Source organism: Streptosporangium sp. NPDC002544 (assembly GCF_040295965.1).
Lineage (GTDB): Bacteria > Actinomycetota > Actinomycetes > Streptosporangiales > Streptosporangiaceae > Streptosporangium.
Window position 1 is genome coordinate 164,665 of record NZ_JBEOWJ010000009.1, and the last position, 57,118, is coordinate 221,782.

The 57,118-nt window shown below is 69.5% G+C and carries 52 protein-coding genes (2 of these 52 running past the window's edge); 25 read left to right on the forward strand and 27 right to left on the reverse strand.

Annotated elements, in window-relative coordinates; all coding sequences use genetic code 11:
• Positions 1-184, forward strand: partial view of a GntR family transcriptional regulator gene (locus ABT061_RS16015; RefSeq protein WP_350917414.1) — the 3' portion only. It extends 224 nt beyond the left edge of the window; only the last 184 of its 408 coding nucleotides appear in the window; its start codon lies off the left edge, out of view; its stop codon occupies positions 182-184.
• 263 nt (positions 185-447) lie between these two features.
• Here the strand turns inward: ABT061_RS16015 and ABT061_RS16020 are convergent, their stop codons facing one another.
• Positions 448-1,695 carry a class I SAM-dependent RNA methyltransferase gene (locus ABT061_RS16020; protein WP_350917417.1) on the reverse strand — a complete coding sequence of 416 codons (1,248 nt, stop codon included), beginning with the start codon at positions 1,693-1,695 and terminating at the stop codon, positions 448-450.
• A gap of 66 nt (positions 1,696-1,761) precedes the next feature.
• A complete protein-coding gene (locus ABT061_RS16025) occupies positions 1,762-3,801 on the reverse strand; it encodes an APC family permease (RefSeq protein WP_350917420.1) in 2,040 nt (679 codons plus the stop codon).
• A gap of 116 nt (positions 3,802-3,917) precedes the next feature.
• Between ABT061_RS16025 and ABT061_RS16030 the strand changes: the two genes are divergently transcribed.
• On the forward strand, positions 3,918-4,583 hold the full coding sequence (locus tag ABT061_RS16030; RefSeq protein ID WP_350917423.1) for a potassium channel family protein: 666 nt from the start codon (positions 3,918-3,920) through the stop codon (positions 4,581-4,583).
• Positions 4,583-5,254, forward strand: coding sequence for a potassium channel family protein (locus tag ABT061_RS16035; protein WP_030914802.1), 672 nt, complete (start codon positions 4,583-4,585; stop codon positions 5,252-5,254). Before ABT061_RS16030 ends, ABT061_RS16035 begins: the two co-directional genes overlap by 1 nt.
• Before the next feature lie 99 nt (positions 5,255-5,353).
• Here the strand turns inward: ABT061_RS16035 and ABT061_RS16040 are convergent, their stop codons facing one another.
• The 6 genes from ABT061_RS16040 to ABT061_RS16065 form a co-directional block, all read right to left on the reverse strand.
• The gene (locus tag ABT061_RS16040; RefSeq protein ID WP_350917826.1) at positions 5,354-6,016 is read right to left on the reverse strand and encodes a DUF3159 domain-containing protein; all 663 of its coding nucleotides are present in this window, start codon (positions 6,014-6,016) and stop codon (positions 5,354-5,356) included.
• Between the two features lie 33 nt (positions 6,017-6,049).
• A complete protein-coding gene (locus ABT061_RS16045; protein ID WP_030914810.1) occupies positions 6,050-6,442 on the reverse strand; it encodes an OB-fold nucleic acid binding domain-containing protein in 393 nt (130 codons plus the stop codon).
• 49 nt (positions 6,443-6,491) lie between these two features.
• Positions 6,492-7,166 (reverse strand): DUF3710 domain-containing protein, encoded by a 675-nt coding sequence (locus ABT061_RS16050; protein ID WP_350917427.1) that lies wholly within the window; start codon positions 7,164-7,166, stop codon positions 6,492-6,494.
• A gap of 139 nt (positions 7,167-7,305) precedes the next feature.
• On the reverse strand, positions 7,306-7,749 hold the full coding sequence (gene dut / locus ABT061_RS16055) for a dUTP diphosphatase (protein ID WP_350917430.1): 444 nt from the start codon (positions 7,747-7,749) through the stop codon (positions 7,306-7,308).
• Positions 7,746-8,300 carry a PaaI family thioesterase gene (locus tag ABT061_RS16060; protein ID WP_350917433.1) on the reverse strand — a complete coding sequence of 185 codons (555 nt, stop codon included), beginning with the start codon at positions 8,298-8,300 and terminating at the stop codon, positions 7,746-7,748. The genes dut and ABT061_RS16060 overlap by 4 nt, the downstream gene beginning before the upstream one ends.
• 11 nt (positions 8,301-8,311) lie before the next feature.
• Positions 8,312-9,460, reverse strand: coding sequence for an AI-2E family transporter (locus tag ABT061_RS16065; RefSeq protein ID WP_350917436.1), 1,149 nt, complete (start codon positions 9,458-9,460; stop codon positions 8,312-8,314).
• A gap of 503 nt (positions 9,461-9,963) precedes the next feature.
• Here ABT061_RS16065 and ABT061_RS16070 point away from each other — a divergent pair.
• Entirely contained in the window at positions 9,964-10,260 is a 297-nt protein-coding gene (locus ABT061_RS16070) for a DUF4235 domain-containing protein (RefSeq protein WP_350917439.1), read from the forward strand.
• 66 nt (positions 10,261-10,326) lie between these two features.
• Here ABT061_RS16070 and ABT061_RS16075 read toward each other — a convergent pair whose 3' ends face one another.
• The 5 genes from ABT061_RS16075 to ABT061_RS16095 form a co-directional block, all read right to left on the reverse strand.
• The gene (locus ABT061_RS16075) at positions 10,327-11,703 is read right to left on the reverse strand and encodes an alpha,alpha-trehalose-phosphate synthase (UDP-forming) (protein ID WP_350917442.1); all 1,377 of its coding nucleotides are present in this window, start codon (positions 11,701-11,703) and stop codon (positions 10,327-10,329) included.
• Positions 11,704-11,758: 55 nt separating this feature from the next.
• Positions 11,759-12,565 carry a hypothetical protein gene (locus ABT061_RS16080; RefSeq protein WP_350917445.1) on the reverse strand — a complete coding sequence of 269 codons (807 nt, stop codon included), beginning with the start codon at positions 12,563-12,565 and terminating at the stop codon, positions 11,759-11,761.
• Between the two features lie 83 nt (positions 12,566-12,648).
• Positions 12,649-12,948, reverse strand: a complete 300-nt coding sequence (locus ABT061_RS16085; RefSeq protein WP_030914836.1) for a DUF4193 domain-containing protein — start codon at positions 12,946-12,948, stop codon at positions 12,649-12,651.
• Between the two features lie 272 nt (positions 12,949-13,220).
• Positions 13,221-14,543: a sensor histidine kinase gene (locus ABT061_RS16090; RefSeq protein ID WP_350917829.1), complete on the reverse strand. Its 1,323-nt coding sequence runs from the start codon at positions 14,541-14,543 to the stop codon at positions 13,221-13,223.
• A gap of 80 nt (positions 14,544-14,623) precedes the next feature.
• The gene (locus tag ABT061_RS16095) at positions 14,624-15,277 is read right to left on the reverse strand and encodes a response regulator transcription factor (RefSeq protein ID WP_350917449.1); all 654 of its coding nucleotides are present in this window, start codon (positions 15,275-15,277) and stop codon (positions 14,624-14,626) included.
• A 222-nt stretch (positions 15,278-15,499) separates the two neighbouring features.
• Here ABT061_RS16095 and ABT061_RS16100 point away from each other — a divergent pair, with 222 nt between their 5' ends.
• Positions 15,500-15,664, forward strand: coding sequence for a hypothetical protein (locus tag ABT061_RS16100; protein ID WP_169750159.1), 165 nt, complete (start codon positions 15,500-15,502; stop codon positions 15,662-15,664).
• Between the two features lie 91 nt (positions 15,665-15,755).
• Here ABT061_RS16100 and ABT061_RS16105 read toward each other — a convergent pair whose 3' ends face one another.
• Together ABT061_RS16105 and ABT061_RS16110 are read right to left on the reverse strand one after the other, a co-directional pair.
• Positions 15,756-16,511, reverse strand: a complete 756-nt coding sequence (locus ABT061_RS16105) for an inositol monophosphatase family protein (protein ID WP_350917832.1) — start codon at positions 16,509-16,511, stop codon at positions 15,756-15,758.
• 144 nt (positions 16,512-16,655) lie between these two features.
• On the reverse strand, positions 16,656-18,677 hold the full coding sequence (locus ABT061_RS16110; protein ID WP_502991446.1) for a S9 family peptidase: 2,022 nt from the start codon (positions 18,675-18,677) through the stop codon (positions 16,656-16,658).
• 93 nt (positions 18,678-18,770) lie between these two features.
• On the opposite strand from ABT061_RS16110, the gene ABT061_RS16115 reads away from it, so the two are divergent.
• A complete protein-coding gene (locus tag ABT061_RS16115; protein WP_350917456.1) occupies positions 18,771-19,733 on the forward strand; it encodes a ferrochelatase in 963 nt (320 codons plus the stop codon).
• A 13-nt stretch (positions 19,734-19,746) separates the two neighbouring features.
• On the opposite strand, the gene ABT061_RS16120 is transcribed toward ABT061_RS16115, so the two are convergent.
• Positions 19,747-21,039 (reverse strand): lytic murein transglycosylase, encoded by a 1,293-nt coding sequence (locus tag ABT061_RS16120; protein ID WP_350917459.1) that lies wholly within the window; start codon positions 21,037-21,039, stop codon positions 19,747-19,749.
• A gap of 156 nt (positions 21,040-21,195) precedes the next feature.
• Here ABT061_RS16120 and ABT061_RS16125 point away from each other — a divergent pair, with 156 nt between their 5' ends.
• From ABT061_RS16125 to sepH, 3 genes are all read left to right on the forward strand, one after another.
• Complete coding sequence (locus ABT061_RS16125; protein WP_350917462.1) at positions 21,196-22,392, forward strand: MFS transporter; 1,197 nt, start codon at positions 21,196-21,198, stop codon at positions 22,390-22,392.
• A 117-nt stretch (positions 22,393-22,509) separates the two neighbouring features.
• A complete protein-coding gene (locus ABT061_RS16130; protein ID WP_350917465.1) occupies positions 22,510-23,823 on the forward strand; it encodes a D-arabinono-1,4-lactone oxidase in 1,314 nt (437 codons plus the stop codon).
• 568 nt (positions 23,824-24,391) lie between these two features.
• Positions 24,392-26,152: a septation protein SepH gene (gene sepH, locus ABT061_RS16135; protein ID WP_350917468.1), complete on the forward strand. Its 1,761-nt coding sequence runs from the start codon at positions 24,392-24,394 to the stop codon at positions 26,150-26,152.
• Between the two features lie 55 nt (positions 26,153-26,207).
• Here the strand turns inward: sepH and ABT061_RS16140 are convergent, their stop codons facing one another.
• Positions 26,208-27,839, reverse strand: a complete 1,632-nt coding sequence (locus tag ABT061_RS16140) for a PH domain-containing protein (RefSeq protein WP_350917471.1) — start codon at positions 27,837-27,839, stop codon at positions 26,208-26,210.
• A 233-nt stretch (positions 27,840-28,072) separates the two neighbouring features.
• Positions 28,073-28,663, reverse strand: coding sequence for a PH domain-containing protein (locus ABT061_RS16145; RefSeq protein ID WP_350917474.1), 591 nt, complete (start codon positions 28,661-28,663; stop codon positions 28,073-28,075).
• A 231-nt stretch (positions 28,664-28,894) separates the two neighbouring features.
• Here ABT061_RS16145 and ABT061_RS16150 point away from each other — a divergent pair, with 231 nt between their 5' ends.
• The 6 genes from ABT061_RS16150 (at position 28,895) to ABT061_RS16175 (ending at position 36,744) form a co-directional block, all read left to right on the forward strand.
• Positions 28,895-29,863: an ATP-binding cassette domain-containing protein gene (locus ABT061_RS16150; RefSeq protein ID WP_350917477.1), complete on the forward strand. Its 969-nt coding sequence runs from the start codon at positions 28,895-28,897 to the stop codon at positions 29,861-29,863.
• Positions 29,860-30,669, forward strand: coding sequence for an ABC transporter permease (locus ABT061_RS16155; protein WP_350917480.1), 810 nt, complete (start codon positions 29,860-29,862; stop codon positions 30,667-30,669). Before ABT061_RS16150 ends, ABT061_RS16155 begins: the two co-directional genes overlap by 4 nt.
• Before the next feature lie 455 nt (positions 30,670-31,124).
• Positions 31,125-31,676 (forward strand): YbhB/YbcL family Raf kinase inhibitor-like protein, encoded by a 552-nt coding sequence (locus ABT061_RS16160; RefSeq protein ID WP_350917483.1) that lies wholly within the window; start codon positions 31,125-31,127, stop codon positions 31,674-31,676.
• 183 nt (positions 31,677-31,859) lie between these two features.
• A complete protein-coding gene (locus ABT061_RS16165; RefSeq protein WP_350917485.1) occupies positions 31,860-33,362 on the forward strand; it encodes a hypothetical protein in 1,503 nt (500 codons plus the stop codon).
• A gap of 71 nt (positions 33,363-33,433) precedes the next feature.
• Positions 33,434-35,683: a SulP family inorganic anion transporter gene (locus ABT061_RS16170; RefSeq protein ID WP_350917487.1), complete on the forward strand. Its 2,250-nt coding sequence runs from the start codon at positions 33,434-33,436 to the stop codon at positions 35,681-35,683.
• Positions 35,684-35,751: 68 nt separating this feature from the next.
• Positions 35,752-36,744 (forward strand): NAD-dependent epimerase/dehydratase family protein, encoded by a 993-nt coding sequence (locus ABT061_RS16175; RefSeq protein WP_350917489.1) that lies wholly within the window; start codon positions 35,752-35,754, stop codon positions 36,742-36,744.
• 250 nt (positions 36,745-36,994) lie between these two features.
• Here the strand turns inward: ABT061_RS16175 and ABT061_RS16180 are convergent, their stop codons facing one another.
• Both ABT061_RS16180 and ABT061_RS16185 read right to left on the reverse strand, forming a co-directional pair.
• Positions 36,995-37,171: a hypothetical protein gene (locus tag ABT061_RS16180; protein WP_350917492.1), complete on the reverse strand. Its 177-nt coding sequence runs from the start codon at positions 37,169-37,171 to the stop codon at positions 36,995-36,997.
• A gap of 30 nt (positions 37,172-37,201) precedes the next feature.
• Positions 37,202-37,780 (reverse strand): TetR/AcrR family transcriptional regulator, encoded by a 579-nt coding sequence (locus ABT061_RS16185; RefSeq protein ID WP_350917494.1) that lies wholly within the window; start codon positions 37,778-37,780, stop codon positions 37,202-37,204.
• 107 nt (positions 37,781-37,887) lie between these two features.
• Here ABT061_RS16185 and ABT061_RS16190 point away from each other — a divergent pair, with 107 nt between their 5' ends.
• Both ABT061_RS16190 and ABT061_RS16195 read left to right on the forward strand, forming a co-directional pair.
• Positions 37,888-38,658, forward strand: a complete 771-nt coding sequence (locus tag ABT061_RS16190) for an ABC transporter ATP-binding protein (protein WP_350917497.1) — start codon at positions 37,888-37,890, stop codon at positions 38,656-38,658.
• Positions 38,643-40,556 carry a hypothetical protein gene (locus tag ABT061_RS16195; RefSeq protein ID WP_350917500.1) on the forward strand — a complete coding sequence of 638 codons (1,914 nt, stop codon included), beginning with the start codon at positions 38,643-38,645 and terminating at the stop codon, positions 40,554-40,556. The genes ABT061_RS16190 and ABT061_RS16195 overlap by 16 nt, the downstream gene beginning before the upstream one ends.
• 235 nt (positions 40,557-40,791) lie before the next feature.
• Here the strand turns inward: ABT061_RS16195 and ABT061_RS16200 are convergent, their stop codons facing one another.
• Positions 40,792-41,247 carry a hypothetical protein gene (locus ABT061_RS16200; RefSeq protein ID WP_350917503.1) on the reverse strand — a complete coding sequence of 152 codons (456 nt, stop codon included), beginning with the start codon at positions 41,245-41,247 and terminating at the stop codon, positions 40,792-40,794.
• A 211-nt stretch (positions 41,248-41,458) separates the two neighbouring features.
• Here ABT061_RS16200 and fxlM point away from each other — a divergent pair, with 211 nt between their 5' ends.
• Entirely contained in the window at positions 41,459-42,631 is a 1,173-nt protein-coding gene (fxlM, locus tag ABT061_RS16205; protein ID WP_350917506.1) for a methyltransferase, FxLD system, read from the forward strand.
• Between the two features lie 58 nt (positions 42,632-42,689).
• Here the strand turns inward: fxlM and ABT061_RS16210 are convergent, their stop codons facing one another.
• On the reverse strand, positions 42,690-43,571 hold the full coding sequence (locus ABT061_RS16210; protein WP_350917509.1) for an alpha/beta hydrolase fold domain-containing protein: 882 nt from the start codon (positions 43,569-43,571) through the stop codon (positions 42,690-42,692).
• Between the two features lie 572 nt (positions 43,572-44,143).
• Here ABT061_RS16210 and ABT061_RS16215 point away from each other — a divergent pair.
• The 3 genes from ABT061_RS16215 (at position 44,144) to ABT061_RS16225 (ending at position 46,842) form a co-directional block, all read left to right on the forward strand.
• A complete protein-coding gene (locus ABT061_RS16215) occupies positions 44,144-44,599 on the forward strand; it encodes a DoxX family protein (RefSeq protein WP_350917512.1) in 456 nt (151 codons plus the stop codon).
• Between the two features lie 381 nt (positions 44,600-44,980).
• The gene (locus ABT061_RS16220) at positions 44,981-45,964 is read left to right on the forward strand and encodes an ATP-binding cassette domain-containing protein (protein ID WP_350917515.1); all 984 of its coding nucleotides are present in this window, start codon (positions 44,981-44,983) and stop codon (positions 45,962-45,964) included.
• Between the two features lie 113 nt (positions 45,965-46,077).
• Complete coding sequence (locus ABT061_RS16225; protein WP_350917518.1) at positions 46,078-46,842, forward strand: ABC transporter permease; 765 nt, start codon at positions 46,078-46,080, stop codon at positions 46,840-46,842.
• Positions 46,843-46,950: 108 nt separating this feature from the next.
• Here ABT061_RS16225 and ABT061_RS16230 read toward each other — a convergent pair whose 3' ends face one another.
• The 3 genes from ABT061_RS16230 to ABT061_RS16240 form a co-directional block, all read right to left on the reverse strand.
• The gene (locus ABT061_RS16230; RefSeq protein WP_350917521.1) at positions 46,951-47,583 is read right to left on the reverse strand and encodes a hypothetical protein; all 633 of its coding nucleotides are present in this window, start codon (positions 47,581-47,583) and stop codon (positions 46,951-46,953) included.
• A gap of 240 nt (positions 47,584-47,823) precedes the next feature.
• Positions 47,824-48,837, reverse strand: a complete 1,014-nt coding sequence (locus ABT061_RS16235) for a cytochrome d ubiquinol oxidase subunit II (RefSeq protein ID WP_350917524.1) — start codon at positions 48,835-48,837, stop codon at positions 47,824-47,826.
• A gap of 4 nt (positions 48,838-48,841) precedes the next feature.
• On the reverse strand, positions 48,842-50,224 hold the full coding sequence (locus ABT061_RS16240) for a cytochrome ubiquinol oxidase subunit I (protein ID WP_350917527.1): 1,383 nt from the start codon (positions 50,222-50,224) through the stop codon (positions 48,842-48,844).
• A 485-nt stretch (positions 50,225-50,709) separates the two neighbouring features.
• Here ABT061_RS16240 and ABT061_RS16245 point away from each other — a divergent pair, with 485 nt between their 5' ends.
• A complete protein-coding gene (locus ABT061_RS16245) occupies positions 50,710-51,288 on the forward strand; it encodes a hypothetical protein (protein WP_350917530.1) in 579 nt (192 codons plus the stop codon).
• 332 nt (positions 51,289-51,620) lie between these two features.
• On the forward strand, positions 51,621-52,217 hold the full coding sequence (locus ABT061_RS16250; protein WP_350917835.1) for an HD domain-containing protein: 597 nt from the start codon (positions 51,621-51,623) through the stop codon (positions 52,215-52,217).
• Between the two features lie 129 nt (positions 52,218-52,346).
• Here ABT061_RS16250 and ABT061_RS16255 read toward each other — a convergent pair whose 3' ends face one another.
• Positions 52,347-53,444 (reverse strand): FUSC family protein, encoded by a 1,098-nt coding sequence (locus ABT061_RS16255; RefSeq protein ID WP_350917533.1) that lies wholly within the window; start codon positions 53,442-53,444, stop codon positions 52,347-52,349.
• Between the two features lie 258 nt (positions 53,445-53,702).
• Here ABT061_RS16255 and ABT061_RS16260 point away from each other — a divergent pair, with 258 nt between their 5' ends.
• A complete protein-coding gene (locus tag ABT061_RS16260; protein WP_350917536.1) occupies positions 53,703-55,496 on the forward strand; it encodes a hypothetical protein in 1,794 nt (597 codons plus the stop codon).
• Between the two features lie 27 nt (positions 55,497-55,523).
• On the forward strand, positions 55,524-56,672 hold the full coding sequence (locus ABT061_RS16265) for a serine/threonine-protein kinase (protein WP_350917539.1): 1,149 nt from the start codon (positions 55,524-55,526) through the stop codon (positions 56,670-56,672).
• 386 nt (positions 56,673-57,058) lie between these two features.
• Here the strand turns inward: ABT061_RS16265 and ABT061_RS16270 are convergent, their stop codons facing one another.
• Positions 57,059-57,118, reverse strand: the final stretch of a protein-coding gene (locus ABT061_RS16270) for a TIGR01777 family oxidoreductase (RefSeq protein WP_350917542.1). 897 nt of this gene lie beyond the right edge of the window; the window shows 60 of its 957 coding nt (coding positions 898-957); the start codon falls outside the window, past its right edge; it ends in the stop codon at positions 57,059-57,061.

A 57,118-nucleotide genomic window follows, 5' to 3' on the forward strand; every position in this document is an offset into this window, starting at 1 on the left:
GCGCGCGCCGGAGGTCACCGTGATCGCTCCGGAGCCGGGCATGCGCATCATCACACGGCCCCCTACGGACGCCGAGAGGGCGGAACTGGGCCTCGGAGAGGGCGTCTGGGTCCTGGTAGCCGAACGGGCCGACGGAGGCGTTGAGGTGCTTCCTGGGGACGCGGCGGAGATCCGGCTGGAATAGCGAGAGGCCCCCGCGGTGGAGCGGGGGCCTCTGCCCGGCCGCGAGGCGAGGGCGACTCCCCTGCGCGGCCGTACCGGGACCCTATGGGGTGTCGCTATTGCGGTCTACCCCTTGGTCTGTATCGGTCGGGTCTCTTGTCTACGTAATGCGACGGGCCGCGAGTTCCATGATCGTGCGCATCTCATGCGCAAAGATCTTGGAAAACGGTGACTCACACTGACGCACGCTGAAACATGACGTGTTGCATAACACCAGGTCAGAGCCTAGATCGACCCTTTGGCCAGCAGCGCGACGCACTCCACGTGGTGGGTCATCGGGAAGGCGTCGAAGGCGCGCAGGTCGGCGAGGCGGTAGCCGCCCTCGGCGAACCAGGCGAGATCACGGGCCAGGGTGGCCGGGTCGCAGGAGACGTACACGATCCGAGTGGCCTCAAGAGTGGTCACGCGGTCGACGACGTCGCGGCCCAGACCCGCCCGGGGCGGGTCGACGACGACCAGGTCCGCGCGCTCGATGCCGAAGCGGTCGAGGGCGTTCTCCACCCGCCCCCTGGCGAAGCGTGCCTGGGGGAGGTCACGGAGGTTACGCTCCGCGTCGCGGACGGCGACGGACTCGGACTCGACGCCGAACACGGCCCCCTCAGGGCCGACCGCCTCGGCGAGCCCGGCGGCGAACAGGCCGACGCCGCAGTAGAGGTCGAGGGCCCACTCGCCCGGCCGCGGCGCGGCGAACTTCAGGACCGCGTCGAGCAGGGTGGCGGCGGCGCCGGGGTGGACCTGCCAGAAACCGCTGCCGGTGACCTGGAAGTCGCGCTCGCCGACGCGCTCGACGAGATGGTTGCGGCCGTGGACGACCCGGCTGCGGCCCTTGCCCTCGTCGACGAAGACGGCCACGCTCGTGTCGAGGTCGGGTACGGCCACCGTGCGCCGGGGCTTGGGGGCGATCACGACCGCCTGGTCACCGGTGGAGGAGGCGATGACCTCGACCGAGGAGGCGTTGCGCCAGTTCATCACCTCGGCGCCGACGTTCTCGACCTCGGGGTGGGCGATCAGGCAGGCGTCCACCGGCTCGATGTCGTGGGAGCGGTGGCGGCGCAGGCCCAGCCCGCCCTCACGGTCGACGGCGAACTGGACGCGGGTACGCCAGCCGAGACCGTCGGGGGCGCCTGGGACCTCCTCGACGACGCCCTTCCAGTCGATTCCGCCCAGACGCTTGAGCTGCTCGGCCACCACGTCGGCCTTCAGGCGGCGCTGGGCCTCCAGGGAGGCGTGCTGCCAGTCGCAGCCGCCGCAGCGGCCGGGGCCCGCGAACGGGCAGGGCGGGCTCACCCGGTCGGCGGAGGGCTCCAGGATCTCGACGGCGTCGGCCCGCAGGAACCGGGAGGTCTCCTCGGTGATCTCAGCCATGACGCGCTCGCCGGGCAGCGCGTGCCGCACGAAGACGACCCGGCCGTCATGGCGCGCGACACACCAGCCACCGTGCGCAACCGGTCCCACCGTCAGTTCGATCATCATGGCCGTCGCCCCCAGAGAATTCGTCGTCGGTCGAGCCTCCTTGCGGTCAGGAGCGCATACGAAAGGTTATGCCTTGATGTCCTCGTCCCGGGCCGCCTCCCGGCGGGGACGGCGGACGGCGCCCGGCGCGAGAGGCTCGGGGCGGCCCTTGAGCCGGTCGGAGGAATGAAGCTGCCAGGGCACGCTGATGACCATCACGCCGGGCTGGAACAGCAGGCGGCCCTTCAGCCGCAGCGCGCTCTGGTTGTGCAGAATGTGCTCCCACCAGTGGCCGACGACGTACTCGGGGATGTAGACGCTCACCACGTCGCGGGGAGAACGGCGGCGCAGCGACTTGACGTACTCCAGGATCGGCCGGGTGATCTCGCGGTAGGGCGAGTCGAGCGTCTTCAGCGGCACCGGGATGCCGCGCCGCTCCCACTCCTCCTGCAGCTCTCTGGCCTCCGCGCCCTCCACGCCCACGGTGATCGCCTCAAGCTTGGAGGGGCGGGTGGCGCGGGCGTAGGCGAGAGCACGCAGGGTCGGCTTGTGGATCTTGGAGACCAGGACGATGGCGTGGTTGCGCGCGGGCAGTATCGACTCGTCCACCACCGAGTCGTCGGCGGCGAGTTCGCGGGCCACGTTCTCGTAATGGCGGTGGATGCCCTTCATCATCAGGAACAGCACCGGCATGGCCACGCAGACGATCCACGCCCCGTGGGTGAACTTGGTGAGCAGCACGACCACCAGCACCACACCGGTCATGACGCCGCCGAAGAAGTTGATGGTCCGCGAGCGGTACATCTGGTGGCGGACCTTCGGGTCGGTCTCGGTTCTCAGGTGCCGGCTCCAGTGCCGGACCATGCCGATCTGACTCAGCGTGAACGACACGAAGACGCCCACGATGTAGAGGTTGAGCAGGCGGCTGACGTCGGCCTCGAAGCCCCACAGCAGCAGGCAGGCCCCGGCCGCGAGGATCACGATGCCGTTGGAGAAGGCGAGCCGGTCGCCCCGGGTGTGCAGCTGGCGGGGCAGGTAGCGGTCCTGGGCCAGGATCGAGCCGAGCACGGGAAAGCCGTTGAAGGCGGTGTTGGCGGCGAGGAACAGGATCAGCGCGGTGACGGCCGAGATGACGAAGAAGGGCAGCGAGCCGTTTCCGAAGACCGCGTCGGCGACCTGGGAGATGATCGGCTGCTGGTAGTAGCCGGGCCCGGCGGGCCGCCCGTCGATGAGCACGTCCCGGAAGGCGACCGCGGGGTCGGCGACCTTGACCCCCGAGGCCAGGCCGAGAGAGATGATGCCGACGAACATCGTCACCGCGACCAGGCCCATCATCAGCAGCGTGGTCGCGGCGTTCTTGCTCTTGGGCTTGCGGAAGGCGGGCACGCCGTTACTGATCGCCTCGACGCCGGTGAGCGCGGCGCAGCCGGTGGAGAACGCGCGCAGGATCAGGAAGGCCGCCGCGAAGGAGGTCAGGTTGGACTGCTCGGCGACGATCTCGTACCCGGCGGTGGGCGCGCGCAGCTCGTCACCGAGGACGAGCACCCGGAAGCTTCCCCACACGATCAGGCCGAGGACGGCGAACATGAAGGCGTAGGTGGGGATCGCGAAGGCCGCGCCGGACTCCCGGATACCACGCAGGTTCACCAGGGTCAGCAGGACGACGATGGCGATCGCGACCAGCGGCTTGTGCTCGGCGACGTAGGGGATGGTGGCCCCCACGTAGTCGACGCCGTTGGCGACCGACACCGCGACGGTCAGCACGTAGTCGACCATCAGGGCGCTGGCGACGGTCAGACCGGCGTTCGGGCCGAGGTTGACCGTGGCGACCTCGTAGTCGCCACCCCCGCTGGGGTAGGCGTGCACGTTCTGCCGGTACGAGGCGACGACGGTGAGCATCACCACCACGACGGCGACGGCGACCCAGGGGCTGAAGTTGTAGAAGGAGACTCCGGCCAGCGAGAGGATGACGAGGATCTCCTGCGGGGCATAGGCCACCGAGGAGAGCGCGTCACTCGCGAAAACAGGTAGTGCGATGCGCTTGGGAAGCAGCTGCTCGTGTAACTGTGTGCTGCGTAGCGCACGCCCGATGAAAAGGCGTTTGACAAGGTCCGTCACCTTCGACACGTCTGCTGATGCTAGTCGCTATTACCCGGCTGCACCCACGCGGCGCTCCTGGGGGCGCCATACTGGCTGAATACATTGGGAATCAAGATCCGCCTCACAGCGACCGGCGGGGGAGCATGCATATCGTGATCATGGGGTGTGGCCGGGTGGGTTCGACTCTGGCGCACATTCTTGAGGACAGCGGCCACTCGGTCGCGATCATTGACCGTGACCCGCAGGCGTTTCGCCGCCTGCGGGCCGGGTTCCGGGGTCGCAGGGTCACCGGGATCGGCTTCGACCGGGACGTCCTGGAAGAGGCCGGCATCGAGGCCGCGGGCGCCTACGTGGCGGTGAGCAGTGGCGACAACTCGAACATCATCTCCGCCAGGGTCGCCCGCGAGACGTTCGGCGTGGACAACGTCGTGGCCAGGATCTACGACTCCCGGCGCGCCGAGGTCTACCAGCGGCTGGGCATCCCCACGGTGGCCACGGTCCGCTGGACCGCCGACCAGATCCTGCGCCGCGTCCTGCCCGAGGGTGCCGAGCCGCTCTGGCGCGACCCCAGCGGGCGCGTGGTGCTGATCGAGGTGGCCTACCATCCCGGCTGGATCGGCGCCCCGGTGCGAAGGCTGGAGGAGGCCGCGGGAACCCGCCTGGCGTTCATCAACCGGATCGGTGAGACCCTGCTGCCCAAGAACGACTCGGTGGTGCAGGAGGGGGACGTACTGCACGTCATGGCGGTCGAGGCGGACATGGACCGCATCAACAAGGTGCTGTCCGGAGCGCCGGAGGAGGAGCACTGATGCGCGTCACCATCGCCGGTGCGGGGGCGGTCGGCCGCTCGATCGCCGCCGAACTCCTGGAGAACGGCCACGAGGTCCTGCTCATCGACATCGACCCCAAGGCCATCAAGATCGACACCGTGCCGCGGGCGGAGTGGCTGCTCGCCGACGCCTGTGAGATCTCCTCGCTGGACGAGGCGGGCCTGGCCGACTGCCACGTGGTCGTCGCGGCCAGCGGCGACGACAAGGTCAACCTCGTGGTGTCGCTGCTCGCCAAGACGGAGTACGGCGTGCCGCGCGTGGTCGCCAGGATCAACCACCCCAAGAACGAGTGGCTGTTCAACGAGTCGTGGGGCGTCGACGTGGCCGTCTCGACCCCGCGCCTGCTGAGCGCGCTGGTGGAGGAGGCGGTCAGCGTCGGCGACCTGGTGCGCCTGATGACCTTCCGCCAGGGCCAGGCCAACCTGGTCGAGCTCACCCTGCCCGAGGACGCGCCGGTCGTCGGCCACCGTGCCGGCTCGGTGCCGTGGCCGAACGACACCGCCCTGGTCGCGATCCTGCGCGAGGGCCGGGTGCTGGTGCCCACCGCGGACGACCCGCTGGAGGCTGGCGACGAGCTGATGTTCGTGGCCAGCCAGGAGGTCGAGGAGGAGCTGGCCGAACTCCTGTCCCCGCACCGCGCGCCGCGCTGAGCGGAAAGGCTTCGGACCGGCATGCCGGTCCGAAGCCCGATCACCGGTCAGCGGCGTCCGTGCGGGGCCGGGAACCGCGGAGCGGGGCGGACCCGCCGCTCAGGAGGCCGCGGGCCGCACTGGGGTCCGGCCACGGGCCAGGAGCCACACCATGGCGGCGAGCGCCGCGACCTGGAGCGGCCAGCCCATCGCGATCTTGAGAATGCCCAGCTCGGCGACCGCGTCGTCCCTGCCGATCAGGTAGACGGGGAGCTGCACCGCCACCCGGACCACGCACGGGATCATCAGCAGCCAGGTGAGCCTGGTGCACAGCCTCACCACGGCCGGATCCGCGCGCCACGCGGTCGGGTCACCGGTGACGGACCCGATGAGGAACCCCACCACCGGCCATCGGGTGACGATGGACAGCAGCATCACCACGGAGTAGCCGGCGTTGTAGAGGATGCCGGGCAGGAAGACGTCCTCCGCCTGGCCGGTGCGGGAGGCGAAGAACGCGCCGATGCCGATGCCGATCAGGCTGTTGATCACGAACTGCGGCGTCGAGCGTCGCACCAGCCGCACGACGAGCAGCAGCACCGCGGCCGAGATACTGACGATCAGGGAGCGCTTCAGGTCGGAGGTGGCGATCCACATGCCGGTGAAGGCGATGGTGGGCACGGCGGCCTCGATGACGCCCCGCACCCCGCCGAACGCCTTGGCAAGCTGGCTGCGGATCGCGGCCTCGACCGTGTCGTGCGCGGCGGTCTCGCCGGTGGTGGTCATCTTCTCGCTCACCGTTCCGTGGTCATCGATCGCTCACGCACCGCCTGCCGGGCGCAGCTCGTATCTGGGGTTGAACATGACTTTTCGCCCATCCTGGATGCTGACCAGCCCTTCGGCCAGCACCAGACGGCCAGGCTCGATGCCCGCGATCTTCCTGCGGCCCAGCCAGATCAGATCGATCACATCGGAACCGTCGTAGAGCTCCGCCTCCAGCGCGGGAGCGCCCCCGCGAGGGCGCAGCGTCACCGTCCGCAGAGTACCGCTCACGCAGAAGCGTCGGCGCCCGCCACACGAGACGATGGGCGTGGCGCCTTGGCGGTCGAGGTCCTGCTGAAGCTCGTCGGCCTCCAGCTCGGCCTGGCCTGCGGTCAGTCGGCGAAAGAAGCCTCGCAGACCGCTCTGTTTATGCGGTTCCTGAGAACCCACGGACCTCTCCTTCACGTACGAGTCGAATCAGCGTACGCGATCCGGCCTCTCAGCGGATCTCCGCGATCTCCGGCCCCCGGTCGAACGGGTTGAGATCGGGCCCCTTGCCCCCTGCGGCCTGCTGCTCCACGGCCTGCCTGGCCTCGGGGGGCAGCCGGAGCTCGATCGCCTCCTTGGGGGCCATCGGCTCGTCGCCGCGTACCACGACTATGTCCCGGACGACACCCTCCAGCGTCTCGGCCACCTCGGCGTCCTGCGCGGCGCGCCCGCTGATCACCGCACGCAGGAACCAGCGCGGCCCGTCCACCCCGATGTAGCGGACCGGCTGCTCGACGCCCTCGGCGGGGATTCTGGCGGCCAGCTCGACACCGAACGCGCCCTCCCGCTCCTCGGCGGTGCCTCCGGCGCTCTTCACCCCCTCGACCAGCTCGGCCCTGACCTCGTCCCAGATCCCGCTCCGCTTGGGCGCCGCGAAGGCGTGCACCTGCAGAGCGCTCTCGTTGAACAGGACCACCGCACCGACGATCTGGTCACCGGCCAGGTTGAGCTGGACCTCGAAACCGGGGCCGACCGGCAGGCGCATGCCTCCGAGGTCGACCCGCTCCCGCTCGGGGTAGGGCTCGTCGGCGTCCCACGGGCCCGACTCCCGCGCCGGGACCTGCGGGGCCTCGTCCACTGCGGCCTTGGCGGCCGGGGACTCCTCACGACGGTGACGTCGGAACATTTTCCTCACGCTCCTTGAAGTTTCGCTGGTAACTCATCCCCCGCCGGATACGACGGCGGGTGGCCTCCGGGGCCGAAGGTGCGCCCAGGTTCCGGATCATCGTCCGCCACCTCCTTCACCTCGTCGGACTCACTCCCTGTCAGCGGCCCGTGGACCCGAACCCGTCCGCGCCTCGCGCCGATCCGGACAACCGGTCCACCTCTAAGAACGCCGCCCTCTCCACCTTCTGGATCACCAGCTGCGCGATCCGGTCCCCCCTGCGCAACCGCACGGTGTCCTTGGTGTCGGTGTTGAGCAGCGTCACTCTGATCTCGCCCCGGTATCCCGCGTCCACGGTGCCGGGCGCGTTGACGAGCGTCACGCCGTACTTGGCGGCCAGGCCCGAGCGCGGGTGGACGAACGCGGCATACCCATCAGGCAGGGCGATCGCCAGCCCGGTGCCGACCACGGCCCGCTCTCCGGGGAGGAGTTCGACGTCCTCGGCGGCGTGCAGGTCGGCACCCGCGTCGCCCGGGTGGGCGTACGACGGCGGCGGCAGGTCGGCGTCGAGCCGGTGGATCGGCACCTCGACGGTGTGGGTCACGGGTTCACCTCGTACTCGTGGTGCTCGTCGATGATCGCCTGGGCGTCACCGTGCTCGGCGAAGTGCTCCATGCCCACCTCGATGAAGAGCGCTGCGGCCCGCACGGCGACCGGGCCGTCCGGGGAACCGATACGGCCCTCAGCCTCAAGGTACGCCTTCCTGCCCGACATGCCGTTGCACCAGGCGCGCATGTGCAGGACGGTACCGACCGGAACCGGGGCGAGATAGTCGGTCTCCAGCCTCGCGGTGACGTAGGGGCGCTGGAAGAGCCAGACCAGCATGCCGATGACCTCGTCCATCGCCGTGGCGAGCACGCCGCCGTGCGCCAGGCCCGGCGCACCCTGGTGTGCCGTTCCCACGGTGAACGTGGCGATCACCGTGATCCCGTCGGGGGTGACGGCGGTCAGCCGCAGGCCGGTCGGGTGGTCCTCACCGCAGCCGAAACAGCGGCTGTAGTGGGAACCGAGGGCGGCGCCGGGGGCGGGCCCGCCGGGGAGTGGCCGTGGCAGGACGGCATCTGGCGGAGGGGTGGTCAAGGTGGAACGAGTCACGGGGCAGAACGTTACTCCCTGGGCTGCGGTGATTCCTCATCCACCGGCTTTCCCGCCTCCGCGGCAGGCCCCGCCCCGCCCGCCTTGGGCCCCGCCCCGCCCGCCTCGCCGGGATCGGGATGCGGCGAGGCCGGTGGCAGGGCGAGCGGTTCGTCACTGCTGAGCTCGGGCAGCGCCCGGTAGATCACGGCGGCCACCGGCACCGCCACCGCGGCCCCGGCGATACCCGCCAGGATGCCGCCCACGGCCAGCACCAGGATGATCGCCAGTGGGTGGAAGTGGAGCACCCTGCCGACGATCAGCGGCTGGAGCACGTGGTTCTCCAGCTGCTGCTCCACGATCAGGATGCCGATGAAGATCAGAGCGTAGATCGGCCCCTTGGCGCCGAGGGTGACCAGGGTGGCCACGGCACCGGCGAAGAAGATGCCGACGATGGGGATGAAGCTGGCCAGGAAGATCAGTACCGCGAGCGCCGCCCAGAGCGGCACCCCCATCCCGGCGAGCACGATGCCCATGACCACGCCGTGCACGGCGGCCACCGCGACCGTGCCCTGCACGTAGTGCGAGAGCGTCACCCAGGCGGTCCGCCCGGCCCTGTCGACGCGCGGCGCGACCTCGCCGAACCCCTTCAGGAACCACGACCAGATCCGGTCGCCGTCCTTGAGCATGAAGAAGGTCACGAACAGCAGCAGCACGATGGAGGCCAGCACCTCCAGCGCCACCGTGGCGCCGGTGAGGACCGTCTGGGTGATCTCGTTGCGCTGGTTGGTCATCTGCTTGCCGATCTCGTCGACCCAGCTGCTGATCTGGGTCGGCTGCAGATGCAGGGGCCCGGTGTAGAGCCAGTTCTCGACGTCCTTGGCCGTCTGGCGCACCTGGTCGACGAGGCCGGGGAACTCCTCGTTGGCACGCGCCCCGATGATCCAGCCGGTGCCGCCGAGCACGGCGAGCGCGATGATCATGGTGACCCAGGTGGCGTAGATGGGCCGCATGCCCATCGCGCGAAGCCGCCTGGTGATCGGGAACAGCAGCGCGGTCAGCAGGAGCGCGATGGCCACCGGCAGCATCACGATGCGCAACGTCGCGATGAACTGGGCGAAGTAGAAGACGGCCCAGCCGATGATGATCAGGCAGAGGCTCCACATCGCGAGACGCAGCAACGTACGAGGTACCAGGTTCGTCAGGCGCTCCCGATCTGATATCACACCTTCCAGACTGTCACGCCGGGAAGGAAAACGCGCGAGGGTTGTCGCTCTGACACGAGGAGGAGTGGCCCGGCCACCCGGCCGGGCCACCCGGTGTGCTGTCGGGGGTCGGCGCCCGCCCGGTCAGGGGCCGGCGCTCACCCGCTGGATTCAGCGCTCACCCGGCGGGCGGGAGATCACCCTGTCCTCGAGGTAGCAGCTGCAGTTGCCACATCCTGGCGGCATGCCTGTCCTCCCCTCACCTGTCCTGCCTCGACCGTACGGCAGGATCCCCCGACGGAAAGGACAGATTCGCGTGCGCGCCGTCTCCTCGCTCTCCTGGCGGCCGGAGCGTACGGCTTCCAGGCCGCCCCGGCATGGGCACGGTCACCGTTCTGTCATGCCTCGCCATGGCTTCACGCGATATGGCGCTCGGGGAGACTAGTGTTCTTGATGCGGACAGAAAACGGGAGGACCACATGGCCGACAAGAGCGAGAAGCAGGACATGGCGTGGCGAGCCATCGGTGGCCTGCTCGGTCTCGTCACCGCCTGGAGCGCCAAGAAGGTCATCGGGTTCGCCTGGGAGAAGAGCACCGGTAAGAAGCCGCCCGCCGACAGCGAGTCGCCGGACATCAGCCTCGGCGAGGCGATCGGCTACGCCGTGGTGATGGGGGTCGGCATGCAGGTGGCGCAGATCGTGGTCGCCCGCAGCGCCAAGAAGCGCTACGACGCGTGGAAATCCCTGAAGGGGGCGGCCAAGGACGCCACCGGCTGACGGCCGGCGAACGCCGCGGACCCGCCCCCGGCCCCGCCGGGGGCGGCTGAAGAGCCTGGCGACGGGTCAGGACGACTCGAGCGAGGTGAGAAACTCCCTCGCCCAGCGGTCCACGTCATAGGTGGACACCCTCCGGCGCAGTGAGCGCATCCGGCGCGACAGGTCGTGCGGGGTCGCCCGCATCGCGGTCAGCATGATCCGCTTGAGGCCGTCGACGTCGTAGGGATTGACCATGAACGCCTGACGCAGCTCGTCGGCCGCCCCGGCGAACTCGCTGAGCACCAGCGCGCCGCGCAGGTCGTTGCGGCAGGCGACGTACTCCTTGGCGACCAGGTTCATCCCGTCACGCAATGGTGTGACCATCATCACATCCGCCGCGAGATAGAGCGCGGCGAGCTCGTCGCGGCCGTACGACTGGTGCAGGTACTGCACGGGCTGCTGCCCGAGCTCTCCCTGCTCGCCGTTGATCCGCCCGACCTGGAGCTCGATCGAGTCGCGCAGCCGCATGTACTCCTCGACCCGCTCCCGGCTCGGCGTGGCGATCTGCACGAACGCCGCCTCGCCCGGTTTGATCGTTTTCTCCGCGAGCAGTTCCCCGAACGCCTTCAGGCGCTGGCCGATGCCCTTGGTGTAGTCGAGCCTGTCGACGCCGAGCAGTATGCACTCGGGGTCGCCCAGTTCCCTGCGGATCTCCCTGGCCCTGGAGATGATGTGCGGCTCGCGGACCAGCGAGTCGAGCTCGCCGAAGTCGACGGAGATGGGGAAGGCCCCGGCGCGCACCACCCGGCCGTCCACGTAGATCTCGTGCTTGTGGTGCTGGAGGCCGAGCAGGTGGCGGCAGAGCCGGATGAAGTTGGACGCGCCACCGGGACGCTGGAAGCCGACCATGTCCGCGCCGAGCAGTCCCTCCAGGATCTCGCGCCGCCACGGGAGCTGGACGAACAGCTCTATCGGCGGGAAGGGGATGTGCAGGAAGAAACCGATGCGCAGGTCGGGGCGGAGCTTGCGCAGCATGGCCGGGACCAGCTGGAGCTGGTAGTCCTGGATCCACACGACCGCGTTCTCCGCGGCCTCCTCGGCGGCGGCCTGGGCGAAGCGCTCGTTGACCACGCGGTAGGAGTCCCAGGTGACCCGCGAGTAGATGGGGGTGGCGACCACGTCGTGGTAAAGGGGCCAGAGTGTGGCGTTGGAGAAACCCTCGTAGTAGAGCTCGACCTCGTGCTCGGACAGCGGGACGGGGACGAGTTGCATGCCGTCGTGTTCGAAGGGTTCGAGCTGTTCGCCGGGGGCCCCGTGCCAGCCGATCCAGGCCCCTTCCCTGCGCTGCAGGACCGGGGCGATCGCGGTGACGAGGCCGCCGGGGCTGCGCCGCCACATGTCCTCCCCCACCCGGTCGACGGGGAGACGATTGGCGACGATCACGAACGTACTGCGGCCCGGCACAAATTCCTCCAGGTAGTCGGGGGCTTACTGAATTAACTACCCGTTTGAGGAGTTTCTATGGCTTTCCAGGTGGAAGGGCACGATGAACCCTCAGATCACTCCGTACCATCTCGCCGAGCTTCCTGGTGGTGGCGCGGTTGAGGGCTCCTCCCGCCACGGCGCCGGTGAGGAAGGGGCCCAAGGTGGTGAGGTGGCGCCCGAGAGTGCGCATCAGCCTGTTGCGCAGGGCGGTCCTGGTCGCGGTGCCGAGCGCGACGGTCATCGTTCCCGGGGACATGGGGTCGACACCGCGCTGTCTGGACCAGGCCGCCGCGAAGGCCATGGCCCGCTGGGAACCGTTGCCGGGCACCTGTATCCCGTACACCTCATGGAGCTCGGCGATGAGCTTGACCTCGATCGCGGCGACGACGAGGGTCTCGGCCACGAGCTGGGCGGGGGCGGAGAGCAGCAGGGGAGGGGCGGCGAACTGGGCCGCGGCGACGGCCCCGCCGATGGCTCCGACCGTCATGGTGGCCTTGGCCGCGGTGCGCACCAGGTCGTCGGCCAGCGCCTCGGCGGTGAGGCCGTGGTGGTGCTCGGAGAGGGTGTGCAGGTCCCGGATGGGAATGCGGGGCGCCACGGCCATGAACACGTCGGTCAGCCAGCGGCCCCGGCCCGCCCCCGACTCCCTGGCCTTCTTCGCCCTCCGGGTCAGTGCTTTCGTGAGGCGGCCGAGCAGCTTTCGCCGCTCGGCCCCATCCATGTCACCCGGCTCCGCGAGCCGGCCGACGATCTCAGCCACCTCCCGATCAGGCGCGCCGTCCGACTCCTCGGCAGTGGAGTCGTCCGGCGCCGCGTCGGTCCGCCTGTTCTCTGACGTCATGTCTCGGAACCTCCTCAAGGCTGTCCTGGGCCCCTATCCCATGGCTGGAAGAGCACACCCCGAACAGGCCATCGGAATTATCGTCAAGCCGCGCATTCCCGGCATATCTGCTGACCGTTCTTCTCAACGGCGAGCTGACTGCGGTGGTGCACCAAGAAGCAGCGCGCGCAGGTGAACTCGTCGGCCTGACGAGGAATCACCCGGAGCGAGAGCTCCTCGTTTGACAGGTCCGCGCCCGGCAGTTCGAGCGACTCGGCGAGATCCGTCTCGTCGATGTCGATGCTGCCCGAGGACTTGTCGGTACGGCGGGCCTGCAGTTCCTGAAGACTGTCCTCACTGAGGTCGTCGTCGGTCTTGCGTGGGCTGTCGTAATCGGTAGCCATCGGTCTGCTCCATCCCCCTCATCTATCTGTGTGCGCTCACTCGCGCGTGTGTAACGTTCGAGAGGCACGACTTGTGCCCGATCTGCCGACGAGATTCCTGCTTCGGTACCCTGCCGGAATGGTCACTGAACCTCCCTACACGTGAGGGACGTACTGCCAATGGCCACGGTTAGCCAAATATGGCGTAAACCACAGCATCGGCGGCATGCACCACCGTGTTCGACGGCACATCCAACCACATGTACGGCGTGAACGAGACGCCCCCCGCCGGATCAGCGCGCCTGAAGTCGCACGGTGACCACCAGACCTCCTCCGTCCCTGGGGATGGCGGTCACGTTGCCCCCATGAGCCCGCACCACCGCGCGGACGATGGAAAGCCCGAGCCCCGCGCCCTTGTCGGAGTCGACCCGGTCGGCGTTGAGCCGCCGGAACGGCTCGAAAAGACTGTTCACCTCGTACGCGGGGACATGCGGCCCCGTGTTGGCCACCTGAACAATCAGCGCACCCTCCACCATTCCCGTCCTGACCCACAGACGTCCGGACTCGGGGAGGTTGTGCTTGATGGCGTTCTCCACCAGGTTGGCCACGCAGCGCTCCAGGAGCACCGGATCACCGACGGTCTCGGCACTGCGGAGCTCGGTGATCACGGTGACCCCGGCCTCCGCGGCCCGCGTGGTGAGCTGGTCGACGGCCGTCTCGGCCACGTCCTTCATGTCCACCGGCTTGCGCACGCTCAGCTCGCGCTCGCTCCGCGCCAGCAGCAGCAGTCCCTCGATCAGGCGTTCGTTGCGGGCGTTGACCTCCAGGAGGGTGCGGCCCAGTGCCTTGAGATCGCCCGACGCCTCCGGGTCGCCCAGCGCGATCTCCAGGACCGTCCGGTTGATCGTCAGCGGGGTGCGGAGCTCGTGCGAGGCGTTGGCCACGAATCTTCGCTGTGTGTCGAAGGCCACATTGAGCCTGGTGAGCATCTCGTCGAAGGTGTCGGCCAGTTCCTTCAGCTCGTCGTCGGGCCCCTTGAGATCGATCCGCTCGTGGGCGAGCGTGGAGCCCGACAGCTTACGAGCCGTGGCGGTCATCTGCTGGATCGGCTTGAGCGCCCGGTCGGCGACGATGTAGCCGATGATGACCGCCAGGATGCCGACCCCCAGCAGGGCCAGCAGCGAGCGGGCCAGCAGTTCCTTCTGCGCTCCGGCGATCGCGGCGTGCTGGTACCAGTACCACTGCTGCTCGTACCGGCGCGCCTGGTCGGGGGGCATCACCCCGTTCAGGTCGAGCGGGAACTGCGGCCACACGTCGTTGAGCGCCCAGCCCACCATCAGGTAGATCACGACCATGAGCAGGGCACCCGCGGTGAAGAACAGCGTCGCGTAGGTGATGGTCAGCCGCCAGCGGATGCTGATCCGGTCCACGATCGCCTGCAGCCGGCTCAGCAGGGTGTGATCGGTCGGCGCCGTGCCCGCCGGGGGCGGACCGTCCCACGCGGGCGGGCCGGTCGGCGGCGGGGGCTGCTCGCCCGGCTTCCCCTCCTTCTCCGGCGGTCCCGACGCGAGCTGCTCGCTCTTCCAGGCGCCCCGCTCGGAGTGCGGGCTGATCATCGGGTGGGTCGGCACGGACCCCCGGTCCTCGTCCGCAGGGACGAACGTGGGACGTTCCTCTCCCCCGCCTGCCGGAGCGCTCACAACCTGTACCCGACCCCTGGCACCGTCTCGATCACCTGGGGCTCGCCCAGTTTCTTTCTCAGCGTCATCATGGTGACGCGCACCACGTTGGTGAACGGGTCGATGTTCTCGTCCCACGCCTTGTCCAGCAGGTCCTCCTGACTGACGACCGCGCCCTCGGCGCGCATCAGCTCCTCCAGGACCGCGAACTCCTTCTTGGTGAGCGCGATCTCCGCGCCGTCCCTGGTCACCAGCCGTTTGCCCGGATCCAGGCGGACCCCCGCCCGCTCCAGCACCGGCGGCAGCGCCGGGGCGGAGCGGCGGCCGAGCGCCCGCACCCGCGCGACGAGCTCGATGAACACGAAGGGCTTGGCCAGATAGTCGTCGGCGCCCAGCCCCAGCCCCTCCACCTTGTCGTCGACGTCGCCCGAGGCGGTCAGCATGAGGATCCGCGACGCGGTACGGGAGGCCACCAGCCGGCGGCAGACCTCGTCACCGTGGACCTTGGGCAGGTCCCGGTCCAGGACGATGACGTCGTAGTCGATGTAGCCCGTCCGCTCCAGCGCGCCGGCGCCGTCGTAGGCCACGTCCACGGCCATCGCCTCGCGCCGGAGCCCGGTCGCGATCGCGTCGGCGAGCACCCGCTCGTCCTCGACCACAAGCACTCGCACGGCTTATGGCACCTCCCGTCACATTCCATGAGCAGCCGCTGGAACGGCCCCTCATTCTTGCCCCATCCCCTGTAAGCACACGGTAAGGCCCTCCCAGGGGTAGACACTCCGTGTGATGTCGGAAACACACAGGTTTAGCCACTGGGCCACCGTGGGTACAGCCGGTTCCAGTCTCTATCGCGGTACCTTCCGCCCCCATGCGCCCGTGAGAAAGAAGGTGAGATGGGCGAGTTCACCACCACAATCGAACACCGCCTCGACCAGGCATACAGGAATCTGCAGGAGGCCAGGTCCTCCGGCGACGACTACCTCGCCGACACCTTCACCGCCGAGATCGAGGATCTCCAGCGTCTGGCCACAGACAACGGCGTTCCCATTCAGCGCTGATGGGAGGGAGCCCCCCGGCCATCTTGGCCGGGGGGCTCTTTCGTGCCCGTACCGCTTCGTGCCCGTACCGCGAAGGTCCGGAGTCGAGGCCTCAGGCGTCGCGCTCCGGATCCAGCGGGAGCAGCAGGTCGTGCAGTTCCTCGAACAGGCCGGGCGCCGCGCACAGGACGAGGCCGGGATTGGCCGGCTTGCCGGCCAATCCACCGAGCCTGGCCCCCGCCTCCTGGGCGATGAGGCCGCCGGCCTCGTAGTCCCAGACGTTCGGGCCGCGCTCGTAGTAGCCGTCCACCCGGCCCGCCGCCACCGAGCAGAGGTCCGCGGCCGCCGATCCACCCCTGCGGATGTCACGTACCCGCGGCACCACATGACGGAGCACCTCCGCCTGTACCTCGCGCCGCCCGCTCTCGTAGCCGAATCCGGTGGCGATCAGTGCCCGTTCCAGCGGCACACCGGTGTTGCAGCGCAGCCGCTCCCCCGCCAGCCACGCGCCCTCGCCCCTGACGGCGGTGAACACCTCTCCGCGGGGCACGACGTTGACCACCCCCGCGATCACCTCGCCGTCCACCTCGACCGCGATGCTGACCGCCCACTCGGGCAGCCCGTACAGGAAGTTGACGGTCCCGTCGATCGGGTCGACGATCCAGCGGACCCTGCCGTCGCCGGTGGAGCCGCCCTCCTCGCCGAGGATCGCGTCGCCGGGCCTGACCGCCCTGATCCTGTTGCGGATCAGCTCCTCCGAGGCCCGGTCGAGGGCTGTCACCACGTCGGTGGGGCTGGATTTGGTGACCAGCACCTCGGGACGGGGTGGACGCTTGGCCAGAAGCATCTCACCGGCCTCCCTGGCCATCTCCTCCGCCAGCCTGCCGAAGGTCACGGCACTGTCGTCCACGATCCCCTCACCACTCCTCACTCGCTTCACCGGGCTCACGAACCGGTGATCTCCTCCGCCGGCCGGCCGGTCACGGCACCGTCCACGATTCCTCCATCGGGCTCACGACAGCGACTCAGGGCGTTTCCACTCGCGGCCGAGGACATGCTGGTCCAGGAAGGCCAGCACGGTCTCGTACCAGACAACCGCGTTGCCCGGCTTGAGCACCCAGTGGTTCTCGTCGGGAAAGTACAGGAACTTCGACTCCACGTCGGAGCGCTGCAGGTCCCACCAGAGGCGCAGCGCCTCGCCGATGGGGACCCGGTAGTCCTTGTCACCGTGGATGACCAGCATCGGGGTGGAGATGTTCCCCAGCGACCGGTGCGGAGAGAGCTTCGCGTACAGCCCGGTGCCCGGGGCTCCGAACTCGCGCTGCCAGTACATCGACGCGTCGGTGGTGCCGGCGAACTGGTCGAGGTTCCAGAGCGAGGCGTGGGTGACGATCGCACTGAACCTGTCGGTGTGCCCGGCGACCCAGTTGGCCATGTAGCCGCCGAACGAGCCGCCCATGGCGGCGGTCCTGGTGGCGTCGACCTCGGGCAGTTCCAACGCGGCGTCGGTGATCGCCATCAGGTCGGCGTGGGTGCGCGGGCCCCAGTTGGCCCAGCCGCGCCGGATCATCTCCGGTCCGTACCCCGTGGACATGCACGGGTCGGGAAGCAGCACGGCGTAACCGTTCTGGGCCATGATCCACGGGTTCCAGCGCCAGGACCAGTCGTTCCAGCTGCCCAGCGGGCCGCCGTGGATCCACAGCAGGATCGGCGCGGGGTTCTTCGCCGAGGCTCCCTCGGGCAGCGCCAGCCAGGCCCTGATCTCCGCGCCGTCGTCGGCGGTCGCGGTCACCTCGGTGAGCCTGCCGGGCAGCACCAGCTCGGGGGCGGGGGAGGGCAGCCTTTCGACGGTGCCGTCCGCGGCCACCCTGACCGGGGCCGCGGGCGCGTCCACCGCGCCGCGCAGTGCGTAGACGGTGCCGTCGGGCGCGACGTTGAGCGAGGCGTACGCGGCGTCGTCACCGGTGAGCCGCTCCGGCGCGGAACCGTCGGCCGGGACCAGGAAGATCGGGCGGCGGCCGTGATGGTCGGCGGCCATGAACAGCGAGCGGGAGTCGGGAGCCCAGACGATGTCGGACGGCCAGAGCTCCCCGCCCGCGGGGTGGCCCTCACCGGTGGCCAGATCGACGATCCACAGGGTGCTCTCGGGGATGTGCTCGATGTCGGCGTGATTGCTCCGGACGCACGCGACCAGGCGTCCGTCGGGAGAGATTCTGATCGGCCCGTCGAAGTCGTGGCCGTCATCGGCGGCGAGGACCCGCCGGGCACCGCCGTTGGCCGCCTCGATGGCGACCAGCTCGAAACGGAGCTCACCGTGCGGCATCGAGACACCCCAGGTGGTCACGACCGTGGAACCGTCCGGCGTCACGTCGTAGGCGCTGTGGCTCGCCAAGGCCTTACCCGGCTGGGGGGTGAGATCCCTGACCTCGGTCAGCCGTTCCTCCTCGCCCAGCGTGCCCGCGAACAGCCGGGGCTCGCCAGGGCCGAGGTCGTGATCCCAGTAACGCACCGGGTAGCTCTCGTGCAGGATCGCACTGATCCCCGCCTCCTTGCGCGTCTTGCGCCGCTCGGCCTCCCCCGCCTCGTCGCCCGGGAGCACGTCGGAGCAGAAGACCACGGTCTGCCCGCCGATCGCGAACCCGGCGACACCCCCCGGTCTGGATGCGATCTGCCGGGCCTCTCCTCCCGCCGCGGGCAGCAGCCAGAGCGCCGGAACCTCCTCGTCGGCGTCCTTGACCGTCGGGTCGGGCCGGCGCGAGCCGAAGAGCAGATCACCACGCTGGGTGAACTCGGCCCCGGTCTCGCCCTTGACCGATCTGGTCAGCCGGTGCGGCCGTCGGCCGTCGAGCGGGATCTCCCAAAGGGAGGTTCCGTAGGATCTGCCATCGGGGTTGAGCGCCTGCACCACGCTGACCAGGCGCGTTCCATCGGGGGATAGCCGCAGGGATGCCACCCGCGGCACGCCGACATAATCGCGGATGTCGTTAAATGGGGTCACAGTTTCGAACCTACCCCGGCTGCCGTCTTCGGACATGCCCCCAAACACGCATCCACAAATGTTGTTGATGACGAACTACGCATGGTGACCATGCGAGAGAACGCCCCGGCATGCGGTTTGATGAAGACCATGGGGAATTACGACGCACTCCTCGTCGTCTCGTTCGGGGGTCCCGAGAAGCCTGACGACGTGATGCCGTTCCTGGAGAACGTGGTGCGGGGCCGCGAGATCCCGCGCGAGCGGCTGCTGGAGGTCGAGGCGCACTACCAGCGCTTCGGCGGGGCCAGCCCGATCAACCAGCAGTGCCGCGACCTGATCGCGGCCGTGGCACCGACCATCGATCTTCCGATCTACTGGGGCAACCGCAACTGGCATCCCTATCTGGAGGACACGCTCCGCGAGATGGCGGCCGACGGCGTGCGCAGGGCGGCGGCCTTCGTCACCTCGGCCTACAGCTCCTACTCCGGCTGCCGGCAGTACATCGACGACATCGCGCTGGCCAGGGCCGCGGTCGAGGGTGCCCCCGAGGTGGTCAAGCTCCGGCACTACTTCGACCACCCGGGCTTCATCGCGGCGATGGCCGACCACACCCGCGAGGCGCTGGACCGGCTGCCCGACGGGCTCGGCGACTCCGCCCGGCTGGTCTTCACGGCGCACAGCATTCCGGTCTCGATGGCCGAGACGGCCGGCGAGAGCGGCGGGGCGTACGAGGCTCAGCTGCGCCGCGCGGCCACGCTGGTCACCGCGGAGCTGGGTGGCGACAGGGCGTGGGACCTGGTCTGGCAGAGCCGGAGCGGCGCCCCTCACATTCCGTGGCTGGAGCCCGACGTCTGCGACCATCTGCTGGAGGTCGACGCCCAGGCGGTGGTGCTGGTGCCGATCGGTTTCGTCTCCGACCACATGGAGGTCGTCTACGACCTCGACGTGGAGGCCGCGGAGACGGCGAGAAAGATCGGCCTGCCGCTGGTCAGGGCGGCCACGGCCGGTACCCACCCCCGGTTCGTCTCGATGATCTCGGAGCTGCTCGCCGAGCCCGAGCCCGTCGCGTGCTCGGCCACCTGCTGCCCGGCGCCGCCGCGCCGCCGCGGGTAGGGCGCCGGGTGCCTCAGGGGTAGGCGGCGGCATAGCCGCGGGAGATGGCCAGGACCTTGGAAACGTAGGACCAGGAGTGGTTGTAGAACCAGATGGCCTTCTCCAGCTTCTTGCCGCCCTGGGCCGCTCCGTTGGCGCACAGGTAGTTGGCCGCCGAGGGGACCGCGTCGTAGGGGCTCCAGATGTCGGCGACGCCGTCGCCGTCGCCGTCCACGCCGTAGGCCTTCCAGGTGGCGGGCATGAACTGCATCGGTCCCTGCGCGCCCGCGGAGGAGGGGCCGTTGTTGCGCCCGTGGGAGCTCTCCACCTGGCCGATCGCGGCCAGCACCGTCCAGGAGAGCCCCGGGCAGACCTCGGCCGAGGCGCGATAGAGCTCCAGGTAACTGCCGGGTCTGCCGACCGTCACCCGGGCCGCCTTCGCGGGCTTGCCGGTGCCGGTCTTCGCCGGGGCCGCCTTGTCCGCGGTGGCCTTGTCCGTACTGGCCTTGCCCGTGCCGGATCCACCGACGGCGACCACCTGGGAGCCTGAGCCGAGCAGCCTGCCCACCCGGGCCTTGAGAACGGCGGTGGCCTTCTCGGGCCCGTGCACGAGCAGCGCCACCCCCGGCGGCAGGCCCAGCCTGCGGCCGGTCTCCTCCCCCACGATGCCGTCCACGCCCGGCAGGCCGAAGGTGGCCGAGGCCGCGGCCCGTAGCCGGGGACCGTCGTCCACCTGGTACTCCGCACCGAGGACCAGTCCCAGGCGGCGCGCCGCCGAGCTGTCCGCGACGAACTCGCCTCTGGCCAGGGCGCTCCACACCCCCTGCTGGTCGGCGACGGCCCTGGGGACCCACGCCCGGAAACGGGCGGGATCGACCGCGAGGAGGTTGAGTCCGACCCCGGACACCTTGACCGCCCCGCCGTCGAAGGAGTCGACCTTCTGGACGTACTTGAGCCGGGAGATGTCCTCCTTGGTCTGCTCGGTCAGCGTCGACGGGGATATGACCAGCAGCCGGGGCGGGGTGGAGGTGAACCCCGGGCCGTCCGCCCCTTGGGGGCCGGGGGGCGCGGACGGCTGCGAGGCCGGGGTCTCCGGGGCGGTCTCCACACCCGCGGGGTCGCCCGGGCCGGCGCTCTCGCGGTCCGAGCCTGCCGGGTCCGCCGTGGTCGGCGGGGTCGGCGGCTGGCTGGCCACCGGCGCGATCGCCGCCAGGTCCCGGATGCGGGACTCCATGACGATGTTCTCGTCCGGGGCCGCGGGACGGCCGCCGGCGATCACCGCGAGCGCGACGCCACCGAGAGCGACAAGTACGGCCAGAGCAACCATCACTGGGATGAATGCCCTCAACCCGGGAAGACGTGACACCGCGCTCACGTTAGCCTCAACGGACCCCGCCGGGAGCCGTTGCCTGGAAAATCACTTGCCGAGCAGCGATCCTGTGCGGAATCGTCGGCATGTTCCACCCACATAGAGCATCAGGGAGTGTCAGTGGTCGGGCCGTACCGAGGGCTCTTCAGCACTCCCGGCGTCAAGGGTTTCGTCATCGCGGGATTCTTCGGGCGGATGCCCATGTCGATGCTCGGCATCGGCATCGTGCTGCTCATCGAGGCGCTCACCGACTCCTACGCGACGGCGGGAGCGGTCGCGGCCACCGTCAGCGTCTCCTACGCCGTCGCGGCCCCCCTGTCGGGACGCCTGGTGGACAGGTTCGGCCAGGCCAGGATAGTCATCCCGCTCACGCTGGCGCACGGCGCCACGCTGACCGGCCTGATGCTCTGCGCCGAGTTCGGCGCCCCCCGGTGGACGCTCTTCGCCACCGGGATCGCGGTCGGCGCGACCGCGCTCTCGCTCGGCTCGCTCGTGCGCGCCCGCTGGTCGCACCTGCTGGGCGGGACGGCGAGGCTGCACACGGCGTTCTCCTTCGAGTCGGTCGCCGACGAGGTCATCTTCGTCGCGGGCCCGGCGCTGGTCACCGCCCTGGCCACCATGATCAACCCATACGCGGGCCTGATCGTGGCTCTGACCTGCACGATCGTGGGCACCATCGCCTTCGGGCTGCAGCGTGGCACGGAGCCACCCGTCCGTCCCAGGGAAGAGCGCTCGGGCACCCCGATCACCATCCCCGGCGTCGCCCTGATGTCATGCGCCTTCCTGGCGATGGGGGCGGTGTTCGGCTCGGTCGACCTGGTCACGGTGGCGTTCGCCGAGGAACAGGGCGCCAAACCCGCCGCCGGACTGCTGCTCGCCTCGTTCGCCGGCGGGAGCCTGGTCTCCGGGCTCTGGTACGGCGCGCGGCAGTGGACCGTCTCGCTGCGCGGCAGGTTCATCGGCTCGCTGGCGGTGTTCGCCGTGGGCCTGACCCCGATCACGCTCATCGGCGATGTCAGGGTCATGGCGGGCGCGCTCTTCCTGGCCGGGCTGGCCATCTCCCCGACCGTCATCACCGGCTACAGCCTGACCGAGCAGCTGGTCCCCGCCCATCTGCTCACCGAGGGCATGGCCTGGATCTCGACCTCGGTCGGGTTCGGCGTGGCGATCGGCGCGTGGGCGGGCGGCAGGCTCACCGACGCGTTCGGCGCCTCCAACGCCTACGGATTCTCCTTCGCCTGCGCCCTGCTGGCCGTGGCGATCGGCGTCGGCGGCTCCGCCTGGCTGCGAACCCCTGTCGCCCAGCAGTAATCATGAGTATTGTTCATATTCGCTGGCGGAGCGAGTGACGAACCGGCGGTAACCCGCGTCCCAGGGGCGTCGACGCCCACGACAGGGCCGGGTGACGCCCGCAGGGCAGGAGTGAACATGGGCGAGACCTTCCGCAACTGGGCAGGGAACCAATCCGCCACCCCCACGGAGGTCCGTACGCCGTCCTGTGCCGAGGAGGTCTCGCGGGCGGTGCGCGACGCCGTCGCCTCGGGACGCCGGGTGCGGATGACCGGCACCGGGCACTCGTTCACCTCGGTCGCCCTGACCGACGGCATCCTGCTGCGGCCGGACGCGCTGACCGGGATCCGCGAGGTGGGAGACGGCTGGGTGACGGCCGAGGCGGGGACGACGATCGGCGTGCTCAACGGGGAGCTGCACCAAAGGGGTCTGGCCCTGGCCAACATGGGCGACATCGACGCCCAGACCCTGGCCGGGGCCATCCAGACCGGCACCCACGGCACCGGCAGGGACGTCGGCGGACTGGCCGACCAGGTGCTGGCCCTGGAGATGGTGCTCGCCGACGGCGAGATCGTCACAGTCCGCGGCGACGGCGAGGGGAAGATCCGCGGGGTGGCCGAGCAGGACCTGTTCGACGCGGCCAGGGTGGGCCTGGGCGCACTCGGCGTGCTGACCGCGGTGACCTTCCGGGTGGAGCCCTCCTTCCTGCTGCGCAGCGTCCGGGAGCCGATGGCGCTGTCCTCGATCCTGGACTCCCTCGACTCCCTCGTCACCGGCAACGAGCACCTCGACTTCTTCTGGATGCCGCACACGGACACCTGCCTGACCAAGCGCAACAACCGCAGCCCCGGCCCGGCCCGGCCGCCGAGCGCGCTGCGGTACTGGCTCGACAACCACTTCATGGAGAACACCCTGTTCGGCGCGGTGTGCGGCATCGGTGGCCGCTACCCGGGCGCCATCCCCCGGCTCAACGCGCTCTCGGCCGCGACGCTGTCGGCCTCGACCCACACCGACGCCTCGCATCGGATCTTCACGAGCGTGCGCCAGGTGCGCTTCCTGGAGATGGAGTACGCCATCGCGCGCGAGCACCTCGGTCAGGCCCTGCGCGAGGTCCGCGACCTGATGGAGGTCAGGGACTGGAAGATCAGTTTCCCGATCGAGGTGCGAGTCACCCCCGCCTCGGACGCCTGGCTGTCCACCGCCTACGGCAGGGACTCGGCCTACATCGCCTGCCACGTCTACCGGCCGACCCCGAACCCCGCCTACTTCGAGGGCGTTGAGGAGATCATGACGAGGCTCGGCGGCCGCCCGCACTGGGGCAAGCTGCACACCCGCGACGCGGCCTACCTGACGACGGTCTATCCCCGGTTCGCCGACTTCCTGATGGTGCGGGACGCCCTCGACCCCGGACGCGCGTTCGCCAACGAGTATCTCGACACCGTCCTGGGCTGAGGGCCGCCGGGACGGCCCCGTTCCCCCGATTCGGCCGCTTCTCACAAGCTTTCGGTAAAGGGTGACGCAAAGGCTCGCTCGAAGAGTGACGCGTCCGCGTGTCCCGTCGTTCCCCCGGCACGTGCGACGGGCAGATTCGCAGACGCCCGCGCCGCTCGACCCCGAGGGAGTCCGCTGGAGATGACCTTCTCCCGCCGTCCATGCCAGCCGCCGCCGCGATCCGTCGTCACGGACCGCGACGACCGGCCCCCGAACAACGCCGCGATCGCGACATACCCTCCCCGGACCGGCGGACCGGCCTCACCGCCATCTCCCGGTTCTTGGTGGAAGTCCGCAGCGGTTCACGGAGTTATCCGTGAGAATCCCCTGAGGACCCCGAAGTTGCTGCTCCAGACCGGCGCCCTGTAATTAGATGAATGGAGCAAATGTGACCGGCGTCACATCGCTGCGAGCCCCATCCAGGAAGGCGATGTTCGGACATGCCGGGTACGGTGCTGGCAGGCAACCGGCACACGCGAGAGACTCAAGGGTCCGGGGGAAGATTGAGCACGACGACGAAGGGACTCGCATGCAGGAGCTCCGACTCGTCGCGGTGAGTGAGGACGGGACCTATCTCGTGCTGGCGACAGCCGGCCGGGGTACCCGGTTCACGCTGCCCGTCGACGACCGGCTCCGTGCTGCCGTCCGCGGCAACTTCTCCCGTCTCGGCCAGTACGAGATCGAAGTGGAGAGTCCGTTGCGCCCCAAGGAGATCCAGGCCCGGATCCGTGCCGGCGAGACCGCGGAGGAGATCGCCAATACGGCGGGCATCCCGGTCGAGCGCGTGCGGTGGTTCGAGGGCCCCGTGCTCCAGGAACGTGAGTACATGGCACAGCAGGCGCAGCGCTGCGCCGTACGCCTGCCCGGCGACTCCGCTCCCGGTCCCACCCTCGGCGATCTGGTCGCCGAGCGGCTGACCCGCCGCGGCGTCCCCGCCGACGAGATCGAGTGGGACTCCGCCAAGCGGGACGACAACATGTGGCGCATCAAGCTCGGGTTCGTGTGGAACGGTCACACGCGCAACGCCGAGTGGCTCTTCGACCCGCGCCGGCGCCACATCACGCCCCACGACGACGAGGCCCTGCGCCTGTCCAGCGGAGAGGACGTCAAGCCGGTCGAGGACACCACGGTCACGCCGTTCGTGCCGCGGGTGGCCAAGCTCGCTCCGGTGCCGCCGCTGGCTCCCGAACCGCCGAACCAGCAGCCGGTCGCCTTCCCCTCGGTCCTGCGGCACGAGCCCGTGGCACAACCCCGGCCCGCCTACGCCCAGACCGAACCACCGGCCGCCTACCAGCAGCCGCCCATGCCTCCACTCCCCCCCGGATACGAGGCCCCGCGGGTGTCCGTGCCGCCGCTGCGCGCTCCCGACCCGGCCGGATACCAGTCCGACCGAGCACCGGAGCCCGCCGTTCCCGCGGCCGAGGGCTCCGATCCCGCCGCGCGGGTCAGGCCTCCGGAGCCGGTGCCGCCGAAACCGGTCACCGCGTACGAGCCGGTCTCACCGGCGGTGTACGAGCCCGCCGCGCCGGAACCCGCCGCGTACGAGCCGCCGCCCGCCCCGGAGCCGGAGCCCGCGGCACCCGTCGCGCCACAGCCCGTTGCCACTGTCCAGCCCCCTGTGACGGCGGCCGTGACGGTGGCCGAGCCGGCTCCGGTCGGGCCGCTCTCGGTCGGCGCGCCGGAGCCGGTGCCCGCCACGGCGCGGGAATCGGTCACCGGACCCGACCTGCCCGAGCAGGCTCTGGCGCATGTGCCGGCCGCTCCCCCCGAGCCGGCGGTCACCGTACCTGAGGCCACGGCCGAGCCCGTGGTCGCGAAGGCTCCGGAGGTCACGGAGGCTCCCCAGGCCGCCGAGGTTCCGGCCCCCCTCTCGCCCATCGCCGCGACCCCGCCGGAGCCTGTCGCCGTCCCGCCCGAGCCCGCCGAGCAGCGGTCCGCGGCGGGCGAGAAGGCGGCGGGGCAGCAGGTCTCCACGAAGGCGGAGACCGCCACCGTGGCGAAGCAGACCCCCGCATCGGAGACCGAACCGGCCCAGGAGGGTTCGATAGCTGTACCGGCGGCGCGCGTCAGCGTGGACGAGCGGGCCAAGGCCGAGCCGGGCAGGCAAGAGACACAGGGGGACACGGGGGCAATGCAGGAGACCAAGGTCGACAAGCCCGCGGCGGAGAAGCCCGCGGAGCCGCCGAAGCCGGCACCGGCTCCGGCGCGACCTGCCAAGAAGTCCCGGGGGCGGCGGGCGTCCGTGCCCACCTGGGACGAGATCATGTTCGGCGCCCGCCGCCAGGACTGACCGCACCGCGTCAGGCGGGGGTGACCGGAACATCGGCCCCCCGCCTCACCGTGTGTCAGCCGTTCCCCGGCTCCCCGGACGAGGACGATCTGTCCCGCGTGGGCGGTTCGCCGGGTGCCGCCGATCCGAGAGGCGCGGACGCTGCGGGAAGCGGATCTCCGCGGCCCAGGTCCTCGGAAACGAGGAACGGGGCCAGCCAGGCCGGGGTGACCTCGGCGGCGAAGGCCGGCCCCTCGGCCTCACCGACGTCGAGGGCGGCATAGCCACCGGTACCCGCACCCACGCCCGCGGTCACGGTCAGCAGACCGGCGCGGCGCTGGAACCAGGTCTGGCTCAGAGTCCAGCCGACGACCGCCCGCTTCTCCACCACCGCCTGTGCGCGGCGTAGCGACCCCGAGCGGACCGACAGCCGGCTCCCGTCGTAGGTGTGGCCGAGGGACCGGTAGCGGTCCAGACCGAGCGGGATGCCCAGCAGCGCGAGGATCAGGGCGGGCACCGCGAGCGCCCACCAGAGCCCGGACCAGAGCAGGGCCGCCGCCGTCGCGCAGGCGGCGACGACCAGCCACGGGAAGATCGCCCGAAACAGCCGGCGCCTGCGCGCCGCCGGCGGGTGGGTCCGCAGCCCGGTGGTGATCGAGCCGATCGCCTCACCCACCACGCCGAGCACGGTCTCCCTCGGGGCGACGGGAAGCAACTGGCCCCGGGTCTCCGAGTCGCCGAGACCGGTCACGATCGCCCACGCGCGGCCGAACCCCGCCCAGCGCTCGGCCGGCCCTTCCACGAACTCGAACCCTCGCACCCTGCGCCGCTCCAGGGACACGCTCCTGCGCGTGACCAGACCGCGCCCGGCGATCAGGTATCCCTCGCCGGCGCGGAGGGTGAAATCCCAGTTGAACACCGCGTACATGATCACACCGACCACCGGCATGGCCAGGAGCAGCAGCACCAGGGCCGCGGCGAGCAGGGGCGGATGCTCCCAGAGCCACTCCCCCGCGCCCATCACGACCCGCCTGTCGATTTTGAGCTCGCCGCCCCACTGGAACGCCAGGCCCACGGCACCGGCGACCAGCGCGAACGGGGTCAGCAGATAGGAACCGGAGAGCGGGCCGTAGACGAGCCACTTTCGCGGCAGCACGAAGAACACCCGCTCGGGGGTCGCGTCACCCACCTCGTGACGGACGACGGCGGGGGTCTCCGGCTCCGTCACGCTCGCGGCCGTGAGCTCACCGGAGCCGGACGCCGAGGCCGTCTCGCGCGCCTGGGCGCGTCTCGCCATGCGGGCGCGTGCGTGCCAGAGCAGCACCGCCTTGAGCCGCTCCCCCTCCTCCACGGTGACCCCGTCGAGCTCGCCCTCCTGCTTGTCGTCGCCGCCGGCGCCGGTGTCGATCCGCAGGACGGCGATGCCGAGCAGGCGGTGCAGCGGCGGGGCACTGACGTCGACGCCGCGGATCCGCTCCAGCGGGATCGTCCGCACCGACCTGCTGATCAGCGACCGGGTGAGTTCCAGCCGGTCACCGGCGACCCGGTAGGTGAAGGTGGCCCAGCGCACGGCCGAGAACGCGACGGAGCCGACGACGCCCAGCGCCGCCCACACGAACGATCTCGGCGAGAACCCGCCGAGGAACAGGACACCGGCCAGCGGCAGGAAGAGCGAGGGCAGCATCCGGATCGGATCGGTCAGCAACACCTTCGGGCTGAGCCGCAGCGACGGCCCCGTCCGGTCGGCCGGGAGAGCGGGATCAGGATGCCGGACGGATCCGGGAGACCCGAGACCAGGCACCGAGGATTCGACGCCCTCCCCCGTCCCACCGACCGAACGAGCAGGGTCGGGATCGGGATTCGGGACGGCCCCGAAACCAGGCACCGAGGATTCGACGCCCTCCGGCGGCTCCGCCGGTGAACGGTCGCTGGAGGATCCGGTCACGTCGCGTCGTCCCTGAGCTCTTCCGCGCGGCGGGCAAGCCCCTCGGCCAGTTCGGCGGCGACCTCGTAGTCAAGGCCCTTGATCGTGGACGAGCCCGCATGGGAGGCGGTGCGGATCTCGACGGTCGCCAGGCCCAGCATGCGCTCGAACCAGCCCTGCGCCTTGTCGACGGTCTGGATCCTGCTGACCGGCACGAACACCCATTCCCTGCTGAGCCATCCGGAACGGGCGTAGACCACGTCCTCGCTGAGCTCCCACCTGTGCACGGCGTACCGCCAGAACGGCTCGACGAGCGTGCCGGGCACCAGTAGCAGCACCATCAGCCACGGCAGCCACCAGACGTTGTCCAGCGCCCATCCGGGCAACCACGACCAGCGACCCTCGTCGATCCACCTCGCCAGGAAGAAAGAGCCACCCACCAGCACAATGGACCAGAGAACCCCCTCCGTCAGCCACAGGGTGACTGCCTTGCGCGAAACCGGATTGGCGGGGGCGCGCAGGGAGACGGCCCTGCGACGCTCGCCCGGCCGACCGGCCGCCGTGGCCTCCTGCGAGGCGGGGCTGGGCTCATCGGCTCGGTCACTCACGCTGTCAGCCTAAACGGTCACGTCCCACGGGGCGCTCCGGCGGCGTGACGCAAAAAGTTCCGCCGCAGCCCGGCGGGCATCGTGGCAGGTCCGGGGGCAGGCGCTCCGACGAGGCGGTTCCCCTTCCCCGATCTGTCATCGCCCGTTTCCCTCCGGCCGGTCCGTGGATCGAAAAAGTGTCGGTGGCGCAGTACATGCTGGAGGCCCGGAGACTACGGAGAGGTATGACCGATGAGCTATGCGATCCAGGCCGAGGGTCTGGTGAAACGCTACGGGGAGACCCGGGCACTGGACGGGGTGGATCTCCTCGTTCCCCAGGGGAGGCTGCTCGGTGTGCTGGGCCCCAACGGGGCGGGCAAGACCACCGCGGTGCGCATCCTGGCGACGTTGCTCCGCCCCGACGCCGGCACCGCCGTCGTCGGCGGCTACGACGTGACGCGCCAGGCCCACCAGGTGCGTTCACTGATCGGCCTGACCGGCCAGTACGCCGCCGTCGACGAGATGCTCACCGGCGTCGAGAACCTGGTGATGATCGGCCGCCTGCTGGGCATGACGCGTGCCGATTCCCGGGCGCGCGCGGGCGAGCTGCTGGAGCGCTTCGACCTGTCCGACGCCGGCGGGCGGGCCGCCAAGACCTACTCCGGCGGCATGCGCCGCCGCCTGGACCTGGCCGCCAGCCTGGTCGGCCGCCCCCAGGTGCTCTTCCTCGACGAGCCCACCACCGGGCTCGACCCGCGCAGCCGCACAGACCTGTGGAGCGTGGTGCGCGGCCTGATGGCCGACGGTGTCACCGTGCTGCTCACCACCCAGTATCTGGAGGAGGCGGACCAGCTCGCCGACGACATCGTCGTCTTCGACCACGGCAGGGTCATCGCCTCCGGCACCTCCGACCAGCTCAAGGCGACCACCGGTGCCCAGGTCCTGGAGGTGCGCCCCTCGCAGGCCGAGCACCTCGATCTGGTCGGCAAGGTGCTGGCCGACGTGCTGGGCGAGATTCCCGACCTCAGCGGGGGCAGGGCCACCGCCTCCGTCCACGACCCCGCCGCCGTCCCCGTGATCGTGCGCCGTCTGGACGAGCAGGGTGTCATCGCCTCGGAGCTCGCGCTGCGCAAGTCCAGCCTGGACGAGGTGTTCCTGGCCATCACCGGCCACCGGCCCGAGGACGAGGAGACCCCCGACAAGGAAGAGGCATTCGCATGACCACGCTGACGACGACCATCCCGCAGATGGCCGCCAAGCGCGTCACTCCCCTGGCCACGCTGCAGCAGACCATGACACTGGCCTGGCGCAGCCTGGTTCAGATCAAGCACAACCCGTGGGAGCTGCTGGATCTGAGCATCCAGCCCATCATGTTCCTGCTGCTGTTCACCTACGTCTTCGGCGGCGCCATCTCCGGATCCACCGGCGACTACCTGCAGTTCGCCCTGCCCGGCCTGCTCGTGCAGAACGCTCTGTTCTACACGCTCTCCACCGCTATCGGCCTCAACACCGACATCACCAAGGGCGTCTTCGACCGGCTGCGGAGCCTGCCCATCGCCCGCACCGCGCCCCTGTCCGGGCGCATCATCGCCGACACCGCCAAGCAGGTGTGGGCCTTCGCCCTGCTGGTCGGCTTCGGCATGGTGCTGGGTTTCCGGGTCACCACCAGTTTCTTCGGGCTGCTGGGTGCCCTGGCGCTGCTCGTCGTGGTCGCCCTGGCCATGTCCTGGATGTCGGTGCTGATCGGGTTGAAGGCCTCCAGCCCCGAGAAGGTGCAGATGATCGCCTTCTCCACGATGATGCCGCTGACCTTCACCAGCAGCGCCCTGGTGCCCTCCGCCACCTTCCCGTCCTGGCTGAAGACCTGGTCCGACCTCAACCCCGTCACGCACCTGGCGGACGCCATCCGCGGCCTGCTCATCGGCGGCGACGTCACCAGGGCCGCGCTCTTCTCGCTGCTCTGGGCCGCCGGTTTCGCCGTGGTCTTCGCCCCTCTGGCGATCCGCGCGTTCCGCAGCCGCGTCTAGGCGCCCTGCCCCTGAAGTGCCCCCTGAGTGCCCCTGGGTCCTCTCCGCCCAGCGCGGCCGGGCGATGCCTCGCCGCGTTGGGCGTACTCCGGGGCGGCTCTCCCCGAGAGGCTCCAGACAGGCCGCTGCACGAAGTTTCCGCCGGGGCCTAGGAAACCGGTCCGGCTGGATCCGGCAGGGGCGGGGCGGCCCGCTGGAGGGGCGTCTCGGGGGCACGGCCGCCACGGGCGCTCCAGCCGTCGCAGATGTTCCAGGCGTCACGGCCGACGGAAACGGCCAGACATGACCGGCGAGCGACGGTCAGGGGACGGCGAAACCAGTTTGATGTTAACTCTCGCCCCTTCCGTCCCTCGATTTTGCCCGTTTTTCGGCCTTTTCCCCCCCGCGGAACCTCGCGATCCGGTCTGCGCATCTTCCAGACCCGCGTAGCATCATCGGGCATGGGGCAGCCAAACATGTCTACGCGCCGCCCGCGGCTCATCTCGGGAATGGCGATCGCCGCGGCGCTCGTCGTCGCGTCCTCGGGTTGTGGGATGGCTAGCGGCATGGCCTCGACGGAGAGATCTCAGCTGGAGCCGATCAGCGTCTCCAGCCCCCGGGTCAGAGACGGCGGCCCCCTGCCGTCCGACTATTCATGCAAGGGTTCGGCCGGTAATCCCCCGTTGCGCTGGTCTCGCGTGCCCGAGGGCACGAAGTCCGTCGCGATCGTGGCGGACAGCAACTCCCGGACGGGCGGCGAGGTGCACTGGGTCGTTTTCGACATCGACCCCCGCACCAACGAACTACCTGAGGGCGGCGTCCCGGTGGGAGCCGTGGAGGGAAGCACGACGAACGGCAAGGTGGGCTATAGCCCCCCGTGCGGCGTCCAGGAGAACTATCGTTTCACTGTCTACGCGCTCGACGGCAAGGTCGATCTTCGCAAGGGAGCCTCCCTTGACCAGACCTTGAGGAGCATCGCGGACAAGACGATCGCCTGGGGACGGCTCACCGCGGCGCACATCGAGTGACTGGCCAAACACCGGAGGTAGTAATGGTTACCAATTCTTCACTTAGGGTGTGACAACGCTCATAGTGGTCCGACACAATCAGATCCAATGTCCAAGCGCAGGTGATGCATGGGGGAAGGTCGCGTCGATGGCCGCGCGACCTCACCGGCGCCGCTGTAAGGCCATGGCCTTGAGGGTGGTGCAATGATCGCGGTCGTAGTAAGCCTGGTCGCCGTCGTGCTCCTCGTGCTCGTCGTCGTGGCACTGGGAATGCGGTCGATGAACCGCAGGGAGAGCGCGCTCCCCGCGGAACGTCTGCGGGAGATGGCGGAGAAGGAGGCGCTGACTCCGACCATGTCCAGCGACGACTTCGCCACCAGAGAACCAAAGATGAACCACTTCACCCCCGACCTGACACCGTTCGACGAGCCGAAGCCGCCACGCCAGCCGCGGCCGCCGAGCTCCCGGGGCAAACGCGGGCTGAACGAGTTCGGCCAGGTGGACGACTACGACGACGACTACTGGACACGGCTCCAGGCTGACGAGGGCGGTTTCGGAGGGCCCTTGGCAGCTCAGATGGGCGCGAGCCGTCCCGTCGACCAGGAGAACCAGCAGGTCGACGCCGAGGCGACGACAGTGCAGGCACCGCTCCCGACCAGGCCCCAGCCGCCTCGCGGCGCCCCGCAACCCCCCGCTCCCCGACCGGCCAGGCCGGCTCCCGAGCCGGCCGTCGCCTCCGCCTCGCTGCCCTCCGGCCTCGACGACCTCATCGCCCCGGTCCAGCCGAACCCCGCTCCCACCGCGGCGTCACTCGCCGAGCAGCGGACCGTGACGTTCGCGGCTCCCACTCCCGGCACCTTCGGTGACGCCCGTCCCTCGCGGGCGAGTTCTCGCCGCGGCGGGAACCGGGCACCCTCGCAGCCGTCGCCCCAGCCCGTCCAGGGCAACGGCGCCCCCTCCCGGCCCGACCCGCTGAACGACCCGCTCGCCGGCCCGTACCCTCGCCGCGGCGCGAGCTCCCGGCCCAGCGGCAGCGGCTCGTCCGGTGCCCGTCCGGGCAACGGTGGGCCGCCCGCCTCGATGCCCCCCATGGGTCCCACGACCAGCGGCGGCTTCCCCGCCACGCCCGCGCCCGCACCCGACCCGCTCGCGGCTTCCTACCGCACCCCGGCGCAGCCGCCCAAGAGCAACCTGGCGGACAACCCGTGGGCACAGGCCACGAGCCCGACGTCGGGTGGCTGGCCGGCGGCGAACACCGCCGACATCCTCGACGACCCTGCCCCGTCCTACTCCTCGTACCAGACGCCGGTCTACGGCGCTCCGCCCGCGGGCTCGTACGAGGTCAGTTCGGGCTGGGCCACCATCGACGACGACGCGATCACCGGTCCGAGCCCGGCGATCTCCGCCTCCACCGGCCCCTCCCGGGCCTTCCCCCCCGCCCAGGACCGCCCGGCCGACCCGCGGGGCGGGACGACCGGCGGGTACGGCTACGAACCCCAGCCCGCCACCCCGGCCAGCCCGGTCGCGTGGCCGGAGCCCGGCGCTCCCAACGGGAGCGACGGCGCGAGCTGGCCGAGCTACGGCGAGCTCTACGGCACCGCCCCCGAGACCGCGACCACTCCCGCCGAGGGACGAGGCCGGGGCGGCTCGCGGGGCAACCACCATCGGGCGGCCCAGGAGCCCGACTACCCCGACTATTACCGCTGATTCTCCCCGTCCTCCGTAAAAGCCCACGGTAAACGCCCGGCCGATGAGGCGCGGCCCCGTAGGGTCTGCACATGGAGACGGACACGAAGAGCGACGGTTTGACCACGGTGGGTCGCATCGCCTCCGTACTGCGGTACGACCTACCCGCATCCCTGGTGGTCTTCCTGGTGGCCCTGCCCCTCTCACTGGGCATCGCGGTCGCCTCGGGAGCACCACTGGCGGCGGGGCTCATCGCCGGTGTGGTGGGCGGCGTGGTGGCGGGCCTGCTGGGCGGCTCCGTCGTCCAGGTGAGCGGGCCCGCCGCGGGGCTGTCCCTGGTGGTCGCCGATCTGGTGATGCGATACGGCTGGCGGGCCACCTGCATGATCACCTTACTCGCGGGCGTCCTGCAGCTGCTGCTGGGCGTCTGCCGGGTCGCCCGCTCGGCGCTGGCGGTCTCGCCCGCCGTGGTGCACGGCATGCTCGCCGGGGTGGGCGTGGTGATCGCCCTCGCCCAGCTGCACGTGGTGCTCGGCGGGAACCCGCAGCGCTCCGCGATCGAGAACCTGATCGAGCTGCCCCAGCAGATCATCCACAACCACACGCACGCGGTCTTCGTCGGCCTGCTGACCATCACGGTCCTGGTCGCCTGGACCCGTCTGCCGGCACGGGTGCGGGTTTTCCCCGCGCCGCTGGCGGCCCTGCTCGCCGCCTCGGTGACCGCCTGGGCGCTCGGCTGGGAGGTCACCCGGATCGACCTGTCCGCCAGCCTGGACTCCTGGGCCACCCCGCTCTGGCCCACGGGTGACTGGCACGGGATCATCGCCGCGGTACTGATCGTGGCGCTGCTGGCCGGGGTGGAGTCGCTGCTCTGCGCGGTGGCCGTCGACAAGCTGCACGAGGGCAGGCGTTCCGACCTCGACAGGGAGCTCATCGGCCAGGGCGTGGCCAACATGGTGACCGGCACGCTGGGCGGCCTGCCCGTGGCCGGGGTCATCGTCCGCAGCACCACCAACGTCAGGGCGGGAGCGCGCAGCCGCTGGTCCACGATCCTGCACGGCGTGTGGATCCTGCTGTTCGCGGTCGGCCTGGGGTGGATGATCGCCCTGATCCCGATGGAGGCGCTGGCCGCGCTGCTGGTCTTCATCGGCGTGCAGATGGTCAACATGGGACATCTGCGTAACCTGCGCGGCCACAGCGAGGTGCCGGTGTACGTCGTCACGATGGCCGGGGTGGTACTGCTCGGCCTCGCCGAGGGAGTGCTGGTCGGCCTCGGCCTCGCCGCGCTGTTCGCGCTGCGCCGCCTCACCCGGGTGACCGTGCGGGCCACCGCCGAGCCGGACGGCCGCTGGCACGTGGTGATCGGCGGCTCGCTGACCTTCCTGGGGGTGCCCACGCTCACCTCGGAGTTGCGGGCCATCCCGGCCGGCGCCTCGGTCGACCTCGACCTGAACATCGACTTCATGGACAACGCGGCCTTTGAGGCCATCCACGACTGGCGGCACGAGCACGAGCGCGGCGGCGGGAACGTGGACATCGACGAGATCCACGACGAGTGGTACGCCATGGCGGCCAGCGGCGCCCGGGTGTTCCCCGCCAAGACCCCGCCCCTGGCACCCGACCGGTGGTGGCTGCCCTGGTCCCACCGGCGGAGCGGGCGGCGCTCGGCCCGCCATCCGCTGGTCGCCACCCGGCACGCGCCCCGCGGCGGCAGTCCCGCCGTGCCCGACCTGCTGGCCGGGGCGCGGGAGTTCCACCAGCGCACGGCACCGCTGGTCCGTCCCCTCCTGCACGGGATGGCCCGTGGGCAGGAGCCCTCGCATCTCTTCATCACCTGCGCGGACTCCCGCATCGTGCCGAACCTGATCACCGCCAGCGGCCCGGGAGACCTGTTCACCCTCCGCAACCTCGGCAACCTGGTGCCCCGGCTGGGTTCCGTGCCGGCGGACGACTCGGTGGCCGCGACGATCGAGTACGCGACGGACGCGCTCAACGTCCGCACCATCACGGTCTGCGGGCACTCGGGGTGCGGGGCGATGACCGCCCTGCTCAGCGGGGGTGAGAAGGCGGTGGGTCTGCCGGCGCTGGGCCGCTGGCTACGCCACGGCAACCACACCCTGGCACGATTCATCGCGGGCGAGAGCGCCGGCGACGACGAGGGCCCGCTGGACCGCCTCTGCCGGGTCAACGTGATCCAGCAACTGGAGAACCTCCGGACCTACCCGCAGGTGGATCGGCTGTTCCGCGCCGGGCACCTGGAGCTGGTCGGCATGTACTTCGACATCGGCACCGCCCGGGTGCACCTGCTGGAACATCCCCCGATCGCGAGCCGTCCGCTGTGAGCGGATGGCTTGCGCTACGGGTGAAAGCCTGTGGTCCCGTATCCGCCGGGCGCCAAGAATGAGGCGCTATGAGGATTCTGATCATGGGTGGTTCGGTTTTCCTGGGCCGGGCGATCACCCAGGAGGCGCTGCGGCGCGGGCACGAGGTCACGACGTTCAACCGGGGTCGCAACGGGGTCGACCTGGTGGGCGTGGAGGCGGTCAAGGGCGACCGTGAGGTGCCGGAGGACCTGGATCGCCTGGTGGCGGGCCGGGAGTGGGACGCCGTCATCGATGTCCACGGGCAGGTCCCGAGGGTCGTCGGCGAGTCGGTGCGGAGGCTCGCCGGCCGGGCGGGCAGCTACGCGTACATCTCCAGCATCTCGGCTCTCTCCGACTTCCCCGAGCGGGAGTGCGACGAGAGCTCACCGCTCTTCGAGTGCGCGCCGGACGCGGGTCCCGAGGACGGTCACTACGGCATGCTCAAGGCGGGCTGCGAGCGGGCGGTGGAGGAGGGCTTCGACGGCAACGTACTGATCATCCAGCCGGGTCTCATCCTGGGCCCGTACGAGAACGTGGGCCGCCTGCCCTGGTGGCTGGACCGGATCTCCCGGGGCGGGCGGGTGCTGGCCCCGGGAGACCCGAACCGGGCGATGCAGGTCATCGACGTCCGTGACATCGCCGCGTTCGTCCTCACCCACGCCGAGGCCGGGACCGCCGACCGCTTCCTCACCGGCGGGGTGCGCGGCAACACCACCTACGGTGACTGGCTGGCCGAGTGCCGCGCGGTGACCGGTTCGGACGCCGAGTTCGTCTGGGCCGACGACCGCTTCCTGCTCGATCGGAAGGTGTCGCCGTGGACCGAGTTCCCGATCTGGGCTCCCGACGGCCCCGAGTTCGCCGGGGTCTGGTCGTCCTCGTCGGCGAAGGCCATCGCGGCCGGGCTGACCTGCCGCCCGGTCGCCGAGACCGTACGCGACACCTGGGCGTGGCTGCGTGACGTCCCGCCGGGGGAGCGCGCGTTCCGCGGGCACGGCATCGATCCGGAGAAGGAGGCCGCGATCCTGGCCGAGTGGGCATAGGGATTCCCGGTCACCACGATCCGCCCGCGGCAGGGGTGTATTTCTACGCAGACGCCGGATCGGCCGGCGCATAGGGTCGTGGCCGTCCGGCTCCGTCCCCCGAACGCCGGACAGCGGTCCACGCTCCCGGGGCCGAGGGTGGAGGGCTGCCGATGGAGTACCCACAAAAAGACTAACCGGGTACTTCGGCCGTCCAGAACTTCCCAACACCCGGAGGCGATCGCATGCCCGCACGTAGACGAGCCAAAATCTACGTGCGGGTGTCCGCCGTCGTGGGGCGGACGGAACTCCACTCCCCCGAAATCCAGATCGACGCCTGCGAGCAGTGGAATTCTTCCTCACCCGGGTTGCCGTCGACCGGGTCGTTCTCCCGTTCCCAGTCGGTGACGAACCTACCGAATGCGACCAGGCGGAACCGGTCAACCATCACCGTCTCCTTGACCCGAGCGCCGGGCCATCAAGGCCTGGGTCCTATCCCGGCGAAGAGGGCCTCGATCACGCGGTCGACGTACTCGTGCGTCAGTGGTTCTTGGATGATCAGGGCCCGGAAGTACAACGGACCCGACAGGATGTCCATCGCCAGATCCAGGTCGAAGTCGGGCGACAGTTGACCTTGATCGCGGGCCACCTTCAGCCGGGCGACGGTCTTCTCCGCCTGTGGGGTGATGAAGTGGTCGTTGAGCGCCGCCGCGACCTGAGGATTGAGCAGGGCCTCAGCGATCAGGGCCCGATACAAGGGACCCACGGGGGGCCGGTCCAGTAGATCGATGGCCGCGTGGATCTGCTGGCGCAGGTCGGCGATGAGGTCGCCGGTGTCGGGGTAGTCCAGGGCAGGACCGTTCAACAACATGAGCGAGTCGAGGAACAGGGCTCCCTTGGACGACCAGCGGCGGTAGATCGTGTGCTTGCCGACGCCGGCGCGGGCCGCGACCGCTTCGATGCTGAGTTTGGCGTAGCCGATCTCCTGGCCCAGCTCCAGCGTGGTCCGCATGATGGCCTCGGTCCGGTCGGCACTGCTGCTGCGCTTGTCAGTCATCTCACCACCGTAATGGAACGGCACGTGCCGTATTGACAATGGGGGCCGCCCTCCAGCATGCTTCACAGTCGGCACGGCACGTGCCGTACCATAATAGGAGGGACGCTGTGGGAGCACCAAGCGCAGACCTGGCGCTTCGGCTCGACGGTCTGACCAAGACGTTCGGCCGCAAGCCGGTGGTCGACCACATCGAGTTGGAGGTGCGACGCGGATCGTTCTTCGGTCTGGTCGGCCCCAACGGAGCGGGCAAGACCACCTTGTTGTCGATGGCGGTGGGCCTGCTTCGCCCCGACGGCGGACGGGCCGAGATCTTCGGCCTCGACGTATGGGCCGACGCCCCCCAGGCCAAGAAACTGATCGGTGTGCTGCCCGATGGGCTGTCCATGCCCGAGCGGCTGACCGGCCGCGAGCTGCTGCGCTTCACCGGCCTGCTGCGTGGCATGGACCTTAAGGAGGTCGAGCGGCGGGCGGGTGAGCTGCTGGAGATTCTGGAATTGGACGCAGCCGAGCGCACCCTGGTCATGGAGTACTCCACCGGCATGCGCAAGAAGATCGGCCTGGCCACGGCGTTGTTGCACGCCCCGAAGCTGCTGGTGCTGGACGAGCCGCTGGAGGCGGTCGATCCCGTCTCAGCCGCCACGATCAAGGTGATCTTGCAGCGGTTCGTGCGCGGCGGCGGCTCGGTGGTGTTCTCCAGCCACGTGATGGCCGTGATCGAGCAGTTGTGCGACCACGTGGCGGTGATCGACTCCGGCCGGGTCGTGGCCTCGGGACCGCTGCAGGCCGTGCGGTCGGGCCGGAGTTTGGAAGAGCGGTTCGTGAGCCTGGTCGGCGGCCAGATCCCCGAGGTGGGTGAGCTGGCGTGGTTGTCCTCCTGATCAAAATGAAGCTGGCCGTGCTGCGGAACTCCATGACCGGCCAGCGCGCCGCCCAGATGGTCACCGGCGCCCTGGCCGGACTGGCCCTCGCGACGGGCCTGATCGTGCTCGCGGGGCGCGACTATCCGGTCGCGTCGCTGCCGTTCGACCTGCTCGGCGCGGGTTTCGCCCTGTGGACCGCCGGCTGGCTGCTGGGCCCCGCGCTTTTGGGCGGCGGCGATGAGACGCTGCGCCCCGAGCATTTCTCGCTGCTGTCGTTCACCCCGCGCCATCTCGCGGCCGGGCTGACGGGGGCCGCCTTCATCGGTGTCGCCCCCGTCGTCACGCTCGTAGCCTTCGCCGCGCTCGTCGTGCTGGCCGTCAAGGCCGAACTTGGCATGGCGGCCACAGCGGTCGGCGTGCTCGCCATCGCCCTCCAACTGGTGTTGTGCGTGCTGGCCTCCCGGCTGGTCACCGCGGCGCTCGGCCAGGTCATGCGGTCCAAGACGGGCGCCGCGCTGGCCGCTCTCATCAGCGCCGCCATCCTGGCCGCCCTGCACTCCAGCTGGGTGCTGTCGCCTCTCGTGCAGGCCGCCCTGCGCACCGGCTTCCCCGGCTCCTTCTCCACCTGGGTCAGGGCGCTACCCTCCGGCTGGGGCCTGGTCGCCGTGCGGGCGGCCGGGCAGGGCCAGTGGCTCACGGCGGCCGCCGCCCTGGCGGGGCTCGCCGTACTCAGCGTTGTCTGTTTGTACGGTTGGGCCGTCTTGCTAAAGCGGCGGCTGACCACCCGGCGCGCGAGCGGACGCCCGGCCCGGGACGCTTCTGGCGGGTGGGCGCGGGGCCCGGTGACCGCAGTCGCCGCCAGGGAACTGCGCACCTGGTCCAGAGACCTGCTGCGCTTCCACTACCTGTGCTTCGCCCTGTGCTACGCGCTGGTGTTCTGCCTGCTGCCGCTGGCCGTCGGCGCACCGGTCTTCCTGCCCTGGAGCGGCCTGGTCTTCGCCCTGTGGACCGCCGCCATCTCCGCCAACCTGTACGGCGAGGACGGCACCGAGCTCTGGGGCAAGATGATGATCCCCGGCGCCGCGCGCCACGACATCCACGGCCGTCAGCTCGCCTGGCTCATGGTTACGGCACCGCCGACCATCGTCCTCACCCTCGCCGCGCTCGCCCTCACCGGCCAGTACGACCTGTGGCCGTGGCTGGCCGCGCTCGTGCCCGCGCTGCTGGGCGGTGGGGCGGGTGTGACCGTGCTGGTGTCGGTCCTGCGGCCGGTGCCCATGATCGACCCGCACCGCAGAGGCGGTAACCTCCTGGAGAACGGCACCGACTTCACCCAGGTACTGCTGGTGCTGATCCTCACCGCAGCGGCGGCCGCCCCCGCCTACTTCGCGGTATGGCTCGGCCCCGCCTGGGCGGGAGCGGCCGTGGGTCTGATCAGCGGTGCCGTGCTCGCCTGGCTGCTGGGTCATCTGGCCGCCGCCAGACTCCGGTCGAGCGCGCCCGAACTGCTCCTGCACCTGCGAACCGGTGTCCCGCCCAAGCGGACACGACCGGCCCGTCGCCCGCTCCCGGCTCTGGAACCGGGCAGGCCGCACCTGCCCAAGCCCGACCTCGGCTTGGAAAGGCTCGGCCTCGACCTGGCCCCCGCGGGCCGGCGTACCTACGTCATCGTGAGCCTGACCCTGTGCTGGGTGCCCCTGGCGGCCCAGGGCATCGTGCCCGCGCTCATGCTGACCACCGGCCAGGTCACCCGATCGTGGTTCCTGGCCCTGCACCTACCGCAGCATCTCCAATGGCCCACCATCATCGCCATGATCGTCCTCGGGCTCGTCCTGCTGACCACCGGACTGGGCATCGGCCTCTACTACCTGGCCAAGTCATGGCGAGACGGCATCGAACCTGATGGCGGCCCGTGACAGTCGCCTTTCCAGCAGCGGGCCTCATCACACAGAGTTACTGATCACTCCTAACGAGTCCGTCACTCCGGCAGACTCGTTATCAGGAGGCGGATCTAGGCCCTGAGCTGGTGTTAGCGCACCGCTCAGGGCCGTTTTGTTTGGAGCACCGGCACTCGGCGAGCATCGGCGTGGGTGAGTCTTTTAATCCGCCCTACGGATACCGTCCTCCACCCACCCCTTCACCCGTGCCATGTCACGCGCGGCGGGTGTGCCTCATCGTCCAGTTGGTCTCCCAGGTCTTCTCCCCGTCCGCGGAGAACGCCTGCTCCCACAGGGCCGAGGTCGGCGTGATCTCCGACCACGTGTACCGCATCCGGACGGGCGTACCCTCGTGGGTTTCGTCGCCGTGGAACACGCCCTTCCCGTCGGCGAACCTGCCGAAGACGGGATTGTGCAGAACTCCGGTCTCGCTGTTGATCCAGTAGATCGCCCACAGTTCACGTTTGACGTCAAAGGTCCGTATCGACACCCCCTTGAAGCCCTTCGTGGGGAAGGTGATCTCGTCGAAGACGCCCGCGCCGTCGAAGAAACCGCGGCAGACGGCGACGCTGGGAAACTCCTCCCACTCATCGCCTCCGCTCAGCGGTTTGAGGAGCCTGCGGTTGTCTATGTCCCAGGTGCCGTGCAGGAAGTCGAAATCACTGTTCATGCTGAGATATTAGAGCCGCCCCCTAACATTCCCTGTCAATCGGGCAGAGAGATTTCCTGCCCGCGCGGGCGTTGCGTGGCCCTCGCATGCGGGGTACCGTCACGGCCCTCAGGATCCGTTTTTCCATACGACATCCGGCATAGCGACATTTTCCGCTCGCCGGGGCATATAACTCAGGCCGCCACATACGCATACGGCACGGAGGTCAACGATGGCTGGGTGGCACGCGTTACGGGAGGAACTGGTCTCGCGGGTACGTACCCGGGGGATCAGTCAGGTCGTGGCCGACGCGTTTCGGACGGTGCCACGGCACGTGTTCCTGCCCGAGCTTCCCGCGCAGACCGTCTACCAGGACGACGCCATCGTGACCAAGCGCGACGCGGACGGCCGCCCGATCAGTTCCTCCTCGCAGCCGGCGATCATGGCTCTGATGCTGGACCAGCTCGGGGTGGAGCCGGGGCAGCGCGTGCTGGAGATCGGCACCGGAACCGGCTACAACGCCGCGCTCCTCGCCCATCTGGTGGGGCCGGAGGGCCAGGTCGTGAGCGTCGACATCGACCCCGAGCTGGTCACGCTCGCCGGGGAGCACCTGGCGGTCGCGGGACACCCCGAGGTGAGGCTGGTGTGCGCCGACGGATCCGAGGGATTCCCGCCGGGGGCGCCCTACGACCGGGTGATCGCCACCGTCGGTGTGTGGGACCTGGCACCGGCCTGGCTTGACCAACTCGGGCCCGGCGGGCGCCTCGTGGCCCCGCTGGACCTGCGGGGGGTGCAGCGCTCGGTGGCGATGGAGCGAGCGGACGGGCACTGGACGAGCCGCTCGGTGCTGCCCTGCGGGTTCATGCGGATGCGCGGCCCCTTCGCGGGCCCCGAGACGACGCTGGTACTGGACCGCGAGTCCGACCTGACGATCTCGCTGCCCGAGGCGAGCGAGATCGGTGACGTGCTGGCGGCGCTCGACGGGCCCGTGGTCGAGCTCTCCACCGAGATCAGCGTCGGCTTCTCCCAGCTCCTCGACGGGCTGAGCCTCTGGCTGGCGGTGCACGAGCCCCGCTGGTGCACCATGTCGGAGGCGCGGCCCGGCTGGCTGGCCTCGCCCCCGCTCGACCTGACCGGGTTCCGGATGGCCGTCGGGATCGTCGAGCGCGACAACCTCTGCATGCTGGAGCCGTCGCCGGACGGCACCCTGATCGCTCGCGGCCACGGGCCGGACCGGCTGCGGCTCGCGGGCGAGCTGGTCGCTCACGTCCAGGCGTGGGACATGGCGGACCGCCCCATGACGACCGGACTCCGTATCGACGCCTACCTGGGTGACCCGCCGCGCGGCGGCCTGCTCCTCCGCAAGCACCACACCACCCTGGCCCTGTCGTGGCAGGATTCGTAGCGGGTCGCCGTCAGCGCGTGTGGCGCCGGCCGTCGCTTCGATCGCGGCGGAGCCGCCCTCAACTCTTCTGCAGGATCTGCGCGATCGTCGCGATGGCGTGGCGGCCCTCGGGGACCGGGGTCAGGACGTAGACGTGAAAGGCGCCCCGCACGACGTGCAGGTTCACCTGCACGTCGTGCGGGGCGCGCTCCCGCAGGAGCAGGGCGTCGGGATAGAGCACGTCGTGCGTGCCCACGAAGAGCTCGACCGGCGGCAGGCCGGCCAGATCACCGTGGACGGGGCTCAGCCGCGGGTCGCGCGGATCGTCCCCCGCGGCCCAGGCACGCCCGGCCTCGATCAGGCCGACGCTGCTGAGCCATGGATCGCGCCGTTCGACGACGGGGATGTCGGGGTGGGACATGGTGATGTCCAACCACGGTGACAGCAGGATCAGTCTGCCGGGCCGGGGCAGCGCGGAGGCGGCCAGGTCCTGCGCCAGGGCCAGCGCCAGACCGCCTCCGGCCGAGTCTCCGGCGAGGAAGACAGCCTCCGCCTCGCAGGTCTGTAGCAGGTCGCGGTAGACAGCGGTGAGGAAAGGAAAGGCTTCGCGGTGGGTGTGCCGGGGAGCCAGTCCGTAGATGGGCACCTCCACCCGCATCCCGGCATCGGCGAGTGCGAAGACGAAGCTCCAGTGCTCTTTGGTGATCTCATCGATGTAGGCGCCGCCGTGCAGGTAGATCACCGCTTTGGCCGGGGCCGGGACCGAGCGCGGGATCACGGTGTAGCAGTCGAACCCCTCCAGGCTGCGCCGGTGCACCCGGTGCCGTGCGGCCGCCCGGGCCGGGGGAGCCGGATCGGCCTTGACTGCGTTGATCGCCTTGCGGGCCCGCTCGGCGGTGGCCATGCGCGGCTTGTACAGCCCGCGCAGCAGCACCGACAGGACCCTCATCTGCACGCTCATCACGCCTCCTGCGGAGCCTGCGGCTCATTCATGACAGGCTTCATGTCCGTCCCTTGCCGACGCGCCGGCCGCCACCCGCGATCGGGCCTGCCCATGGGGTACGCGGCACGTCGTCCACCACCTGCACACTGCGCGGCACCTTAGTATCCGGCCGGCGTGGTACGACGAATACTGGAATCCGCCTGCCGATAGGGGCACGGTTCGGGCGACGTCCACAACCTCCGCGTCCCGGGTACACGGGTGACGTCACGACCGCGCATGGAACGCGCCAATCAGCTGTGTGGTTGAAACGTACATTAAATAGTTAAGTAGAACATATGTCGCCAAAAGGCGATCCACTCGGTTCAGCTGCGATTTTCGTACTTAACTCACTCTTTACCGATCAGTACTGATCGCCGACTCCAGACATCACACCTGTGACGATCTACCATGACACTCAACCTTGACAAAAGGTTAAACAAGGACACGGGCCGTCGTGTCATCGAACCGTACGGAGCGAGGGTGGAATGTGGCCCGGCGATGCCGTGTGGAAACAACGGATACGCGGCGCCATGAAAATCAGGGGTGATTCCATGCAGATCAACCGATTCAACGGGCCGGTGCTCTCGCTCTTCCGCATCGTGACAAGTCTTCTCTTCCTGTGCCACGGCCTGGCGTCGATGTTCGGCGTCTTCGGCGGCAACCGCGGCACCGGCCAGGCCCTCGCGTTCGGCGCCTGGCCAGGCTGGTGGGCCGCACTCATCCAGGTGGCCTGCGGCGGGCTCGTCCTCGCCGGGTTCCTCACTCGTGTCAACGCGACGCTCGCGTCAGGCTCGATGGCCTACGCGTACTTCGTGGTGCACCTGCCGCAGGACTTCATGCCGTTGCGCAACGGCGGCGAGCTCGCGGCGCTGTTCTGCTGGTCGTTCCTGATCATCGCCGTGCTCGGCCCCGGCCCCTGGGCGATCGACACCCTGCTCCGGCGCCGCCGCGGCGCCTCGGCCGTCCCCCGTCAGATCCACGCCCCCGCGCACGCCGAGGGAACCTGACCAGCACCTTTTCCCAGGAGCGTACCGGAGCCCTGGGCGCCGATCCGGCGCCTGGGGCTCTCTCACGTTCCGGCGGCTCAGGGGGCGTCACCGAGGCCCGGCCTCCCGCGGCGGAACGGGAATTTCGCGCTGTTCTTCATTGCTCCAGCCGGATTTGGAAAAGCCCAGGTCAGCGTGGAGAACCCGGTTCGGGCGGGTGCCGGAAAGGACCTTTCACCGATCCGAGGGAACGCGAGTTTTCGCAGGTCAGAGCAAATGTGAATGTACGTTTCACGTTTGCCTGATCCGGATCGCGTGGGTAAAGATGAATCATCTCCAGCCGGACCCCCGACCAGGGGTTTCTTCGGCATGCCACCAACCGACCACCCCGAGGAGGGGACGATGATCCATGCCCGAGGGCTGACCCGGCGATTCAAGGTCGGAAAAGGAGGCGTCGACGCCGTGCGCGGTCTCGACATCGATGTGGAGGCGGGTCAGTTGGTGGCCTTCCTCGGTCCGAACGGCGCGGGGAAGTCCACCAGCCTGCGCATGCTGACCTCCCTGCTCCCGCCGACGTCGGGAACCGCGACCGTGGCGGGCCGCGATGTCGTGTCGGATCCGGCCGGGGTCCGCGCCCGCATCGGCTACGTCGGCCAGAAGAGCAGCGCGGGTGAGAACTTCCGCGTCCGCGACGAGTTGGTGACCCAGGCGCGCTGCTACGGGCTGCGGCGGGCCGAGGCGCGGCGGCGGGCCGACGAGGTCCTCGGCCTGCTGGACCTGGAAGCGCTGGCCACCCGGAGGCCCGGCACCCTCTCCGGCGGCCAGCGCCGCCGTCTCGACATCGCCCTGGGCCTCATCCACCGGCCCGGCCTGCTGTTCCTGGACGAGCCCTCGACCGGCCTCGACCCGCAGAGCCGCGCCAACATCTGGGAACACATCCTGCGGCTGCGCGAGGAACACGGCACGACCCTCTTCCTGACCACTCACTACCTGGAGGAGGCCGACACCATGGCCGAACGGGTGGTGATCATCGACCACGGCCGGATCATCGCCGACGGAACCGCCGAGCAGTTGAAGGGCGAGCTGGCCGGTGACCGCGTCACGGTCACCGTCCACGACGAGCCGGGGGCGGCGAGGGCCGCCGAGGTCGCCGCGCGGATCGCGGGATCGGACGCGGTCACCGTCGACGGGAGGACGGTACGGCTGCGGGTGCCCCACGCGGGCAGGGCACTGCCGGAGTACCTGCGCTCCCTGGAGGTCTCGGGGGTGAAGGTCGCCACCGCGGAGACCTCCCGGCCCACGCTGGACGACGTGTTCCTCGCGCTGACCGGCCGCAGCCTGCGCGAGAGCGACGAGAACCACGGGACCGCCCCGCACGACGCCTGACCGTCGGCGCCGCCCCCTCGCACTGACCGGCCTCGCACTGAACGGCCACGCCCCGCGCAACACCTGGCCATCGGCGACATGCCCCTCCCCCACCGGCAAGAAAGGTCACCCCCGTGAGCGTACGACTCTTCCTCCGTGACACCTCGACCGTGTTCTCCCGCGAGTTCGTCCCCGTGTTGCGTGAGCCCCTCGGCCTCCTCTTCACCATGGGGCAGCCACTGCTCTTCCTCTTCCTGTTCGGTCCGCTGCTCGCCGGAACGCAGAGTTTCGAGGGCCAGGGATCGCCGTGGCAGTGGTTCGTGCCCGGCATTCTGATCATGATGTGCCTGTCCGGGCCGATGATGGCCGGCTACTCGCTGCTGGTGGAGCTGATCGGCGGCTCGATGGAGCGCATGCTGGTCACCCCGCTGAACCGCACGGCGATGCTGGTCGGCCGGACGATGAAGGAGTTCGTGATCCTGCTGGCCCAGGCCGCGCTGATCATCGTGCTCGCGGTGCCGCTGGGCTTCCGCCCGCACCTGCCGGGGGTGCTGACCGGGCTGGCGATACTGGTCGTGTTCGGGATCGGCCTGGGATCGCTCTCCTTCGTCCTCGCGATCGCGTCCAGACCGAGCGGCAACCTGTTCTACGGGGTCACCCAGCTGGTGCTGTTCCCGCTGATGCTGCTCTCCGGCGTGCTGCTGCCGATGGACTTCGGCCCGGCGTGGCTCCAGGCGGTCGCCGCGCTGAACCCGGTCACCCACATCGTCGAGGCGGAGCGGGCACTGTTCTCCGGTCGTTTCGCGGACACCTCGGTGCTGTACGGGACGCTCTGGGCCTGCGTCGTCGCCGCGGTGGGCCTGGCCATGGGCACCAGGGCGATGCGCCGCGGCATCTGACACAGCGCCCTCGGAAGCGGGCGCGTGTCCGGCCGCCCCTCTGGACCGGCGCGGAAAAGACCGAACACCCCGCTCCCGAGAAGGCGAGCGGGGTGTTCGCGTGCGCGACTACCTGGGGGTGGGGGTGGTGGTCGTCGTGGGCGCTGCGGCCGGCGCCGGGGAGCCGGCCGGGGCACCGCCCTTCCTGCAGTTGCCCCACTCCAGCACGGCCGGGTTGGTGGACACGTTGGTGCAGGTGAGCTTGCCCTTCAGGCCGGGAACGTCGAACGCCGCAAGGTCGAACACCTGGTACTTGATGGCGGTGGCGTCCTTGCCGTCCTCGCCGTCCTTGCCGTCCTCGCCGTCCTTGCCGTCCTTGCCGTTGGCACCGTCCTCGCCGTCAGCGCCGGGCTTACCAGCGGGCCCCTGCGGGCCGGTCTTCCCAATCGGCCCCTGCGCGCCGGTCAGGCCCTGCTCACCCTGCGGCCCCTGAGGACCACGCGGGCCCGTCTCCCCCCGCGGGCCGGCGGTGGCGACACCGCTCTGCCCCTCACTGGCCTGCTTGGTCCACCACACCTTGACCTCAGTGGGCTTGCACTTCGTGGTGGCGTTGACGAGCCGCACGTAGCCGGTGCTCTTGGCCTTGCACGCGTAGATGAGGTCAGCGCCTGAGGTCTGTGCCGCCGAGGCCGTGGTGACGCTGGACAGGCCGACCGCGAGGACCGCGGTAGCCGCGATCGCCAAGGGCGTCTTGAAACGCATATAGAACTCCAGAGAAGAAAGGGAAGGTCGTGGCGCGGCTCGACAAGAGTGGCAGTTGGGAACGGTCCACGCTGCCATATCGGATCATGTAATGAAAAAGAGACCAGTTCCTCCGGTGGCCACGGTCGCGCTGGAAGGGCGCACCCGCGCGGTGATGGAGCGGGTGGACATGACCCGCGACCCGGCCGGCGATTTCGGCCGGCCACGGGTGCTACGCCCCGGCGTCCCGTACCGGCTCGGTCAGTCAGACGCGTCAGAACGGTATGACCAGCGCCTCTGCAGCAGGAACAGCAGGGCCAGGGAGGGCACCAGGAGCAGCGCCCCGACGGCGAGCGAGATCAGCGTCGCGGTCAGCACCGCCGGATGCGCCGCGGCCTCGTTCACCGTGAGGGACGGCGGAAGCATCAGGGGATACTGCGCGAGTGGCCAGCCCCACAGCACCGCGGTGACGGCCAGCGCACCGGTGATCCGGACAAGCGTGAAGCTCCGCCGCCACAGCAGGACCAGGGAGAGCAGTCCGAACACCGCACTGGCGATCACCAGGGGCAACGCCCGGTGGGTGAGTCCCTCGAACAACCGGGGCGCGTCCGCCCGGAGCACCGCGATGCCGGCGAGCGCGACGACTCCGACGCATGATCCCGTGATCAGCGCCTTGGTCCGGAAACTCTCCGCCAGGTGCGACATCCCCGCCCGTACCGCGTCGTCGCACAGGTATATCGCGGCCAGGTAGGCGCAGACGCCGACCGCGAGGACCCCGCCCAGCATGGAGGTCGGGTTCAACCAGCCGGTCACGACGTTTCCGGCCGCGAGGCCCACCGGCACACGTCCCGAGGCGACCCCTCCGGCCGCGGCGCCCAGGAAGAAGGGGGTCAGCACGGAGGAGATCGCGAAAGCGGCGCCGAACAGGCGTTTCTGCCACAACTCCGTGGCGGCCTTACGGAAGGCGAAGGCGGATCCTCGGGCGATGATGCCGAACGCCACCAGCGTCAGCGGGATGTAGAGGGTCGACATGACGGAGGCGAAGACCGGCGGGAACCCGGTCCACAACATGACGAGCACGAAGATCAACCACACGTGGTTGGCCTCCCAGACCGGCCCGATGGAGTGCTCGATGAGGTTGCGCTCCGGCATGCCCGCTCTGCTGCGCCCGGCCAGCAGATCCCAGATGCCGCCGCCGAAGTCGGCTCCGCCCAGCAACGCGTAGCCGGTCACCCCCACCCAGAGCACGAGCAACACGATCTGCGCCGGGTCCATCGGATCAGTCCCGTTCCTGAGGGGCGTGCAGGAGCACTTCGCCGGGGATCTCCTCCGCCGGGACCTCCTTGGGTTCACGTGCCAGCCGCCGCAGGACGTAGCCGATGGCGACGGTGAGGAACAGATAGACCAGCAGGAGGGCGAGGAACCCCAGCCACAGCCCGGGGGCGGGGTTGACTCCGTCGGCCGTGCGCAGCCTGCCGTACACGACCCAGGGCTGCCTGCCGACCTCTGTCACGATCCAGCCCGTCTCCACCGCGACGACGGCGGCGACGCCGCAGACGGCCGCGAGCCTCAGGAACCACGGGGAGCGCGGCAGGTCACGCCGCCGCCACCAGGTCAGGGCGAACCAGGCCGCCATCAGGAGCAGGAAGAAACCGATCCCCACCATCATGTCGAAGGCCAGGTGCACGGGGTTGACCGGCGGGCGGTCGGCCGCGGACACGACGTTCAGCCCCTGGACCACGGTGTCGGGGTGAAAGCCCACCAGCAGGGAGAGGCCGTAGGGAATCTCCAGCGCGTAGCGCAGCTCGTCGTTCACCACGAAGCCGCCGATGCTCAACGGCGCACCGGCGCGGGTCTGGAAGAGAGCCTCCGCGGCGGCGAGTTTGACCGGCTGGTTGGTGGCCAGGAATCTGGCGATGAAGTCGCCCACCACGATCTGGATCGGGGCGAATATCGAGCCGAGCGTGAAGGGAATCAGGAATCCCAGCCGGTGGTAGCGATCCCGCCGTCCGCGCAGCAGGGCCACCGCGTACACCCCCGCGACGAGGAATCCGGCGACCATGAAGGCCGCCACGATCATGTGCGTCGTCTGCAGCGGCGTGGCCGGGTTGAGCATCGCGCCCCACGGGTCCACGCTGGTGATCTTCCCGTCCTTCGCCTCGAACCCGACCGGCTGGTTCATCCACGCGTTGGCCGAGACCACGAAGAACGCCGACGCCGTCCCCGCGATCATGACGGGAATCCCGGTCAGCAGGTGGATCCTGGGCGGTAGCCGGTCCCAGGAATAGAGGTAGACACCGATGAAGATGGCCTCGATGAAGAAGGCGATCCCCTCCAGCGCGAAGGGGAACCCCATCACCTGGCCGTAGACGCCCATGAGACCCGGCCAGAGCAGGCCCAACTCGAAACTGAGGATCGTTCCGGAGACCGCCCCGACCGCGAACAGCACTCCCACGGCCCTGGCCCACTTGCGGGCCAGCCGCATGTAGTTGTCGTCACCGGTGCGGATCGCCCGCCACTCGGTGAACACCAGCAGGACCGGCATGCCGACCCCCATGCACGACAGCACGATGTGCCAGCCCAGCGACACCGCCATCTGCAGCCGTGCCGCCAGCAGATCCATCGCGCTCGCCGCCCCGGCCAGCGCGCTGATCCCCGTCACGGCACGGACACTTCAGCGTGCGTGACACGGTGGCCGGTCTCCCCATGCGCGTCCGGCCACCCGCCCCGCATCTGAAAACAGCATCTGACCTGCATGGAAGCGCTCTTCCCTGTAGGTATGAGCCACAAACGACGGGAGGTCGTGTCCATGAATCCGGTGCGAGATGCCGCGTCGGGAACCGGTCATGGATCGCCCCTGACCAGATGCGGGGATAAATCGGTCTTATCGCCACGAAAAACAGGCCAGTTCCTTGATCTGGGTGATTCCGCACGCCGGTGGTGTGCGGAATCACCCAGATCAAGGAAACCCCCTGATCACCCGCACCTCCCCTCGGTGTGCCCGGAGATCCCGGTAGACCATTTGCCCTGGGTCCGCGTGACCGGTGATGATGTCCCGCGCCAATGGTTAAGCTTTGATTCTGTCCTTTTCATCCTCTCTCGCTATTTTGAACATAGCGCCACTTCGGCCTGTTGTAGGCTGCCGACGTGAGCGCCGCCGCCCCGTCCCCCCGGTCCAGATTTAAAATATCCATTTTTCTGAGTTATCCGAAACCATGTAACTCCCGGCAGGAGGCGTTCGTCGAAGCACTCTGCGGCTATCTCGACGACCGCGGTTTCGCACCCCGGACCCTGGGCGTGACGGACTATGACATGGACGCCCCCTTGAAAGCGATCCGCCGTCTGATGCTTGAGTCAAACGCCTTGATCACGATCGCCTTCCGCCGGACATACGTCGAGCGGGCCGTTGGAAACCATCTGGCCGACTTACCGGGCCGTTCCCCCTACATCATCAGCGACCAATGGCTGACGAGCCCTTGGTCGCACATCGAGCCGGCCATGGCCTTCCAACTGGGGCTTCCCTCTCTGATCCTGCGGGAGCGCGGTGTAATCGCTGACGGCATACTGGAAAAAGGCGTCCTGGGCAGCTACATGCCGGAGTTCGACACCTCCACACCCGTGAACGACTACTTCGACTCCCCCGAGTGGCGTGACCTCATCTGGAAATGGGAGAGCCAGACCCGAAAAGTAGTGGAGACCAAAGGGAATCCCCCGAAGCTGTATTGACTCATGTCATCGGCATACGACGACAGCGTCATCCTTGAGCGACGCGGCACAGCCGTCGTCAGCCGGAACCTCACGCATCGCGCATCCGCCAGGGCCGGCGACGCGGCCCGGGTGGATAACCCTGGAGCGCGGTTACGCGTCAGGCCGGCTCGGCGGCGACAGCGCCACGGCGGGCGCGTGTGCCGCCTCGCCGGTGAGCAGCCGTCCTCCAGTGGTGGACGATCAGGGCGGCGGCGCACGCCAGAGCGACCAGCCCGAATCCGATGCCGACGAAGAGCACTGAGCTGATCCGCGACGCCGAACAGCGGCGTCACAGGTGGTTAACTCCCGGCATGCGGATTCCAACGGACAGCGAGATTCGCGCGCTGCACGCGAAGTACGCGCCCACCCGGGAAGCGTTCGATCTCGTCTACACCCACTGCGAAATCGTGTGTGGAATCGCGGAACAGCTCCTCCCCCGTGCCGACCCCGACCTCGATGCGGACCTGGTACGGGCCGGCAGCCTGCTTCATGACATCGGGGTGTACCGGCTGTACGACCAGGATGGAAAGCTCGATCACGCACGCTATGTGCGTCACGGGATACTCGGCTACCAACTCCTCCTTGATGAGGGGTTCCCGGAGAAGATCTGCCGCTTCTGCTCCTGTCACACCGGGGTGGGAATCAGCCGTCACGACATACGGCGGCAAGGCCTCCCGCTGCCACCTGCCGACTACATGGCGGAATCAGCCGAAGAAGAACTCGTGATGTACGCGGACAAGTTTCACAGCAAAACCGATCCCCCGACATTTGTCTCCGCCACCTCCTACACCACTCAGGTCCGGCGCTTCGGCGCGGAAAAGGTCGTGATCTTCAAGTCGCTGTGCGAAAGTTTCGGAGTTCCCGATCTCACACCGTTCGTCACCACGTACGGGTACGCCGTGGTGTGACACGCTCTCCATCGAATCGGCGTCAGCGGCTGGCTCGTAAGGTGCACGCCCCGGCCTGACGCCTCTGACCCGCTGGTCCATCACAATCGACCGTCTCACGGATCTGGCGAGCCTTCGGGCTGTTCGGCCTCAGCCGCGCGTGCTCTCGTCGCTCCGCTCGTTCAGCGGGGTCAGCGCGGCCGAGGCCACGTCGTGGTCCATCCCGGTCGCCTCAAGCAAATCGACGGCGATGGAGCGCAGCTGCGCGATGATGACGTTCGCGGAGAAGCCCAGGTTTTTCGGCCGCTCCCGCGCGGCGACGGCGAGCAACGCCTGCCTGGCCAGCATCGGTTCGCGCCCAGCCCCTAGTTCGAGCTGCAGTAGCAGCGCCGCCTCCGAGACCTCGCGCAGTAACTCGGCCAGCGCGGCCGGCGGCGGGCTGGCCTCACCCAGCGCCGCGAGCGTGCGGCGGACCAGCACCCGCGCGTTGCGCAGCGCCAGATCCACCGGTAGGGCGGCGGTCTCGTACCTGGTCAGTCTGGCCCGGTGATGCCAGTGCAGCGGCGAGATCATGATGATCTCCTTGCTGTTCTCCAGCGCCGCCTCGAACTCCTCGACCGCCGTCTGGGTCCTGCGTCCGCCCTCCAGTGCCTCGGCGGCCAGGTCCATGTCGCCCTTCTCGATCGCCTCCGCCGCCTGCTCCAGCACGGTGGAGAAGGCGTCGAGCACGCCGGACAGATGCTTGCCCGCGATGGTGAGCGGGTTGGCAGGCAGCAAAGCGACCGCGGCGATGCCGATGACGCCGCCGGTGAGCGCGTCGGCCATCCGGTCCAGCCCGCCGACATCCTCGCCCGGCACCAGCATGGCGACCAGCACCGCGGACGACCCGACCTGCGACACGAACAGCTCACCGCTGTTCAGCAGCCCCGCGATGCTCATCGCCAGCGCGATCACGAGCGCCATCTGCCAGGGGCCCGAGCCGATCCAGGACACCAGCAGGTCGCCGATGCCCACGCCCAGACTGACGCCGACCACCAGCTCGGCCACCCTGCGCAGCCGCCGACCGAGCCCCACACCCACGCAGATCATCACGGAGATGGGCGCGAAGAGGGGGTGGGTGTGGCCGAGCAGATGAACGGCGACGATCCAGGCCAGCGCGGCGCCCACGGCACACTGCGCGATGGAGGGCGCAATCAGGCCAAACGTACCCAGCCGCTTCCTAGCTTGATCACTGAGCCACGTTCGCACCCCTCCACAATGGTGGATCTTTATGACATTAGGATCACATTTGCCCCGAATTCTTCTGATTCTGACCATTCGGCCGAGGTCAGGGTGACCACGGCATCCCGCCGGCGGTCAGCCTCGGCAGCGGCAACCACTCCCTCATCGCCATCTTGCAGGCGGATACGGCGCCAGCTATGAATAAGGCGTCTCATGTCACGTTTTCCGACTGTTAAAAGCCTCACGACGTGCGGTCGTTTTCCCAGCGGTGAACCAGGAGAGTGTGTGACCACGGACAGAGATGACCTCGCGGCGGCGGTGGAGCGGACCGTGAAGTCCTCCATGAGGCCGCTGACCCTGAGCTGGACAGAGCACAACACCGGCGTCATGGACAAGCTGAAGTCGATGATGAAGTCCACCGAGGATCTCGGCAAGCAGGTCACGCAGTTGCGGGAGGGCCAGGCGCTTCTGGCCAAGGAACTCAAGGCCGTCGCCCGGTCGGTGAACGACCTGCGCGCGCAGGTGGAGCTCAACGCCAGCAGAGCCGAAGCATGGGCCGAGCTGCACCGGCTGAAGGCCGAGATGAAGGAGGAGTTCGCCTCCCGGAACCACACGCGCCGGCTCGCGAGGAGCCTGATCACCGAGCTCGTCGCCGCCGCGATCCGCGATCGCACGCTGGCTTCGGAGACGGTACGGCAGGCGGTGAGCACGCAGATGCTCAGCACCGGGAAGTACTGGCTCGGCCCCGCTGTGGTCGCCGTCGCCGCGGAACTGCTGGAGGAAGAGGAGCTGCGCAACCAGGCGTGGAGCCTGGCGACGGCCGCGGACAAGAGCCGTAGCACGCTGTTCCTCGCCCTTGTGCACTCCCTGCGCCGAGACGAGAAGCGAGACGAGAAGGCGGCCGCCCGGAGCATGGACCGCTACCTGAAATCGCTCAACCCCCGTGCGCTCGGCGGCGAGTTCTTCCACGTGCTGAACGCCCTGGCGGAGGAGGAGCTCGGGGAGAAGGCCCTGATCTACGCCAAGGAGAGGCTGAGCATATGGGCGGAGGAGATCGATGCATTGACGGACGCGACCAATCCCACCTACAGCTCCCAGCGTGACGCATGCCGCCGGCAACTCCTCACCTACCACGCTCCACTGCCCGGCCAGGACTACCTCCGGCTCCGGCAGCTGGCCGAAGGGCAGTGGCAGCGCATCGAAGACGGCTGGAAACAAGCCACGGCGTGCGGGACCGTGGCCACGCATTTCCGCAACCGCTTCGCCGTCGTTGAGAGCGTGCCCCGCTCCGAGTACGACCACATCCGGCATGCGATCGAGGCGCTCATCAAGCACCCGGGCCCCGATGAACTGGAATACCTCAGATCCATACGCCAGGCGGAGCTCGTGGTCGAGAGCGGCGGCAACGGCGGGACCGCACAGGCGGTCTCCGAGCTGAGCGATCCCCTCTCCGAGACGATCGACCTGCCGACCCTGCTGACCCGTGCCGCGTTCGCCCCTGAGAAGTGCGGAATCGGTGAGCGGGCCCAGCGCCTCGCGCTCGCCTACGCCGGCGGATGGATCATCGCCGCCGGGCAGTCCGTCACAGCGCAGGCGACCGAGCACCGGCCGGCGCGCGTGCAGGTCACGCAGGTACGGTGGCCGAACTGGCGACGCGAGATCGACGCGGAGACGCCCGAGGAGGACCAGGCCGATCGGCTGGCCGACGACCTGTGCAAGCACATCGAGAGAGCGGCGGAGCGGGTCCGGTACGACACCGTCCGGCTGGGTGTCGGAGGTGTCGGCCTGGCGGCCGCACTGCTCTCCTTCCCCGTCGCCGACGGGGTGGCCGCGTGGATGTTCCTGCTTTTCGGCCTCCTCGGCGTCGTATGGGCGTTGCCGGAACTCGGCCGCGTGCCGAGGGAGCGGAAACGGATCAGCGAACAGACGCGGGAGGAGAAGCGCCGAGCGCGCAACAGTCTGCGCGGAGCGGTCGAGGAGAGCACCGTTCTCCTCGAAAGATGGAACACCGCCACCGCCACCGGGCTCCACGAACTCCAGGAATGCCTCGCGGATCTCCGGTCGGACAAGCACCGCTGAGCGACTACGCCACGACGAGGGGAACCCATGGAAGCCGGCACGGTGCTGGGTGGCAGGTACGAACTCCTCCGCCAAGCAGGAGAGGGTGGACAGGGACTGCTGTGGCAGGCGCGTGATCGGAAGACCGGCGACCACGTCGCGGCCAAGCTGCTCCTCATGGACGATGCGAAGCGATACAAGCGGGAGATCCGAGCACTGCGCCTGCTGTCGCCCAGCGACCGGATCGCCGCCCTCCACGACGCCGCCGACCATGACGGTCGCCCCTACCTCATCATGGGATGGATCGAGGGCGACTCATTGCAGGAGGTGCTGCGCCGCGAGCCCTTGCCCCGGCTGGAGCGGGTCCTGCACTGGACCGGGCAGATATGCGAGGGACTCGCTCACGCGCACAGGGAGGGTGTCTTCCACCGCGACGTCAAACCGGCCAACATCATGGTCTCCCCCGCGGGAAACGTCACGCTCGTCGACTTCGGCATCGCCCGGTTCATCGACTCGACGTTCACCGCGTTTCCCGAGGACCGCCGCCCCACCGGCTCCTACGCCTACCTGGCTCCCGAGAGATGGCACGAGCACCCGGGCGACCATCTGAGCGACCTGTACGCGCTTGGGTGTGTGCTCTACGAGATGCTCGCCGGGCAGCCCCCGTTCGGATTCGCGTGGCGTTACACGGACTGGACGCGCCTTCGGGACAAGCACCTTCACGCCTCTCCGGTCCCCCTGGCCCAGCACCGCTCCGGCATCCCCGAGGTGCTGGACCGGCTCACCGTCCGCCTGCTCGCCAAGTCTCCGGCCGAACGGTCCGGCGACGCGCAAGAGGTGATCGAGCAGATCTCCAGGCTCATCCACCCTCCCACACACCGGGTCGGCGACGGCTCCAGGGGCGGCGACACTCCTACGGCTGTGGGACCCTACGTGGATCCGGGCTTCATCGAGCGGTTGCGCACCGCCGACGTGCGGATTCAGCGGCTGAACACCTTTCCCGGTCCGGACGCCCTCATCACGTTGGAGGCCCAGGCGGAGCGGGCCGAGCTCATCGGGCAATCGGGTGACGTGACGGGAGCCATACGGGAGTACGACAGGATCGAGAAGCTCTACAGCCGCGTCCACGGCCCCCATCACCCGCTGACCCTGGCCATCCTCAAAGCGGGGATCCGCTGGACGTTCGCCGAGAAGTGAGCCGAGAAGCGACTGGAAGGACGATGCCGTACGCCCAGCTACCGCCCGTCAGCCGCACCCCGGGGAACTCGAGCGGGATCAGGTCCGTGTCGCCCGAGACGAGCTGCCCGGCTCCATGCCTTGCCCGCCTTGTACAAGGCGGCCGCCAAGGGCCTTAGTTGAAGGTGCGGGTCTCGACGAGTTCGAGATCCACCTGGCGCTCGCGCTGGGGAAAGAATCGTCTCGTACAGCCGTCGTCCCAACAGGTAGACGCCGACCTCTCGTATCTCGTCGATGTGGGAGCGAAAGACCTCCTCGTCGGGTGCCGTCCAGTCGAAGCCGCCGTCCGGCCCGACGATTGTCACGGGCCGCGGAACGCCCGCCGGTGGTCCGCGTCCCCGGGAGGCTCACCCGGGGACGCGGGCCCCTCCACGCACGCGCCCCACGAGGTCGTCGGCGGCCTCAGG

Bases quoted from the DNA above. Each gene is read 5' to 3' on its own strand.
- ABT061_RS16020 (WP_350917417.1), bottom strand. From the start codon at position 1,695: ATGATGATCGAACTGACGGTGGGACCGGTTGCGCACGGTGGCTGGTGT.
- ABT061_RS16030 (WP_350917423.1), top strand. From the start codon at position 3,918: ATGCATATCGTGATCATGGGGTGTGGCCGGGTGGGTTCGACTCTGGCG.
- ABT061_RS16035 (WP_030914802.1), top strand. From the start codon at position 4,583: ATGCGCGTCACCATCGCCGGTGCGGGGGCGGTCGGCCGCTCGATCGCC.
- ABT061_RS16040 (WP_350917826.1), bottom strand. From the start codon at position 6,016: ATGACCACCACCGGCGAGACCGCCGCGCACGACACGGTCGAGGCCGCG.
- ABT061_RS16050 (WP_350917427.1), bottom strand. From the start codon at position 7,166: ATGTTCCGACGTCACCGTCGTGAGGAGTCCCCGGCCGCCAAGGCCGCA.
- ABT061_RS16070 (WP_350917439.1), top strand. From the start codon at position 9,964: ATGGCCGACAAGAGCGAGAAGCAGGACATGGCGTGGCGAGCCATCGGT.
- ABT061_RS16080 (WP_350917445.1), bottom strand. From the start codon at position 12,565: ATGACGTCAGAGAACAGGCGGACCGACGCGGCGCCGGACGACTCCACT.
- ABT061_RS16085 (WP_030914836.1), bottom strand. From the start codon at position 12,948: ATGGCTACCGATTACGACAGCCCACGCAAGACCGACGACGACCTCAGT.
- ABT061_RS16090 (WP_350917829.1), bottom strand. From the start codon at position 14,543: ATGATCAGCCCGCACTCCGAGCGGGGCGCCTGGAAGAGCGAGCAGCTC.
- ABT061_RS16100 (WP_169750159.1), top strand. From the start codon at position 15,500: ATGGGCGAGTTCACCACCACAATCGAACACCGCCTCGACCAGGCATAC.
- ABT061_RS16105 (WP_350917832.1), bottom strand. From the start codon at position 16,511: ATGGCCAGGGAGGCCGGTGAGATGCTTCTGGCCAAGCGTCCACCCCGT.
- ABT061_RS16110 (WP_502991446.1), bottom strand. From the start codon at position 18,677: ATGTCCGAAGACGGCAGCCGGGGTAGGTTCGAAACTGTGACCCCATTT.
- ABT061_RS16115 (WP_350917456.1), top strand. From the start codon at position 18,771: ATGGGGAATTACGACGCACTCCTCGTCGTCTCGTTCGGGGGTCCCGAG.
- ABT061_RS16120 (WP_350917459.1), bottom strand. From the start codon at position 21,039: ATGGTTGCTCTGGCCGTACTTGTCGCTCTCGGTGGCGTCGCGCTCGCG.
- ABT061_RS16130 (WP_350917465.1), top strand. From the start codon at position 22,510: ATGGGCGAGACCTTCCGCAACTGGGCAGGGAACCAATCCGCCACCCCC.
- sepH (WP_350917468.1), top strand. From the start codon at position 24,392: ATGCAGGAGCTCCGACTCGTCGCGGTGAGTGAGGACGGGACCTATCTC.
- ABT061_RS16150 (WP_350917477.1), top strand. From the start codon at position 28,895: ATGAGCTATGCGATCCAGGCCGAGGGTCTGGTGAAACGCTACGGGGAG.
- ABT061_RS16155 (WP_350917480.1), top strand. From the start codon at position 29,860: ATGACCACGCTGACGACGACCATCCCGCAGATGGCCGCCAAGCGCGTC.
- ABT061_RS16160 (WP_350917483.1), top strand. From the start codon at position 31,125: ATGTCTACGCGCCGCCCGCGGCTCATCTCGGGAATGGCGATCGCCGCG.
- ABT061_RS16165 (WP_350917485.1), top strand. From the start codon at position 31,860: ATGATCGCGGTCGTAGTAAGCCTGGTCGCCGTCGTGCTCCTCGTGCTC.
- ABT061_RS16170 (WP_350917487.1), top strand. From the start codon at position 33,434: ATGGAGACGGACACGAAGAGCGACGGTTTGACCACGGTGGGTCGCATC.
- ABT061_RS16175 (WP_350917489.1), top strand. From the start codon at position 35,752: ATGAGGATTCTGATCATGGGTGGTTCGGTTTTCCTGGGCCGGGCGATC.
- ABT061_RS16180 (WP_350917492.1), bottom strand. From the start codon at position 37,171: ATGGTTGACCGGTTCCGCCTGGTCGCATTCGGTAGGTTCGTCACCGAC.
- ABT061_RS16185 (WP_350917494.1), bottom strand. From the start codon at position 37,780: ATGACTGACAAGCGCAGCAGCAGTGCCGACCGGACCGAGGCCATCATG.
- ABT061_RS16200 (WP_350917503.1), bottom strand. From the start codon at position 41,247: ATGAACAGTGATTTCGACTTCCTGCACGGCACCTGGGACATAGACAAC.
- fxlM (WP_350917506.1), top strand. From the start codon at position 41,459: ATGGCTGGGTGGCACGCGTTACGGGAGGAACTGGTCTCGCGGGTACGT.
- ABT061_RS16210 (WP_350917509.1), bottom strand. From the start codon at position 43,571: ATGAGCGTGCAGATGAGGGTCCTGTCGGTGCTGCTGCGCGGGCTGTAC.
- ABT061_RS16215 (WP_350917512.1), top strand. From the start codon at position 44,144: ATGCAGATCAACCGATTCAACGGGCCGGTGCTCTCGCTCTTCCGCATC.
- ABT061_RS16220 (WP_350917515.1), top strand. From the start codon at position 44,981: ATGATCCATGCCCGAGGGCTGACCCGGCGATTCAAGGTCGGAAAAGGA.
- ABT061_RS16230 (WP_350917521.1), bottom strand. From the start codon at position 47,583: ATGCGTTTCAAGACGCCCTTGGCGATCGCGGCTACCGCGGTCCTCGCG.
- ABT061_RS16235 (WP_350917524.1), bottom strand. From the start codon at position 48,837: ATGGACCCGGCGCAGATCGTGTTGCTCGTGCTCTGGGTGGGGGTGACC.
- ABT061_RS16250 (WP_350917835.1), top strand. From the start codon at position 51,621: ATGCGGATTCCAACGGACAGCGAGATTCGCGCGCTGCACGCGAAGTAC.
- ABT061_RS16265 (WP_350917539.1), top strand. From the start codon at position 55,524: ATGGAAGCCGGCACGGTGCTGGGTGGCAGGTACGAACTCCTCCGCCAA.